Genomic DNA, 57,671 nt, shown 5'->3' with positions numbered 1-57,671 from the left:
CGTAGCCGAGGTTCGCCGCCGCGACGCCGGTGATCTCGGCGTGGTCGTAGGCGGGTGCCACTTCGACGATGTCGGCGGCCACGAGGTTGAGGCCGTCGAATCCTCTTACGATCTCCAGCAATTCGCGACTCGTCATACCCCCCGCCTCAGGTGTCCCGGTGCCCGGCGCGTGTGCGGGATCGAGGACGTCGATGTCGACCGATACGTACAACGGCAGATCGCCGATGCTGCGCCGCAGCTCGTCGACGATGTCGTCGATCGACCGGCGGTGAAGATCGCGACAGTGCACCACGTGGAACCCCATGTCGGCATCTTCGGTCAGATCGTTCCGTGAGTACAGCGACCCGCGGATCCCGACGTGCGCGCTGTGCCCCGAGACGAACAACCCTTCTTCGGCAGCGCGACGGAACGGCGTGCCGTGGGTCAGCGGGGTGTTGAAGTAGGTGTCCCACGTGTCGAGGTGGGCGTCGAAGTGCACGAGTGCCACTTGACCGTGAATCCTGTTGACGGCCTTCAGGAGTGGGTAGGCGATGGTGTGGTCACCGCCGAGTGAGACCAGGGTTGCTCCGTCGCGGATGAGCTCGACGGCACCCTGCTCGATCTGCGCGACGGCGGCCTCGATGTCGAACGGGTTGAACGTGAGGTCACCGGCGTCGACCACCTGGCGATGGGCGAACGGTTCGACGTCCAGTGCCGGGTTGTACGGGCGCAGCAGCCGCGACGATTGACGGATGTGCGCAGGCCCGAAGCGGGCACCGGGCCGGTAGGTCACCCCGGTGTCGAACGGGATACCGACGACCGCGATGTCGTGCCGCTGTACGTCCTCGATGCGCGGGAGCCGGGCGAACGTGGTGTGTCCGGCGTAGCGCGGGACCTGCAGTCCGTCGACTGGGCCGGTCGTCCCGGCGGCGGCGCCGGGCTGTCCGTTGGTCAAACTCTGCATCGAGTGGTCCCTCCGTTGATCTGGATTGTCTGCCCGATGATCGATCCCAGCTGCGGCCGCACCAACAGCGCGACGGCCGAAGCGATCTCCTCGGGATGGCCGATCCGGCCGAGCGGTATGCCGTCGGCATACCGCTGGTGCATCTCGGTGAGGCTGATACCCGCGTCGGCGGCGTCGACCTCGAGTTGCGGGGTGTCGATGACGCCGGGCGCCACGGCGTTGACGACGATGTTCTCGCGGGCCAGTTCGCGACCCAAGGTCTTGGTGAGGGCGATCAGGCCCGCCTTCGATGCGGCGTACGCGGTGGCGTTGGGCCAGCCCGTGACACCCCATTCGGACGTCACGATCACGATGCGCCCGTGGCCGATTCGGCGCATGCCGGGCAGGACGGCCGCAATGGTGTGGAACGTTCCACCGAGGTTGGTGTCGACCACCTTCCACCAGTCGTCCTCATCGTGGTCGGTCAGCGGTGCCATCGACATGTAGGCCGCGTTGCACACCAGGACGTCGATGCCGTCGTGCCGCCGGTCGATCTCGGCGATGGCTTCCGAGACCGCGGCACGGTCGTAGATGTCGGCGGGCACGGCGAACCCGCGGACGGTTTCGACGACCTCCTTCATCTGGGGCGTCTCGCTGCGGCCGTTGACGCCGACGTAGTAGCCATCACCGGCCAGGTGCTCGGCGATGGCCCGCCCGATGCCTTGCGTGGCTCCCGTGACGACCGCGACGGGGATGCGGCGTGAACTCATCAGATCACCGCTCCGCTGTTGGGCGACACGACTTCGCCGGTGCAGAAGGAAGATTCGTCGATCAGAAACTGCACCACCTGTGCCACTTCATCGGGCCGGCACAAGCGTCCCGCCGGAAGCGTCGCGAGGTAGTCGGGAGCCCGCCATGGGGAATCCGCCGCGAGCAGCGGGGTGTCCGTCGGGCCGGGTGCGACCGCGTTGACGCGGATGCCGTCCGCCGCCACTTCGGTTGCCAGGCTCCGGACGAATCCGATGATGGCGCCCTTCGCGGCCGCGTAGTGGGCGTCGCCGTCACCACCGCCGATCGCCAGTTCCGATGTGATCGCGACGATGGCGCCGCTGTGCCGTTCACGCATCTCCGGCAGGACCGCGCAGGTGGTGTTGCGCAGGCCTCCGAGGTGTACTCGCAGCATGCGCGTCCACGCCTGCGCGGTGATATTCGAAATCGGCACCATCTCGTAGTAACCGGCGGCGGTGACCAGCGCGTCGATCGGGCCGAGCTCCTCGTGGACGACACCGATGGCTTCGCGGACCTGATCCGCATCGGAAATGTCCGCCGTCACCGACAGTTCGGGGACGTCGCCGGGCCGCAGGTCCAGCCCTGCGACCAGCCATCCGTGGTCTGCCAGTTCGGTACTGATGGCCGCGCCGATACCCGACGCCGCGCCCGTCACCACCGCGACGCGCGGCCTCACAGCCCCGCCTGCTCTTCGAGCCGCAAGCGGTCGGCAACCGGCTCGGCGATGCGTCCGCGAAGGCTCACGTAGATCACCGCGCCGATCGCGCCGAGCACCACCGTGGTGATGACCATGCTCCAGTTGATGTACCACGGCTGGCCCGGCTGCACCCGGGGCCACACGACGTTGATCGTCTGGGCCACGATCCACACGGCGGCGAAGTAGGTGACCGGGGCGCCCCAGCGGCCCAGGGTGAACACCCCTGGCGTCCAGCGGCCCGTCAGCCGGGCCCATGCGGCACCCAGCACCGGGATACCGAAGGCGATGTAGAAGCCGATGACCGTGAAGTTGACCAGGATGTTGTAGAAGTTGGAGCCGGCCAGCAGCACGAGCGCGATCGCGACGGCAGCGGTGAGACCGATGGCGTTGATCGGCATGCGCTCCGGCCCGGCCAGCTTGCTGAACAGTTTGGACGCCGGCAACCCGCGGTCGCGCGCGGCACCCCAGATGCACCGGGACACCGCAGCCTGTACCGCGAGGAAGCTGGAGATGAAGCCGATGACGAACATGATGAGCAGCGGTTTGGCGATCCCGGATCCCAGATGTGCGGTCAGGGTGCCTGCGACCGGGTCCCCGGTCTGCTCGGTGAGCACCTTGTCGAGATCGGGAATGGCCAAAATCAGTGCGGCACTGGAGAACATGACGATCAGGCCGACACCGAACAGGCTGCCGACGATGGCCTTGGGCACGTTGCGGGCGGGGTCTTCGACCTCTTCGGCGATCGAGCCCGCCGACTCGAACCCGACGAATGCCCAGCCCGCGTAGGCGATGGCCAGCAGCATCGGGCCAGACATCCAGCCGCCTGAGTCGGGCAACCCGTGCAGCAGTGCGGAGAACGGGTTCTCGCGATAGAAGATCAGCAGCACGATGCCCAGCCCGACCGATCCGAGGATTTCGCACGTGATGCTCGCGATCACCATCACCTTGAGCACCCGCCGGCCGATCATGTTGGTCGCGGTGCCGATCGCGATGATCGCGATGGCCACGAGCGTCGTGGTCCACCGGCTGCGTTCCTCGACGCCGAGCACTTCGAGGAGGAATCCGGCGGCGGCGTACGCCAGCGTCGAGAGCGCGATGGTCAGGCCCCACATGTAGGCCCATGCGGCGGTCCATCCCGCGGTCGTGCCACGCACGTGGCGTGCCCACTGATACACGCTGCCGGCGTAGGGCCACCGGGAGGACAGCTCGCCGAACACGGCCGCCACGGCCAACTGGCCGATGAGCACGATCGGGAAGGCCCAGAAGAACCGGGGTCCGGCGGTGAAAAGGCCCAACGTGAAGATCGCGTAGAGCGCGACGATCGGTGATACGTCGGCGAAGGCCAGGGAGAACGCCGAGCGGAGGGTGAATCCGCGGTTGAGTTTCTCGACCTCGTGGTTGGCGGGGCCGGCCGGGGTGTTGTGACTTCGGGTGTCCGGACGCATGGGGGCGCTCCTCACAGAAGGTGTTGAGCGTTGACTATGCAGCGGTCCTGCACCCGGGTGAATACTCAACCAGTACGAATTCGTAGATATCATTCAGCTCTGAGTACGGGAGGAACCATGGGGCCGACGGTGCTTGATCTCATCGAGATGCCCCACCTGCGGCTGCGGCTGCGCGCGGGCGGCAAGGGCGTCGACAGGCATGTGACCTGGGCCCAGGCGTCCGATCTGAACACTCCGTGGGAGTGGATGACCGGTGGAGAGCTGTTGATGAAGAACGGCCGCACCCTGCCGGCCGACGTCGAGTCCCAGGTTGCACTGCTGCGCGCGTTGTCCGACACCGGTACCGCAGGCCTCGTGCTCGGTATGGATCCCGACACCCCGGAACTGCAGCAGGACGCGGTCGATGTCGCCGACGAGTTGGGCCTGCCGATCCTCATCGCGCCGTTCTCGGCGGGGTTCACCACCATCGGGCGAGCTGTCGCCGAGGCCAACATGTCCGACGAAGGCCGGCGGCTCGCCATGACCGAACGTGTCTACACCCTGATCCAGCGGTCGGTGCTCAACCCGGGCAAGGGCGGGATCCTCGACCAGTTTTCCCGGGAATTACGTTGTCGCTTGGCCCTTCTCGACGGTGAGACCGGTACCGCGGTGCTCGACGGCAGCGTTGAGCCGCCCGAGAGGCTGCGACGCGCGGTCGTCGATCTCATCGCGCAACGCGGCGGGATGCTCCCCGGAGTTCTGCACTTGGATGCCGATGGCTTCCGGGGCCAGATCGTGGAGGTCCCCGATCCGGATCCGACGGTGCTGGTGACGTACGACTTCCGCGGCGCGCCGCCCGATCTCGTCGTCCTGCAACACGTGGCCACTGCCGCGGGGGTACTTCTGGTGCAACAGGGCATCCGCCGTGAGCATCGGCGCCGATTGGGCGCCGAGACCTTGGCCAACGTGATGGATCTGCGGTTGGGCGAACGCGAGCTGTCGCGTCAACTCGATGAGGCCGGGTTACCGGCCGAACGCTGTGTGCTCGTGGCGGCACAGGGCGGCAGCAGCACGGGGGAACGCGATCTGCACCTGAGCCTCGATCGCCACCGGATCCCGCATCTGCTGTTGCGTCGGGCCGGATTGCTCTACGCACTGCTCCCGGCGGGCCCCCAGGCGCTGGCGGTGCTGCGCCGTCGGCTGGGACCTGACGCATTGCTCGGGATCAGCGATCCGCTCGTGGCCACCGGGCGGGCGCCTGCGGCGGTCCGGGAGGCCAACTGGGCGGTGCGCGACGCCGCGAACATGGCGGAGCGCCAGTGTCATTACGCCGACGCGACGCTGCTATCGGTCCTGCGGGACGCCGACGAGGCACAACTCGTGGTTGACCGCGTGCTTGGCGACTTGCTGGCCTACGACACCGAACACGGCACCACGCTCGTCGAGACGCTCGACACGTTTCTGCGGCTGGACAAGTCGTGGCAGCTCACGGCCGACGAGGTCGGCGTGCATCGGCAGACGGTCGCCTATCGACTGCGGCGCATCGAAGAGATCACCGGCCGCAACCTCGCCGCCACCGCCCATATCGCGGAGCTGTGGCTGGCCCTGCGAGCCCGGGACCTCGTCGTCGCACCGGATGCGTGATCGGGCGCCGGTTGGCCGACGCGAAGTAACGGCTGTTACATTTCATGACGTGACAGAGCAACGCGATGCGGTGGTGCGCTGGCTCGTGCTGGTGGTGCGGGTACCGGCGGAGCCGTCACGGCACCGCGTCGCGGTGTGGCGCGAGCTTCGCCGCGTAGGCGCGTTGCAGATCGGTCAGGGCGTGTGGGTTGTCCCGGACGTGCCGGTCTTCGCAGAAGGAGTTGCCCGCGTGACCGAACTGGCCCGACGCGGAGATGGCGAGGTGCTGATGCTCGACGCCGCAGGCCGCCACGAGCCCGATGCGGCCCGCCTCGAGGCCATGTTCACCGCCGAGCGTGCCGAGGAGTGGGCGGAATTCCTCTCTGACTGTGTGGGTTTCGACGCAGAGATCGACAAGGAGATCGCCAAGGGCAAGTTCACCATGGCCGAACTCGAGGAAGAGGAACAGAGTCTGGAGCGGTTACGCCGCTGGCACCGCGACATCAAGGCCCGTGACGTGTTCGGCGCATCGGCTGCCACGGAGGCCGACCAGAGACTCAAGCACTGTGCCGATCGCTTGGCCGACTACACCGAACGGGTCTTCGCGGCCCTGCACCAGATGTGAGACCGCACCGTGACCACCGACACCCGAATCTTCTACGTCATCAACCACTTTGCCCGGGACACACCGTGGCTGCACGCGATCGTGTCCGGATACGCCGCCTACGGAGTCGTGTTGTTCGCGGCGCTGCTGCTGGCCGGATGGTGGACGGCCCGTAGCGATGCGGATCCCGCTCGTATGGTCGCGGCGGCGTGGGCCCCGTTGGGGATGCTCGCGGCGTTGGCCGTGAATCAGCCGGTTGCGGCGGTGGTGAACGAAGTACGGCCATGTCAGGCTCTTCACGACATCGTGGTGCTGCACTGCAACACCGATCCCGGATTCCCCAGTGATCACGCGGTCATGGCCGGTGCCGTGACGGCCGGATTATGGCTGGTGCGTTGGCGTCTCGGTGTTCTCGCTGCGATCGCGGCAGCGGTTATGGCCTTCGCCCGGGTGTACATCGGCGCCCACTATCCGCAGGATGTCGTGGCCGGGTTGGTGTTCGGCGCCATGGTCAGCCTCGGTGGCTACTTACTCGTGCGGCCCCTCCTGCGTCGCGTGCTGACGGCGCTGAGCGGCACCCCGCTGAGCATTCTGTTCACGACGCAGGGAACGGATACTGCTGTGACACAGAAGAAGTCGTTGTGACGACGGGTGGGCAGGCGCCTGTTGCGCGGGCCCGATTGCTGCCGCTGTACGCCGCGGCTTTCGTCACTGCATTTGGGGCACACAGCATCGCCGCCAGCCTCGCGGGTTACACACAGGCAGAACACACCAGCCTGCTCACGTTGGGTCTGCTGCTCGCGGTGTACGACGGCGCGGAAGTCCTGCTCAAACCCGTGTTCGGAACGCTCGCAGACCGCGTCGGCGCGCGCCCCGTGCTGCTCGGCGGTCTGGTGGCGTTCGCACTGGCATCCGCCGCGTTCGTGCTCGCAGGCAATCCCGGTCTGATCGGGTTGGCCCGGTTCGGCCAGGGCGCCGCGGCTGCCGCGTTCTCTCCGGCCGCCGGAGCGATGGTTGCCCGGTTGACGCCGGCCACCGCGCACGGCCGGGCCTTCGGCAGCTATGGCGCGTGGAAAGGCATCGGGTACACCCTCGGGCCGGTCCTCGGTGGCGTCCTGATCACGGTGGACGGATACCGGCTGCTGTTCAGCACCCTGGCGGTGCTCGCAGCCGTCGTGGCCGGCTGGGCGCTGGTGGTGGTGCCTTCCGTGGAGGTGCTCCCGAAGAAGCGCCAGACCGTTGTGGACCTCGCGCGTCGCCTGGCCAGCGGCAGTTTCTTGCGGCCCACCGCCGCTCTGGCAGGCGCCACTGCGGCTCTGGCTGTCGGCGTCGGGTTCCTGCCGGCGATCGGCGCCCGCCACGGCCTCGGGCCCCTGGCCACCGGTGCGGCCGTGTCGGTGTTGGCGGCTGCTGCCGCGCTGATCCAGCCGAGGGTGGGCCGCGCGCGGGACGCCGGGCGGCTGCGGGACCGAACCGGCATGACCGTCGGCCTGCTGCTGGCCGCCACCGGAATCGCGCTCGCCACCGTGGTGCCGGCGCTCGCAGGCATCCTGTTGGCGGCGGTAACCATCGGGGCCGGCACCGGACTGATCACCCCGCTCGGCTTCGCGCACCTCGCCCAGAGCAGCCCACCCGAACGGCTCGGTCAGACCATGGGATCCGCTGAGATCGGTCGTGAGCTCGGTGATGCCGGGGGACCGCTGCTCGTCGGTGCCGTCGCCACCGCGTTGACGCTGAACGCCGGAATGCTGGCGATCAGCCTGGTGTTGGCCGCGCTGGCCGCCCTCGTCGGGGCGACACGTTCACGACGGACTGTGGAACCGTAGCGACGCTCAGCCGACCTCGTTGCTGCGGTCGGTGAGGCCGAGTCGCAGGTGCTCGCTGTGGTAGACGGCTTCGTCGAGCAGTTGGGCAACGTGGTTGTCGTACAGGCTGTAGACGATGCTGCGGCCGGAGCGCGTCCCGGTGACCAGCCCCAGATTGCGCAACAGGCGGAGCTGATGCGAGACCAGGGATTGCTCCAATCCGATGGCGTCGGCCAACTCCGAGACCGAGCATGCGCCCTGGCGCAGCTCGGTCAGGATCATCAGTCGGCTCGGTGTGGCGAGCGCTTGCAGTGTCGTGGCCACCTGCGCGGCGGCATCCGCGTCGAGCCGCCCGGCAGGGCGATCACGACCTTCGACACCGTGCCCCATCGTTGCAGTGTACTAACCACAACGAATGAAGACATGTTCATGTGTTCTGATATCGTCTCGACGGTACCTGCTCATCTGTCGTTGGAGGTGGCGTCATGCCGGCGCTCACGGAGGCCGCCCGGCCGGCCAGGGTCGCTTCGTCAGCACTTCCTGGGCGGCGCAGAGCCTTCGATCTACCCGAAACCCGCTGGGCTGCAGCATCATTGGCGCTGTTTCTGGCGGGGCTGGCGGCCCAGCTCATGGGAGGGCCCGCGTGGTCCTGGTGGGCGTTGTACTTGGCCGGCTACCTGACCGGCGGTTGGGAACCGGCACTGGCCGGGCTGCAGGCATTGCGCGAGAAGACCTTGGATGTGGACCTGTTGATGGGCGCCGCAGCGATCGGGGCGGCCGCCATCGGGCAGATCACCGACGGGGCCCTGTTGATCGTGATTTTTGCGACCTCCGGTGCGCTGGAGGCGCTTGCCACCGCTCGTACCGAGGACGCGGTGCGCGGCCTGCTCGACCTCGCGCCGGACAGCGCCACCCGAGTATCCGAGGACGGGCGCGAGGAGACCGTCAGGGTCGCCGACCTTGAGGTCGGTGATGTGGTGCTGGTGCGGCCCGGGGAGCGCGTCGGTGCCGACGCCACCGTGATCGCCGGTGCCAGCGAGATCGACCAGGCCACCATCACCGGCGAACCGCTGCCGGTGGACAAATCCGCGGGAGACGAGGTCTTCGCCGGGACACTCAACGGCACTGGGGCACTGCGCATCCGGGTGGACCGCCGAGCCGAGGACTCGGTGGTCGCCCGGATCGCCGCGCTGGTGCACGAGGCCGGCCAGACCAAGGCCCGCACGCAGCTGTTCATCGAGAAGATCGAGCAGCGCTACTCGATCGGCATGGTCGCGGTCACCGTCGCCGTGTTCGTCATCCCGCTGCTGTTCGGCGACACCTTGCAAGCGTCACTGCTGCGCGCGATGACCTTCATGATCGTGGCGTCGCCGTGCGCCGTGGTGCTGGCGACCATGCCTCCGCTGCTCGCGGCGATCGCCAACGCCGGCAGGCACGGCGTCCTGGTCAAGTCTGCCGTCGTCATGGAGCAACTCGGCACCACCACCGCGGTCGCGTTCGACAAGACCGGAACCCTGACCCGCGGCATCCCCGAATTCGGCGAAATCCACGTTCTCGCACCAGGTATGACCGACGACGACGCGCTGGCGCTGGCAGCCGCGGCCGAGCACCCCAGCGAGCATCCGCTCGGCGCGGCGATTGTGCACGCCGCGAAGGCCCGCGGTCTGCGATGGCCCGACGCCACGGACTTCAGCGCGAAGCCGGGGCTCGGCGTCAGCGCGACCGTCAACGGCGAACGCGTCAGCGTCGCATCGCCGACGGGGTTGCCGGGCGGCCTCGACCGCGCGGAAGCGGAGGTCGTCGCCCTCGCGCAGCAGCGGGGCTGCACAGCGGTGATCGTGAGCGTCGCCGACCGGCCAGTCGCGGTGCTGGGACTGACGGACCAGCTGCGGCCGGACGCCGCCGATGCGGTGGCTGCCGCCGCCCGGCTTACCGGGCGCACGCCGGTGCTGTTGACCGGCGACAACCAGACTGCCGCCACGATCTTGGCCGACCGGGTGGGCATCACCGATGTCCGTGCCGGTCTGCTTCCGCACGACAAGGTCTCCGCTGTCGCGGAATTGCAGGCCGACGGAACGCGATTGGCGATGGTCGGCGACGGGATCAACGACGCACCCGCGTTGGCCGCGGCGCACGTGGGTCTCGCCATGGGCGGGGCCGGGTCGGATCTGACGTTGCAGACCGCCGATGCCGTGGTCATCGGCGACGACCTGAGCGCGGTCGCCACCGTGGTCGCGCTGTCGCGTCGTGCCCGCCGCGTGGTCGTCGCGAACCTGGTGATCGCCGCGACATTCATTGCCGCGCTGGTTGTTTGGGACCTCGCGGCGACCTTGCCGTTGCCGTTGGGAGTGGCCGGACACGAAGGATCCACAGTCATCGTGGGGCTCAACGGGCTTCGGCTGTTGCGTAGTGCGGCGTGGCGGACCGCAGCGGACGCGACCTGACCAGCGTCGGCCACCAGAACCAGGGCCCGAGCAATCGGACGAGGCACGGCACGATGAACGATCGCACGATCAGGGTGTCGAGCAACAGCCCGATGCATACCGTCGAGCCGACCTGGCCGATGGTGCGTAGATCGCTGGAGAGCATCGCCAGCATCGTGAAGGCGAACACCAAACCGGCGGAGGTCACCACACCACCGGTACTGCCCAGCGCGCGGATCAGCCCGGTGTTCAGTCCAGCGTGGACCTCCTCTTTGAGCCGAGCGATCAACAGCAGGTTGTAGTCCGAACCGACCGCCACCAGGATGATGAACGTCAGCGGCAGAATCAGCCAGTGCAGGTGCAGGCCGATCAGATGCTGCCAAATCAGCACGGACAATCCGAACGCACCGGCGTAGGAGAAGGCCACCGTCCCGGGAATCACCAAGGCGGCCACCAGAGAACGCGTGATCACCATCATGATGAGGAAGATCAGCACGAACGCGGCGATGGCGGCGATGAGCAGATCGGACTTGGCGTACTGCTGGATGTCTCTGTTGTTGGAGCCCGAGCCGCCGATGTAGATCTTCGAGCCCGCCAACGAGGTCTCCTTCAAGGCGATCTTGATCGCGTCGGGGAACTGCTCGACGTGCTCGATGCCTTCGGGCCCCATGGCGTTGCCCTCGTGGGTGACGATGAAGCGCGCGGCCTTGCCGTCCGGCGACATCATCAGTGCCATACCGGTTTTGATGTCCTCGTTGTCGAACGCCTCCCGCGGTATGTAGAAGAAGTCATCGCTGCGCGAGGTGTCGAAGTCGTTGCCCACGTTGATCATGTCGTCGAAGGTCTGATCGGTGTTGTCGGCCTGAATGTTCGACGGGCCATAGGTGTTGACGATCAGTGCCTGCAGTCCCTGCATGTCGTCGGCCATGATCTTGAGCTGGGACACCATCTGCGGCAACAGTTTGTCGACCACCTCCAAGGAGCCCACGGCATCCTTGATGTCACCGGCCAGGCTGTCGACGCTGTCGAGCATGTCGAACAGCGACCGGAACGCCCAGCATGCCGGAATGTCGAAACAGTGTGGCTCCCAATAGAAGTAGTTGCGCAGCGGCCTCATGAAGTCGTCGAGGTTGGCCACCTGGTCCCGCATCTGCTCGGTGACCTGCTCCATGTCCTCCATGGTGACCACGGTGTTGTGCAACTCGTCGGCGAGTTTCTGGGTCAGGTCGATCGTCTGGCGCAGCACCGTGATGGTGTGCGCCATGATCTGGGCCTGCTGATCGGTATTGCTGTTCATCTGCCGCGTGAAAGGCAACTGCTGGCCGTTGCCGCTGCCTTGCGTGGTGAACAGGTAAGGGAGGCTTGCGTGCTCGAGCGCCCGCCCCATGGGCCGGGTGATGCTCTGCACCATGGCAACGCCGGGCAGCCGGATGAGTGCCTTGGCCGCGCGGTCCAGCGAGATGAAGTCAGCCGAGTTGCGCATGTCGTGGTCGGACTCGATCATCAGCATCTCGGAAAACAGCTTGCTCTTGGGGAAGTGGCGATCCGCCGCCTGGAATCCCTGGTTGGCGGGCGCGTCGGCCGGCTGGTACGTCCGGTCGTCGAAACTGACCTGGTAGGTCGGCACGAAAACCGCTCCGAGCGCGACGAGCGTGACACTGGCGACCAGGATCGGTTTGGGCCAGCGCACCACGCTCGTGCCGATCCGCCGGTACAGCTTGGCCCCGGCCTGACGCTTCGGATCGAAGAGGCCGAAGAGGCTGCCCACGCTCAGCAGTGCCGGTCCGATGGTCAGCGCTCCGGCGACTGTCAACACCATGCTGATGGCCACGGCAGGCCCCATGGTGTGAAAGTAGTTGAGCCGGGCGAAACTCAGGCAGAATGCGGCACCGGCGATGGTGAGTCCGGAGCCGATGATGACGTGTGACACGCCGCGGTACGCGGTGTAGTAGGCGTCCTCGCGACTTTCTCCTGCCAGCCGGGCCTCGTGGTAGCGGCCCGTCAGGAAGATGCCGTAATCCGTTCCGGCGCCCAAGGTGAGCGATACGACCATGTTGACGGCGAACGAGGACAGCTCGATGTAGCCGAAATGTCCGAGGGTCGCGATGACGCCTTTGGCCGCGAGCATGAGCACCAACACCCCGAACAACGGCACCAGCATGGTGGTGATGGAGCGGTACACCAGCAGGAGCATGAAGATGATCAGGAAGATCGTGACGATCGTGATGTTGTTCAGGCTCGAATTCGCGATGTTCACCGTGTCCGCGGCCAGCGGTGCCGCGCCGCTGACGTAGACCTTGAGCCCCGGTGGCGGTGTGTCGTGGGCGATCATGTTGCGTACCGCCTGCACCGAGTCATTGGCCTGGATCTGACCGATGTCGCCGGCCAGCCGCAGCAGCACGTAGGCAGCTTTGCCGTCGAGGCTCTGTGCCCCCGCAGCGGTTATCGGCTTGCCCCAGGTGTCCATCACATACTGCACATGCGCGGTGTCGGCTTTCAGTCGACGCACCAGGTCGTCGTAGTACTGATGCTCAGGCGCGCCGAGCGGGTGGTCGGCTTCCAGTACCAGCATCGTCATGCTGGTGGAGGTCGACTCCTGAAATTTCTCGCCGATCCGCAGCATGGCCACCTGTGACGGCGCGTAGTGCGGAACCAGCGGCCCGGCGAGTTCCTCGGCAACGCGTTCGACCTGCGGCACAAAGGTATTGGTGGTCACCGCCAGCAGGGCCCAGAACACGATGATCGGAACAGCAAAAGCGCGAACGGTTTTCGCGACCAGAGGCCGGCCCGCGCGATGCTCACTCACGCGGACTTCACCCGGCAGGTGACGTCGGCGTCCTGGTGGTCATCCGACTGTTCGTCACGGACAACGTCGTTCACCAGTATCCGGCAGCCCACCTGGCCGCCATGCACTTGCGCCGAGATGCTGCCGGATACCACGGTGAGCGTGGTGGTCTCGTCGTGCGACCACGGCAGCTCCGTGAGATCGACCTGGTGCGGGTGTCCGTCGATGTCGACGTAGGACACCATGGCACCGCTTCCGGCGGATCCGAACAGTTCATAGGTGAGCTTTTTCGGCGTGAACTCCGGCGGCGCTTGCGGTTCGTTGACCGCCAGGACCGGTCCGGGTTCGGACATTTGGTGGACCTTCCACATGCAGAGCGCGCCCACACTCAACGCGATCACCGCGATCAGGGGCATCCAGGCGCGCGCCAGGATCGTCCTTCCTGCTGAACGAGGGCTCACCCGACCACCTTTCGACACCCGACCTCGGATTCGGACCCGCCATCCCCTATATCAAACAGGTTGATATTAGACGGGCTCGGCACTGGTAGTCCAACGCACGAGCGCCACCTAGTCCCGCGATGGCCGGTGGGTGTGCCGCCAGACCCGCGAATCTGCGCCACGACGACCGAGCCGGACGACCCCCGGCGCGGCGTCAACCCGCTTTCGGCAGGCGTTTCCTCAATTTTGCGACCCGCAATATCTGGGCGGTTATGTTGATGGACGAAATCATCGGAATGACGCCGAGGAATGTTCGTTCGGAGGGTGTCGCCCCGTGCAACTGCTCGAGGCTGCCGAGTACATAGAAACAACCCAGGGAGAATATAGCCGCCGGGATCGAGAATGCCATCGGCGAACTCCGATTGGCAATGGTTCGGGCCGCGAAATCGATTTCTTCTTCCGACATCGGCTCGCGTTTTCGGAGCTTGCGCAAAACCGCTTTCGTGCCGCCCACTTCCTCGGCCAACGGCGACGACGGCTGATTTCGCAAACGTATGGTGTACACGAACATGCAAGTGGCGAATGCCAACAATGCCACCAGGGCGATTATTGCGAGATTGCCGAATAGGGCTGAGCTCATCGGGTCATTCCTTTGCGCTTCCGTCAATTCGCGTCGTGCACTTGCGTGCCTGCAGCACGCTACCGCAGCAGGTCGGTCTCGACCGGTCCGCGAAGCAACTTCACAGGCCCGCACAACAACGCATCCGCGCGGCGCAGACCTGCGGTTTCGGTGCGGCAGCGGGGCGCCGGGCGACTGCGGCGACGCGAAATCCGCAGGCCAGGGTGGTCTCCGTGCTGTGGTCCGGCGTAGGGCATGCTTGTGAGGGCCCGTGCAGGTGCCGGAGTTGGCCCGCAGGGCTGCAATCCGGCGGCCCGCGGATGCGTCGCGGGCGGCTGCGGGTAGCCGTGCCACGGGCGGGATCCGGCAGGACGGTGTGGGTTTCCCGCCAGCTTGCTGACTTCTCGTGATCCGCGCGTGATCCGATCACCCGGTCGGCTGCGGCCGCCGTGGGCGCGGGATCCGAGGTTCGAGCCTGCCGGGCCGGATGTTCGCCAGCGCGGCCGGCATCCGGGATTCTGGCTGGATCTCGCACATATCCGGATTAAATGGTCAATTTGCTATTTATCGCATGTGATGCGCGTTTTGCAACCGGCGAAGAAGTATTCAAGACTATGTGTAGAAAAGCGGGAGTGACGCACGCATGTAGTGTGCGTTCCGATCAGATATCGCGTGGGGAACGGACCTATATGCCCGTATCCGGCATGGTCTAGTCTTCAACGACTACGTTGCGCCCCGGTGGTGTCTCGGGATTGCGATCAAGCTGCACATGCCGCAGCATGGTGCCCGGGTACGGGGATAGGCGAGGAGGGCTACGATTTTTGGGCTTCTGCGGCGGTTATGGATCCCGCTACTCGTGCTCGCGGTGATTAGTGCCGGAGGCTTTACCGTGTCCCGGCTGCACAGCATATTCGGCAACGAAAAGCGGCCATCTTATGCCGATACTCAATTGGCGGACACCAAACCTTTCAACCCCAAGCGACTGACCTATGAAGTCTTCGGATCCCCGGGCACCGTGGCTTCCATCAGCTACTTCGACATCAATACCGATCCGCAGTTCATCAAGAACGTCAGCCTGCCGTGGTCGCTGCAATTCGACATCACCAAGGCCACGGCGATCGGAAGCATCATGGCCCAGGGTGATAGTGACAACATCGGCTGCCGCATCACCGTGGACGACGAGGTCAAGGCCGAGAAGGTGTCGAACGAAGTGAACGCGTTTACTTCCTGCCTTCTGAAGGCAGCATGAGCCACGCACAAGTAGTCGCTCACCCGGAGGCTCGCTCACGGATTGCGACTTTCATCCGGAAGTTCTCGGTGCTCATCATTCTCGGATGGGTGGCCATCACGGTTCTGGTGACAGTCGCCATTCCTCCGCTCGAAGTCGTCGAGGCCAAACACTCGGTGTCGCTGAGCCCGCCGGATGCGCCGTCGGTCATGGCGATGAAGCGCATGGGCGAGGTGTTCCAGGAATCCAATTCGGAGAGTGTCGCGGTCATCGTCCTGGAGGGCGACGAACCGCTCGGAGACGAGGCGCACAAGTACTACGACAGCGTTATTCGGCAGCTGAAGGCCGATCCGACGCACATCCAGCACGTCCAGGATTTCTGGGGAGATCCGCTCACCGCCGGTGCCGCTCAAAGTGCCGACGGTAAGGCCGCATACGTCCAGTTGAACCTCCACGGAAGTTTCGGGCAGGCCGCGGCCAACGAGTCGGTGAAGGCCGTTCAGGACGTCGTGAAGAACACGCCGCAGCCACCGGGGCTCCACACCTATGTGACCGGCCCCGCCGCGATCGTCGCGGACATGGGGCAGAGCGGGAACCGGACGGTCATCCTGATCACGGTCGTCAGCATCGGGGTCATCTTCCTGATGCTGCTCTTGCTCTACCGCTCCTTCGTCACCGTCATCATCCTGCTGCTGACCGTGGCCATCGAGCTGCAGGTGGCCCGCGGATTGGTGGCATTCCTCGGCTTGCACGGCATCGTCGGGCTCACGACCTACGTCGTCAATCTGCTGGTGTCCGTCGGTATCGCCGCCGGAACCGACTACGGGATCTTCTTCACCGGGCGATATCAAGAGGCGCGGCAGGCAGGCGAAGACCGGGAATCCGCCTACTACACCGCCTATCACGGAGTTGCCAAGGTCGTCCTGGCGTCCGGCGTGACGATCGCGGGCGCCATTGCCTGCCTCAGCTTCACCCGGCTGCCCTACTTCAAACCGCTCGGCATCCCCGGCGCCGTGGGCATATTGGTGGCCGTCGCGGTGGCTCTCACGTTGGTTCCGGCAGCGATCGCCGCCGGCAGCAGGTTCGGCTTCTTCGACCCCAAACGACTTGTCACGACGCGCCGCTGGCGACGGATCGGCACCGCGATCGTGCGCTGGCCCGCGCCCATCCTGGCCGCGACGATCGCCGTGGCGGCGATCGGTCTGCTGACCTTGCCCGGATACAACCCGAGTTACAGTGACCAGAAGTTCATTCCGCAGGACATTCCTGCCAATCAGGGATTCACGGCCGCCGAGCGTCATTTCCCTCAATCGAAGATGACGACGCCGGACCTCTTGCTGATCGAGTCGGATCACGATATGCGCACTCCGGCAGATCTTCTGGTGCTCAACAAGCTGGCCAAGGCGGTGTTCGCGGTTCCGGGCATCGCCAACGTGCAGTCGATCACGCGGCCCGAGGGAACTCAGCTCGAACACTCGTCGATCCCGTTCATGCTCAGCATGTCGAACGCCGGTCAACGGCTGAGCCTGCCGTTCCAGAAGGAGCGGATGGAGGACATGCTCACGCAGGCCGACGAGATGTCGAAGACGATCGCGCTCATGCAGCGCATGTACGGCCTGATGCAGGAGATGGTGGCGACGACCCATCGGATGGTCGACACCACCCACGGGCTTCAGGAGGACATGGCGGTATTGCGAGACCATGTCGCGGATTTCGATGACTTCTGGCGGCCGATCCGCAATTACCTGTACTGGGAACCGCATTGCTACGACATCCCGCTGTGCTGGTCGATTCGATCGATCTTCGACGCACTCGACGGTGTCGACCGCGTGACCGACAAGATGCAGATCATGGTCAAGGATCTCGACCACTTGGACACCCTGATGCCGCAGATGCTCGAGCAGTTCCCGCCGATGATCGAGTCGATGCAGAGCACCCGTCAGATGATGCTGACGATGCACAGCACCATGTCCGGCATCTTCTCCCAGATGGATGATTCGACCGAGAACGCGACGGCGATGGGCAAGGCGTTCGATGCGTCGAAGAACGACGACTCCTTCTACCTGCCCCCAGATGTCCTGAACAACAAAGACTTCCAGCGCATCATGAAGATCTTCCTGTCGCCGGACGGGAAGGCCGCGCGCATGCTCATCACGCAGCGCGGCGATCCCGCGACGCCCGAGGGCATCGCGCGAGTCGAACCGATTCAGATCGCGGCCGAGGAAGCGCTCAAGGGGACGCCGCTGGAGAACGCCAGACTGTCCCTCGCTGGCACCGCTGCGGGCGTGAAGGATCTGGTCGACGGCTCCAAATACGATCTGCTGATCGCCGGTGTCGCGGCACTGTGCCTGATCTTCGTCATCATGCTGATCATGACGCGGAGTCTGGTCGCCGCGCTGGTCATCGTCGGTACCGTGGCGATGTCGCTCGGCGCGTCGTTCGGCCTGTCCGTCCTTGTCTGGCAACACATTCTGGGCCTCCAGATCAACTGGGTCGTGCTGGCGATGTCGGTGATCGTGCTGTTGGCGGTCGGCTCCGACTACAACCTGTTGTTGGTGTCGCGGATGAAAGAGGAACTGGCCGCGGGCATCAACACCGGCATCATCCGGGCCATGGGCGGGACCGGCAAGGTGGTGACGGCCGCCGGCCTGGTGTTCGCAGCCACGATGGCGTCGATGATCGTCAGCGATCTGCTGACCATCGGACAGGTGGGTACGACAATCGGTCTCGGGCTGTTGTTCGACACCTTGATCGTGCGTGCCTTCATGACACCGTCCATCGCCGCGCTGTTGGGCCGGTGGTTCTGGTGGCCGCAGATGGTGCGTCCCCGCCCCGCCAGTTCGATGCTCCGACCGGTAGGTCCGCGCCCGCTGGTGCGTTCCCTGCTGATGAGGGATTAGCGAGCGCCGATGAGGACCGAGCACTCGCCGCCCTTCATTGCGCGCGCGATACGTAAGCTCTCGCCACTGGTCATACTGGCGTGGCTGGCGCTGATCCTGTTCAGCACCTTGGCATCCGTCGACTGGAAGTGGAAATCGGCGATCCCGGCTTTGGAGCATGTCGCCGAAGAGCGTTCTGTCGCACTGATGCCCAGGGATGCGCCTTCGGTGAAGGCCATCCTGCGGATGGGCCAGGATTTCAAAGAATCCAAATCCGACAGCGCGGCGATGATCGTCCTGGAAGGGCAGCAGCCGCTCGGTGAGGATTCCCACAAGTATTACGACCAGCTGATTCGCGATCTGCGTGCCGATCCCGATCACGTCGAGCATGTTCAGGATCTGTGGGGAGACCGGCTCACCTCCTCAAGCGTGCAGAGCCCTGACGGCAAGGCGACCTATGTGCAGCTCAATCTCGTCGGCAATCAAGGCACCGCCGAGGGAGACGCATCGGTGGCCGCGGTCCGCGACATCGTCGCTCGAATACCGGCTCCTGACGGGGTCAAGACCTATGTCACGGGTGCAGCGCCGCTGGCCTCCGACATCCAGCACAGCGGTAACAAATCCATCCTGAAGATCACCGCGGTCACCGTCGTGATCATCTTCACCATGCTTCTGCTGGTCTACCGCTCGGCGATCACGGTGATCCTGCTGTTGACCATGGTCGGCCTCGAATTGGCCGCGGCCCGCGGCGTCGTCGCCTTTCTCGGGCACAACGACGTCTTCGTGTTGTCGACCTATGCGGTCAACATGCTGGTCTTCCTCAGCATCGCGGCCGGAACCGATTACGGCATCTTCTATTTCGGCCGATATCAAGAAGCGCGCCAAGCCGGTGAGAGCCCGGTAAAGGCCTACTACACCACGTACCGCAGCGTCACCCCGGTCGTTCTGGCATCCGGGCTGACGATCTCCGGGGCGGTGTTCTGCCTGAACTTCGCCCGGCTGCCCTATTTCCACACCATGGGCGTCCCATGCGCGGTCGGCATGGTCGTCTCAGTCCTCGCCGCCATCACACTGGTGCCCGCTGGCATTTCGTTGGCCACCGGCATCGGGCTGCTGGAGCCGAAGCGAAAGCTGCGGGTGCATCGCTGGCGTGGCATCGGCACCGCTGTGGTCCGCTGGCCCGGCCCCATCCTGGTCGCGTCGATGGCCGTCGCGCTCGTCGGCCTCGTGACGCTGCCGGGGTACAAAACCAGCTACAACGACCGGCAGTACATCCCCAGCAGCATTCCGGCGAAAATGGGATTCGATGCCGCAGAACGGCATTTCTCCCAGTCGCGCGTGACACCCGATGTGCTCATGGTGGAAACCGACCACGATCTGCGGAACCCGGCCGACTTCCTGGTGCTCAACAGACTTGCCAAGGCGATCTTCAAGGTGCGCGGTATCTCGCGGGTGCAGGGCATCACCCGACCCGAGGGCACCCCGATCGAACACACGTCGGTCCCGTTCCTGCTCAGTCTGCAGAACGCCGGTCAGTCGCAAGCCACGGAGTTCCAGAAGGCTCGCATCGACGACATGCTGAAGCAGGCCGACGACATGACCAAGATGATCGACTCCATGCAGCACACCTACGAGGTGATGAAAGAGCTTTCGGCAACGATGCAGAGCATGGTCGCGCACACGCACGACCTACAGGAACTCACTGATGAATTGCGAGCCAATCTGGCTCTTTTCGATGATTTCCTGCGACCGATCCGCAGCTACTTCTACTGGGAGCCGCACTGCTTCGACATCCCGATCTGCTGGTCGTTGCGATCGGTCTTCGATGCGCTGGATTCTGTTGACGCCCTTGATGACAAGCTCGCCGTCCTGGTCGACAACATGGACGAGATGTCTTCGATCCTGCCGCAGCTGCTGATGCAGTACCCGCAGATGATCGCCGTCATGCAGACCATGCGTGACATGACGCTGACCTCGCATGCCACCATGGCCGGACTGCTGTCCCAGATGGACGAATCGAGCAAGGACGCCAATGCGATGGGGCAGGCGTTCGATGCCGCGAAGAATGACGACACGTTCTTCCTGCCGCCAGAGGTGTTCGAGAACCCGGATTTCAAGCGCGCGATGGATTCGTTCCTGTCGCCCGACGGTAAGACCGTTCGATTCATCATCTCCCACAACGGAGACCCGGCAACGCCGGAGGGCATCAAGCGAATCGAGCAAATACGAACTGCGGCAGAGGAAGCGCTCAAGGGTACGCCGCTGGTGGGCGGCAAGATCTACCTCGCCGGCGCTGCGTCGACCGCCAAGGACTGGAAAGACGGATCCGGATACGATCTGCTGATCGCCGGGATCGCGGCGCTGTGCCTGGTATTCGCGATCATGCTCATCATCACGCGCAGCTTCATCGCTGCCCTCGTGATCGTGGGGACGGTCGCACTGTCCCTCGGTGCGTCCTTCGGCATGTCGGTGCTGCTGTGGCAGTACATCCTTGGCATCAACCTGCACTGGATGGTGCTGGCCATGTCGGTGATCATCCTGCTCGCCGTCGGCTCCGACTACAACCTGTTGTTGGTATCCCGCATGAAGGAAGAAATCGGCGCGGGTATCAACACGGGCATCATCCGTGCCATGGGCGGTACCGGAAAGGTGGTCACGTCGGCCGGGCTGGTGTTCGCCGCCACCATGGCCTCCATGGTGGTGAGCGAGCTGCAGGTCATCGGCCAGATCGGTACCACGATCGGCCTGGGACTTCTGTTCGACACCTTGATCGTTCGTTCGTTCATGACGCCATCGATCGCGGCATTGCTCGGCCGGTGGTTCTGGTGGCCGCAGCGCGTGCGGCCGCGTCCCGCCAGCGCGTTGCTGCGTCCCTACGGTCCGCGTCCGGCGGTGCGGTCGCTGCTGGGAAGCCCGCTCAACCCGTATGAGGCGCCTACGGTGCAGTTCGCGAAGATCCGCGACTGACCGAGCTGAATGTCGATGCTTGACAGGCGTTTTGGCGTGCCTGGTGCCCGATCAAGAGCCAAGAAAGCAGATACGGGTGCGGTGCACATGTCGTGCACCGCACCCGTATCTCGCTACTGAGCTCAGTACTTCACACAGCTGGTCAGCATTTGCGTGAAGACCGGAAGGGCCTGCGCCGCTCCCTGGTTGTTCTTGATCTGATTCAGCAGATTGACGCGCTGGTCCCGCGGCGAGCTGAGGAACACCCGCAGGAACTGCTGGTTGGGCGGAGATTGGTCAAGGTACTGCGCGGCCATCGGATTCTCCGCGTGCACCGCCGCCATCGCCTGCTCGTACGTGCACGGCGAATCGACCATGGGCCCGATATCGGGTTGCGCGGACGCTAGCCCTGCACCGGCCGACAACGACAACGCCAGACCACCCACCGTGACGGCGAGCGTATTCAGCGATAATTTCTTCATTGTTCAGTCCCCTCCTCGTAACTGACAACTTCAACTGTAGCCATGCAGCCAAGACCTGAAACCGGGCCAGCCGATCGGCTGAGCCAACACCAACTCATCAGCCGCAAACTCTTGCGCCGGGTGTAACACCCGTATCTGTTTATCTCTCAGAGTTTCCGGCGCGTTACCACGGTATCCGGTTACAGTGAGTGTCGGCTAGTTTCGCTCCAACAATTCGAGCAGGTAACTGCCGTATCCCGATTTGAGCAGCTCGTTGGCGCGCGCCGCGAGCTGATCGTCGTCGATAAAGCCCGCCCGCCAGGCGATCTCTTCGGGAACGCTGACTTTCAAGCCTTGGCGGAGCTCGATGGTCCGCACGAAATCGCTGGCATCCAAGAGCGAATCGAACGTTCCGGTATCGAGCCAGGCGGTGCCGCGCGGCAGCACCTCGACGGACAGCTGACCCCGGTTGAGGTAGGTCTGGTTCACTTCGGTGATCTCGTACTCGCCGCGGGCAGATTTCCGCAGCGACCGGGCGATTTCGATGACATTGTTGTCGTAGAAGTACAGACCCGGAATCGCGTAGTGGGACTTCGGTGTCGCGGGTTTCTCTTCGAGCGACAGGGCCGTGCCGTCGGCGCCGAACTCGACCACGCCGTACGCGGACGGATTGGCCACCCAGTACGCGAAAACCGCGCCACCACGGACATTTTCAAAACGCTTCAGGCTCGTGCCCAAGCCGGGGCCATAGAAGATGTTGTCACCCAGGGCAAGCGCGACCGTGTTGTTGCCGATATGGTCTGCGCCGATCACAAATGCCTGCGCAAGGCCCTCGGGCTCCTCTTGCACGGCGTAGCGCAAATTGACACCGAATGCGGATCCGTCACCGAGGAGTCGCTCGAAAGCGGGGGCGTCAGCCGGCGTGGTGATCACCAGGATGTCGCGAATGCCGGCCATGATCAACGTGGAAAGCGGGTAGTAGATGAGCGGCTTGTCGTACACCGGTAGCAGCTGCTTGCTGACACCCATCGTGATCGGGTGTAGCCGGGTGCCAGAGCCACCGGCGAGAATGATGCCGTGCATGTCTATTCCCTTATCCGATAAAGCATCGTCGAGCCGGGCGAATACAAATTCCACCATATCGTGGCAAGATCCGCGGAATGCGGCGACAGGGTGCCGCATCCCGCGGCCTGGCTCGGCCGACGGCCGTGGGCCACGCGCACTCGGCGCGGCCGCACCGTGAATTGTTAAGGCCGACAGGTCGAACAGCGGTCTTCAGACCCGTTTCAGACCCAGGTCCCCTTACGCCGGTGAGCGATCGCGCGCAGTTCGAGGATCGGTTTGGCGATGGAGGGACGGACGAGCTTGTTGAGCACTCCGTCCTGGTACCCGCGGGAACAGTCGAACGCTTTGCGGAAATCGCGTTCGGTCGCCTGATATGCCTCGAAAACCCTGTCGAGCGTCGCGAGGTCGAGGTCGCCGTCCGCGGCGGCCGCCCGCATCGCTTCGTACACTTCTGACACCCAGTCGGTACCGAAGCGGTCCACCACGTCAGCGCTGTGCCGCTGCCGGTGAAGCCCCTGGGCCAGGAACGCATCGATCGGGGCCTCGTCGGCAGGCGTGAGATCGACGCCGAGCGCACTGGAGATCCGGTTGATCTCGCGTCGCCAGTCGTCGAGCAGGTTGGAGTATTCGATGAACGCGCGTGGGATGTCTCGCGTGTAGCGCTCAGCCAGCAGGTTACCTTTCAGCCACAATGCGCTTGTTAGCTCGGGGGTGGCCTTGACGGCAGCACCGAGTGAGGCGACGACTTCCTCCGGGTGACGTACGGAGATCACCGCGGAAATGTCGTAGCCGGCCTGTCGTGCCGCCTCGAACCACATGCTGTGGAGCACACCGATAGTGAGCTCTTTGATCACCACAAGGGGCGCGGGCGGCAGCTTGTCGAGGAACTCACCGATCTCCGCGATGCATTGAGCCCGCTCCTCGGGGGTGAAAGTGCCCTCTTCGAGCAGTCGAAACGACGGATCCCACCACGCGCTGCCGTGGCGGTCGAGGATCGCTCTGTTGAGGAGCAGCGCTGCGCGGGGCTCCCAATAGCCACGTGGGTTGCCCGTGTCGGCGCCCATCATGCCCGTCGGAAGCGCGGCACCGCACAGTGAGAGAACGCGGGTGAGTGCCGAGGTTCCAGACCTTCCCATCCCCAAGACGAACAGAATCATTGGTCGGGTCGAACTCCGGTTCTGCTGGGAGGGCACTGTCATGAACATATTCCTTTGTTTGAGGCGTGTTTCCATCTCATCGATTTGCCAGCTGTACGAGTGCCGACGGAAAATCGCGGTAATTCATCGATCTCGGAGATGCCCTGACTTCACCAAACATGGCCTCTCCGGGATGGTCGCAGAGATATCGGCACTGAATTTGTCGTGGTGCGGCGGTACTGTGCCGGGTTGCCGGCCCGGCCAGAATAAGTGACGGGCGTGGCCAACGGTGTGGCATCACCGAAAAATCGCGATCGGATATGCGTTGTTTACACACGCGAGCGATCCTCGCTCACAGCGGATTTCGAAATAGAGCTCCGCTGGCCGGGGGCTTCGCTGACCGGAACGAGGCGAATATGCGAATTCGCGCGCCATTGCCCTCGAGTCCGGTAGCCAGCCCTCAAGGCGGGGGATTCGATAAAAGACCAGCGGACTACGGCGACACGGTAGCGTGGCGTCGGTGTGGAGCTCAGTGCTGGGACTGGCGCTCATGGGCGCGCTCAACCCGGTGCGTCTGGGTGTGACCCTGTTGCTCATCTCGCGGCAGCGGCCGGCGCAGAACCTGCTGGTCTTCTGGTCGGGTTGTCTGGTGGCGAGCGTCCTTTCGATTCTCGCGCCGTTGATCGTTATGCACTTCACTCCGGGCCTGGATGAGTTCACGGCTGACTTATCCACGCCCGCAACCAATTCCAGCGTCGGTCACTTTCAGATCGGCTTCGGTGCGTTCGCGCTGACGATTGCCGCGCTGTTGGTGGCGCGGTCCCGCCAGGGTGCGAACGCGCAGATTCCGGGGACGAGCAAGCTGATCCTGGCGCTCAACCCTGGCTCTTCCACCGGAAATGCGGGATCAGGCAGCGACGGTGCGGACGTCCCGTCGCGGCTCGGGTCCGCGGCCCGGCGCCTGGTCACCCGCGCCCGCAACGCCTGGGAGAACGGATCGCTGTGGGTGGCGTTTGTGATCGGGCTGGCGATGGGCCCGGCGCCCGAGATCGTCCTGCTCGTACTCGCCACCATCCTGACGTCGGGTGCCGCGATCGGGGCCCAGCTCACCACCGCCGCTGCCTACATCGTGGGAGTATTGGGTGTCGTGGAAATAGTGCTCGTCAGCCACCTGCTGGCACCGGCGAGAACCGAGGCGGTTCTGCGGCGGCTGCGCGGATGGGCACTGGCTCACCGGCAGCAGATCCTGGCCGTCATCTTCACGGTGATCGGCGTATCGGCGGTGCTGAGAGGCATGGGTCTGCTCTGACGGTCCGCAACGCATGGCGCCGCTCATGCTGAATCACTCGGAGACATAACGGATCTGATCAGTCGACCCGCCGATGCCGGCTGACTTGCGCGGCTTTGCTTTGATTCGTCGTAGGGGAAGGTGACGGAGTCGAAGCCCTCGCTCTGCGCGCGTGCCGCGTTTGCTAGTGCCGGTCCTGGCCGCGTTGAGTACTCGCTGCGGACTTGTGGTGCTGCTGTGCCGATAGGCTATCTCTGTGATTTGCAACGATTCTCGTCATACGAGCCGCAGCCATGCCGGCTGTCCATAGGATCACGTGACTATGGCCATGTTCCGATTGACATTGCTGCCGAAACCGCCGTTCATATTTCGCCGGTATCCGTACAAGGGCCGCAGGCGGATGCTCGAAGCGTTGGGGCCCGATCTCGCGCGGCCCGTGGTGATGGGTGCGGACGACAGCCCTCCTGAGGAGACCGCGATCGGACGGATCTTCAGCGAGACCGAAAACGTGCACAAGCTGCGCCACTATCTGCCGATCTACGAGTCTGTTCTGGCCAGGACCGAGCGCATGCTCGAAATCGGCGTCGACCGAGGCGGGTCCTTGCGCATGTGGCGGGAGTACCTGCCCAAGGCCACGATCGTCGGGCTCGACTTCAACCCGAAGTCTGCGCAGTACGACGCTCCGCAGGACGACATTCATGTGCGCATCGGGGATCAAACCGACACCGGATTCCTGGGCCGGGTGCTCGACGAGTTCGGCCCGTTCGACACGATTCTCGACGACGGCGGGCATCAGCCCAGTCAGATGATCGGTTCGTTCCAGTACCTGTTCCCGCGATTGGCGCCCGGTGGGGTGTACGCGGTCGAGGACGTGTGCGCCAACTATTGGACGGGCTATCGCGATCGCTCGGAATCGTTCATCGATTTCGCCCGATGGTTGATGGATGCGATGCACGCGCCGTACATGAAGATGTCGTCTGTGTTCGAGTTCATGGAGGGCCACCCGAAACGCGTCAGGGAGGTGGAGGTGCCGCTGGCGGCAACCATCATCGACCGGATCGAGGTGTTTGACTCGGTCGTGGTGGTCCATCGAGCTGCCGAACCGAAGCACTTGTCCCGCGCGGCTTTCCGATGAATTTGCAACTCTGACAGTTTCTTGTCTTTGTTTGCCATGCTCGCACCGATCCGTGATAGCCCCATATCGTTGACAAACGCGTCGGGCCAAACGCATTAGCCTGTTTTGCAACTCGACGTGAAGTTCAGGTGCTCGCGCCGAAAGTCTCTCGGCCGCAAGGCCTGCCGTCGATTCAGAAAAGTTTTAGCGCCCTGTTCAGGGCGCTAGTCTTATCACCGGAGTACCGATTGAGGAGATAAGGGGCACTTTTTTGACCGTGACCGACCGTGGCACTCGATCCGCCTATCTGGACCTGCTTCGGCAGGATCTCACCAGGTACGGGGTCGACGAGTTGGTGCCTGTGGGATGGGCTCGCCTGCACCGTCCTATCTTCAAGTTTGGCGACCTCATGCTGGTGCGCAAGCGGCCGTTCGATGCCCGCAAACGCGACCTGGGGCTGGATTGGCCGGCCGATGCGCTGACCATGATCGGTATGCAGCGGCTGACGAGTTTGCAGAACTGCGTCGAGACGGTGCTCGCCGAGGACATTCCCGGCGATCTCGTCGAGTGCGGGGTATGGCGAGGCGGCGCTTCCATCCTGATGCGCGCTGTTCTGGCCGCATACGGAGACCAGACGCGGCAGGTCTGGCTGGCGGATTCGTTCGCCGGAGTGCCGGCGCCGGACGCCGACAACTACAAAGCCGATAAAGGCGACAAGCTGCACCTCGCCGCTCCCATCCTCGCGGTGCCCGAGAAGGAGGTGCGCGCCAATTTCGAGCGCTACGGTCTGCTCGACGAGAGGGTCCGCTTCCTTCCCGGCTGGTTCAAGGACACGTTGACCGACGCCCCGATCGAGCAGATCGCGGTGCTCCGACTCGACGGCGACCTGTACGAATCCACGATCCAGGCGCTCGACGGCCTCTACTCGCGACTGTCGCCGGGTGGCTTTTGCATCATCGACGACTACCACGCGATCGATGGATGTAAGAAGGCCGTCACGGATTACCGCACGAAGCACGGGATCACTGCGGAGATCGTCGAAATCGACGGTACCGGCGTGCTCTGGCGTAAGGAGTGACGGACAGGCCACCAATTACGGCGTTACGCCGCCTACCCGGTCACGGTCTGTCGCCCGCGGACGTGACCGCGGGGTAGCGCGCTCAGCGTCGGGCGACCGGCCGTCACGGGAAACACTGAAAGGCTTCGAACTGCGATGAAATTTGTGTTGGCGAGCTACGGAACGCGGGGCGATATCGAGCCGTCCATCGTCGTTGCCCGCGAACTGGTGCGCAGAGGGCACGAAGTGAGCATCGCGGTCGCGCCGGATTCGGTCGGATTCGTCGAGGCGGCGGGGCTTCCGGCGGTGGCCTTCGGGCTCGACACGCGCACCTGGCTCGACGTCTACCGCAACTTCTGGACGTCGTTCTTCCATGGGTTCTGGAAGATCCGGGAGCTCAGGGAACTCTGGCGTGAGATGTGGACGCTGAGCGACCAGTGCTGGGCCCAGATCAACGCGACGCTGACCTCGCTCGCCGACGGCGCCGACGTGTTGATCGCCGGGCAGGCTTACCAGGAACCGGCGGCCAACGTCGCTGAGTACTACGGGATTCCACTTGTCACGTTGCATCACGTGCCCATCCGGGCCAACGGCAGGCTCGTGACCATCCTGCCCGCGCCGTTGGGGCGGGCCGCGATGACGGCGTTCGACTGGCTGACGTGGTTGCTCAACAAGAAGGTCGAGGACACCCAACGGCGCGAACTCGGATTGCCGAAAGCCACCGGCCCGACGTCGCGGCGCGTCGCCGACCGTGGAGCGCTGGAAGTCCAGGCATACGACGACGTCTGCTTTCCCGGACTCGCCGATGAATGGACGAAATGGAACGGCCAACGGCCGTTTGTCGGAACGCTCACGATGGAGTTGGCAACCAGCGTCGATCAAGAGGTCACGGACTGGATCGCCGCGGGAACCCCGCCGATCTGTTTCGGATTCGGCAGCATGCCGGTGGAATCCCCGGCCGACACGATCAGGATGATCAGTGCGGCCAGCGCGCAGTTGGGTCAACGCGCGTTGGTATGCGCGGGATACAGCGACTTCAGCGACGTGCCCCAGTTCGATCACGTCAAGGTGGTGGGTGCGGTCAACTACGCGGCGATCTTCCCCGCCTGCCGCGCAGTGGTTCACCACGGCGGCTCGGGCACGACGGCGGCCAGCATGCGGGCCGGAGTCCCCACCCTGATCCTTTCGATGGACGCCAATCAGACACTGTGGGGCGCGCAGCTCAAGCGGCTGAAAATCGGTACCACAAGGCGATTTTCGGCCACCACGCAAGAATCGCTGGTCGCCGACCTGCGCCGGATCCTGGCTCCGGACTACGCCGTGCGGGCGCGCGAGATCGCGTCGCGAATGAGCACCCCGTCTGAAAGTAACTACCGCGCAGCCGATCTCGTAGAGGACTTTGCGCGCTTGAGAAGCACCGCCTAGGCAGCGCAGGCACTGTGCCGCGTCGCCGGCGATCGAGACTTTAACCAGGAGGGGAATTTTGAGCGAGGTCACCAAAGCGTGCAGGGTGTGCGGTTCGGCCGGTCCTCACCGGACGATCACGGTACGCGAGATGTACTACGGAACTCGGGAGTTGTTCGACTACTACATCTGCAAGGACTGCGAAACCCTGCAGATCGTGGATGTGCTCGAGGGCGAGGAACTCGCGCGGCACTATCCGCGCAAGTACTACTCGTACACCGTGGCCGAGCAGCCCGGGCTCTTCCAATGGATGACGACGCAGCGTGACCGCTACGAATTGAACGACAGGCGGCAGTTCGTGGGTGCCCTCGTCGCGGCGCTGCCGCCGGGGGTCCGGTCGCTGATCGGCACGCGCGATGCCAGCGGAGACGTCATCAAGATGCTCGGCGATCTGAATCTGCCGCGTGACGCGCGAATCCTTGACGTCGGCTGCGGCGGCGGTACGCTGCTCGACCGGTTGGCGCGGGCAGGCTTCACCGAGCTCACCGGCGCTGACCCGTTCATCGAAGAGGACGGTGTGACGCCGCTGGGCATCCCGCTGCTGAAGCGCTTCATGAACGAAGTGCCCGGCGAATTCGATCTCATCATGTTCAACCACTCGCTGGAGCACGTTCCCGATCCGGTCGAGACCCTGAAGGCGGCCACCGAAAGGCTGGCCCCCGGCGGCGTGTGCCTGGCGCGGCTGCCAACGACGTCGTCGGAGGCGTGGGCCACCTACGGGAAACACTGGTGCCTGATCGACGCTCCGCGGCACACCGTCATCCCGTCCCGGCGGGGCATGGAACTCGCCGCGAAAAACGTCGGCCTGCGGGTGGAGAAGACCATCGACGACTCCAACTCGTCGCAGTTCTTCGGCAGTGAGGCATACCGCCGGGGCATCGCCCTGCCCGAGTTGAACGGGCTGGGCGCCATTTTCCGCAACTTCGGGGTGCGGCAGATGTTGGGTTGGGAACGACGCTCGGTCTCGCTCAATCGGCAGGGCCGCGGCGACCAGGCAGGCTTCGTGATGCGGGCCGCGTCGGCCTGATCCGACCGGCGCCGTCGTGAGCACCAATTCATTTGACACTGAGGACATCTCGACATGATCGAATATGCACACGAACGGAAGGCGTCAGCTCATGTCTAAATCCGTACTGATCAGCGGCGGAGCGGGATTCATCGGTACCGCGCTGTCGCGCCGGCTCGTTGAGGCCGGCTACGACGTAGCCGTCATGGATGTCCTGCTCGCTCAAGTACACGGCGACGGTAAGGCGCTCGACCTGCACCCGTCGGTGCGGTTCTTCACCGGCGATGTGACCCACGCCCCGGACTGGGATGCCGTCCTGCGGCTGTGCCGGCCTTCCCAGGTCATCCATTTGGCTGCGGAAACCGGCACGGCGCAGTCGCTGTCGCAGGCAACCCGCCACGGACTGGTCAACGTCGTGGGGACCACCCAGCTGCTCGATGCGCTGAGTCGTGCGGGTCTCGTACCCGAGCAGATCGTGGTGGCTTCGTCACGGGCCGTGTACGGCGAGGGGGCCTGGCAGTCCGGCGACGAGATCTTCTACCCGCGCCCGCGCAGCCACGCGCAGTTGCAGGCGGGCATCTGGGACCCCCAAGGGCCGACGGGTGAGCCCGCCGTGCCGCTTCCGAGCCGTGCCGGGGTGACGGAGACGCGCCCGACCAACGTCTACGGCGCGACAAAGCTCGCCCAGGAGAATCTGCTGACCGCGTGGACTTCGGCGCACGACACAGGTGTGAGCATTCTGCGCCTGCAGAACGCCTACGGGCCCGGTCAGTCGTTGACTAATCCCTATACCGGAGTGGTGCCGTTCTTCGCGCGGCTGTCCAGGCAGCTGCGCGCGTCAGAAGTCTACGAAGACGGGCGCATCGTCCGTGACCTCGTCTACATCGACGATGTCATCGACGCGCTGTTCACATCCGTGGTCAATCCGGCCGTGCAGTCGCGCTGCTTGGACATCGGATCGGGCCACGGCATCACCATCCATGAGTTGGCGAAGAAGATCGCTGCCGTCTTCGGCGCGCCGGAGCCGGTGGTCGTCGGAAAATTCCGGGACGGCGACGTACGGGCAGCCAGTTGTGACATCGAACCCACGCTGAGCGACCTGCAATGGCGCCCGAAATGGACGCTGGACGATGGGCTGCGCTCGCTGCTCGAGTGGATAGGTACACAAACCGAGGCGGGAGCAGAAGATCACGCCGAGTATCTGGATCGCGTCGGGGTGGAACGCGCGCGCTGACGTCAGCGTCAAGCTGCGCGCCAAACGGGTTTCGACACCGCCGTTTTCGTTGCGTGCCCTGCGCCAGCCTGCTTTTGCCAGGCTGACGCGGGCGCACGCTATTCGCAGTTGAACATCGCGGACGGAATGCGCAGCTGCTTTGCGATATTCGTCGCCAAATGCGATGTGTGAAGCGCGGTTTCACATCCGAACGAGTGATGCCGGAAACCCGGAATCCGCGAAATGCGCTCGGTGAGGCTAGAATTCGGACCCGTTCGGTGCGGCCCAAACGCCAACGGTCCTTGCCGAAGCAACATACGATTGCGACGCAGCGTCAGGTGGGGACGACAGGCGGGGATGATGAAGCTAGCTCAGGTATTCGATCCGCGGAACAATGCGTTGAACGCATTCCGGTTGGCCTTGGCCGCCGAGGTCATCCTGTGGCATTCCTTCCCGGTGACGGGGCGCATGCCACCCGAGGCGATACTGCAAGTCCTCTTCTCGGTGGGGGTCGACGGCTTCTTCGCGATCTCAGGTTTCCTCATCACGCGGAGCTGGCTGACCAACCCGAACATTCGCGAATATCTCGTGGCTCGGGCGCTTCGCATTCTCCCCGGCTTCTATGTCTGCCTGGCGGTGACGGCGTTCGTCATCGCCCCCATCGCGGTGGCGGCCCAGGGCGGGTCGGTCTCCAAGCTGCTCACGTCGTCCGCGCCGATCGAATACATCGTCAAGAACATCGGTCTCATTCCTCTTCAGCGCGTGATCGGCGAGACGCCGCACGGAATCCCCGATGCGGCGGCGGGATGGAACGCATCCTTGTGGTCGCTCATCTGGGAGGTCGCGTGCTACCTCATCGTCGCGCTGCTCGGCGTGCTGGGACTTGCCAGTAAGAAATGGATCTCGCCCGTATTTCTCGTGCTCGCCACGGCAGGTGCGATGCTGTTCCCGCCGCTGACCTATCCCGGGGTGTGGACCATTCCCCAGTTGATCATGCGGACTGGGATCATGTTCGCGGCCGGTGCCCTCATGTATCACTGGCGGGACGTGATCCCTGCCCGCTGGTCGATCGTCGCGGTGTGCGTGGTCATCGTGTTCGCCGCTGGGCTGTTGCCCGATTACCGCGTGGTTGCGGGGCTGCCATTGGCCTATGCCGTCATCGTCTCGGGTGCACTCATCCGCAACAAGCGGATGACATTGCGTACGGACCTGTCCTATGGCGTCTATATCTACGCGTTCCCGGTGCAGCAGTTGCTCGCCACCTTCGGCCTCATCTTCCTGAGTCCGATTCTGTTCTTTGTGGTTTCGACGGTGGTGACGCTACCGTTCGCGGCGATGAGCTGGTTCGTGGTGGAGAAGCGCGCGATGGCGTTGAAGGCCCGTTTCAAGCGGAAGGCCCAGATGCGTGCACCGGAACCGAGTCGCGCCGGCGACGTGAACGTCACTGGCAGTCAATAAATTTGCCAAGATGCGCCGTAGCGGACATCGGCGCATATCGCCGATACGGGTTTGATGCGCCGGCATTAACCTGTTCTGCCGCCTGACGTCGAGTTCGCCGGGCAGTGCCGACCGCTTCGCGGCGACCGGTACCGGGCCGTCGTGTCGCCGAAAGTTGTGCTGCGGCAAGCCCGTCGGATTGAACGGCATCGGGTCGTTCGCCTATGTTATGGTCGCCGCCGTGGCAACCGGATTGTCGACCAAGGCCCGCCTGACGATGCGCTGGGTGCGCGCCGAATATTGGCTCGCGCGAAAGCTCCTGCCCGACGTCTATTCCAATGACGCGCTGATCACCTTCAACACCCATGGGTTCATGGATGACCCGGCCTTCCGGCGGGCCTATGCGCGTGGCGCCCGCGCGCTCGGTGAGGACCAGGACTGGTATCAGTGGCATTGGCGCGTACATGTCGGTCTCTGGGCGGCGGCCAACGCGAGCCGGCTCGAGGGCGACTTCGTCGAATGCGGCGTCAGCTACGGGTTTTTGAGTAGTGCGATCATGGAGTACCTGGACTGGGATCGGCTGGGCAAGACGTTCTACCTGCTCGACACGTTCACCGGACTCGATCCCCGCTTCGTCACCGCAGGCGAACGTGAGTCAGGTGCGCTTGAGACAAGCCAGGCCCATCTGCGCGACGGTCTGTACGTCGACTCGGTGGACAGCGTGCGGGCCAACTTCGCGGAATGGAAGAACCACCGCATCATCGTCGGAGCGGTCCCCGAGACCCTCGATGAGGTCGACACCGACAAGGTCGCTTACCTGCACATCGACATGAACTGTGCACCACCGGAAGTCGCCGCACTGCGGCACTTCTGGCCCAAGCTGTCGCCGGGGGCCTACGTCCTGCTGGACGACTACGCGAACCGGGGCCGCGAGGAGCAGCGGGACGCCATGGACGAGCTGTCCGTGGAACTGGGTGTGCCGATCTGCACCCTGCCCACCGGGCAGGGTCTGCTCATCAAGCCTGCCCGCTGATCAGACGGTGTGAACCTCGGGCACGTAGAGGATCCACCGGCCGCCGTTCTCCTGGAATCGCCGTTCCTTGGCCATGATCTCTTCGGCATGGTTCCACGCGAACAGCAACGCGTAGTCGGGGTAGGGGTCGGTGAAGGAATCAGGCGGGCACACCGGGATCTTCGTCCCCGGTGTGACCCGGCCCTGCTTCTCCGGCGTCGAATCGCAGACGAGCGGCAGCAGGTCAGGCCCGATACCGCAGTAGTTCAGCACTGTGGCGCTTCTGGACGTCGCGCCGTAACCGACAACGCGTCGGCCTTGGGAACGGATGTCGTGCAGCAGCGCGACAAGGTCGGTCTTGATCCGGTCGACGTCGCTGGAGAACCGGACGAAGGCGGCTTCTTCTTTCTCGGCAAGCCCGTCGGCCTTCTCCTGCGCGACGAATTTCTCGACGGCGGGGCTGGGCTCGAGGGCGCCTCGGCGTGCGACGGTATAACGGATCGAACCGCCGTGAAGAGGCAGGTGTTCGGCATCGACCAACTCGAAACCGAAATGGGCCGCCATGGCCTGCACGGAGCTCACCGAGAACAGATAGATGTGCTCGTCGTAGATCTGGTCGAAGTAGTTGTGTCTCAGGATGTCTGCCAGCGAGCGATCCTCGAATACGAACAGGCCGTCAGGAGCGAGCAGAGTGCCGACGCCCTCGAATATCGAGTCGAGGTAGGAGATATGGCTGAAGGTGTTGGCCGAGAAGATCAGGTTGGCATGACCGTGCTCGGCGAAGATGTCGGAGGCCGTCTCGGCGTTGAAGAAGTCGGTGCGCACGTTGACTCCATGGGACCGGGCGACCTCACCCGCGCTGGCAGCCGGGTCTACCCCGAGGTGCCGCATCCCGGCTGCGCTCAGGGTCTTCAGCATGACGCCGTCATTGCTCCCGATCTCGACGACGAAGCCGTCCCGGCCGCCGGGGCACGTTTCGATGATGTGGCGGGCGACGTCTTCGAAGTGCCTGCGGATCAGCAGCGAGCCGGATGCGCGGTACGGATAGTCGGCTCGGTACATCTCGTAAGGCGGCACGGTGTCGAGCTGTTGGACCATGGTGCACGACGTGCAAGCGCCGACTGCCAGGCGGAAAAACGGTACTTTGTCGGCGTCTTCGGGTTTGGCGAAGGCATTCGAGACGGGTTGGCGGCCGAGATCGAAAACCTCGTGCAGCTCGCCACCGCATATCCGGCATTTGTGGTCGGTCAAAGTTGGCCCCCTGTCTCGCACGCTGTGCTCGCCGATTGTGGTCGACATCGTGAGCCTAGACCCTCTCCGGTGTCGTAAACCGGTTTCGTGAATGGCATTTCAATATCGCGGCGGTGTGCAGAGACTCGAATGACGACATCGCGGCATGCTGCCGCTAAGCGATTCGCCATGACAAGCGCCGGTCAAAAGCTGGGAAAACCACGGTGATTCGACGGCAGAGCAACGACTCCTGCAAGCAGGTATCAATGCGCTGTCGCGCGCACCTTGCTCTCGAACAGGTCCGCCGTTTTGGCGATGCTGGCAGCCGGCGGCGTCATTTGTTTGGCGAGTTCGCGAGCTCGGAGACGATACTCCGGTGCCAGGATTCGCCGCAGATCCGACGTCAGTGAATCGCGAGTGGTTTTCGAAATACGGCGGGCCGTACCGACTTTCAACCGCCCGAGTTGATTGCCCCAGTAAGGCTGATCCGCTGAGCTCCAGAGTATGAGCGTCGGGACACCGGCGCGCAGGCTCGCCGCTGTGGTGCCCGAACCGCCGTGATGCACCACTGCGCGGCACGCGGGGAAAACCGTCGCGTAGTTCGCGACGCCGATCACCTTCACGTGATCGGGGATGGCCACGTGGCTGAAGTCGGTGCCTCCGGCACACACCAACGCACGTTCGCCCAACTCCGCGCACGCCGCGCTGATCATTTCCAGGGTCTCCGAGGGTGATTCGACGGGAATGCTGCCGGTGGCAAAACAGATCGGCGGTGTACCGGCATTGATCCACGAGGCCACCTCATCATCGCTGTCGGTCGACAAGCCCATGGTCAACGCTCCGACAAACGGCCGTCGGCCGTTGAATCTCCTCCACTCCGCTGCCAATCCCGGCACGCTGACCGCGTCGTAGGCCTGGATCTCCAAGTAGCCCTGGTCGGCGATCCGGCGCGGTGACGGGCGAGTCGCTTTCGGCAAACCCAATTCTCGTCGCTGTGCGTTCTCGACGTCCTTGGTGGAGCGCCACATCAGCCATTCGGTCAACGTGCCTGCCGAGCGAACGACCGGCGCGGGCAGCATCGGGACCAGCCGTCCATTGGGGCGCATCGGGAAGTGGTGCAACATGACCAGCGGAATGTTGTAGAACTCAGCGACATTGGCGGCAGGTTGCTCGTAGTTGAGGCCGGTCGACAGAAGATCGGCTCCGTCGGCCAGTGACATGAGGGTGTCGCTCGTCTCGCCCCAGTACTGCGCTATCGGTTGCCAGAGCTCTTTCAGCGAACGCGCGGGATGACTCATCAGCTCAGACCAGAAGTTGCGCAGGAACTCTTCGCGTAGAAAGGCCTGCAGCGGAGGGCCGTACGCGGACGTCGAGAGGCCCGCGCCCTCGGCGAAGCCGACGAGGTCAGGGGGTACGGCCAATTGGACGTCGTGACCTCTGCGCTGCAATTCGCATCCGACGCTGACCGAGGGTTCGACGTCGCCGCGAGTTCCATAGCATGCCAGCACGAACTTCATGCGGGTCCCAGCCTTTCGGTTGTGGTGCGCGTCGAGGCGGCAGTGGTACGGCCATTATTGCTGGCTCTCGAACTGCCGCAAGGCTCTTCGGGTTCTGAGACCCTGCCGACATCGTGGTCGTGGGCGATCTGAGAGAGCAGCTTACGCGAAGGCAGAAATGGTACTCAGCGATATTGACGGGGAAATGTCGCCGCGTCCGTTGTGCGATTGTTCATGCCGTCGCGAATTCACGCTGACCAGAATGTCCGAGCGGACAAGCCGGATATTTCCGTGCGGCGCTGTGTGAGATGCCTTGGAGGTCAATAGATGTAGTGCTGCGGCAGCGGTATCGGGTATCGGCTTACCTCCTTTCTGTGCTGTTCGCGCAGGTATAGTCGGGCGCATGAACCTGGTCGAGTCGATCGAACGTGGCCTGGGTTGGCTTGCCGAACCCAAGCGTCTGCCCGGACGGTTCGAGATGGAGACCCAGCGTGGCCGGCGGCTCGAACTGGAGGTTGTGTCGTTCGCGCTGCGGATGCCGATCGCCGGTGGTGTCACGATGCGTATCCCGGTGTTCCTGATGGTGATGCCTGCCGGCTCGTCTCCCATCGAAGGGTCGCACGCTCGCGCCGAAGAGGTCGACGAGTAGCTGTATCCGCGCGCACGGCGTCACGGATCTCACGCGGTGGCGTCCGTTGTTGACCTGCGCGTACGCCGTTCCGTTACGGGCTGCCGCGCAGCCGTAAGCCTGCAACCCATCGCGGGGCGGTGGCGCGGCCGACCGCCCTGTGCTTGCCATGCGTGACATGCGCCACATCGGCGAAAGTGGCGGGGTGCCAAGCGCATCGCGTCCGTGCTGTGGTCGCGCAACCGCGATTTCCTGGGACTTTCTCGGCGACGTGCAGTGGCATGCGCTGTTTTCGCGATCCCATCACCGCACCGCCTGATGTTGCTAGATCCGTTCTGGCGGTGGCGATCTGCGGACGTCCCGAATCTGAGCCGCCGTGCGCACGAAGTTCTGTGCATGAGCAAGCAATACTCGCAATGACAGCGCACACTCAGCGCGGACCAGGAACATGGAAAACTGCACCACGGCTGCCATGCTGGCTACCTTCGCGGCCCACCACGGCGAGATCCCGGTCAGGCATCGTCTTTGTATTCATCTTCTGAAAGCTCACGGGTGTTCATTTGCCAGAATTGCCATTGCATTGCAAATTTGCTGGATGGCGGGGGCTATGGTGGCCCCAAGCTCACAATGCATTCACAATCTTGCAAAACTCGCAATAGCCTGACGCTCTCGTGAATACCGCTGACCTCGCTAAATCGGCTGTTCAGCGGGCTGTGGCTAATCTCCTGACCCGCATAACCGGCGTTAGCGGGCGTCGTGTACGTCGGCACTTCGGGGAAACCTCAGACGCCGCGATGCGGCCCGCCGTATGTTTGCGATATGTTTGCGATGTCCGCCTAAGCAGCCATGGAGAAACGTGAGCATCAATCCATTCGATGACGACAAGGGTAGCTTTTTCGTCTTGATCAACGACGAGGAGCAGCACAGCCTGTGGCCGGCGTTTGCCGACGTGCCGGCTGGGTGGCGGGTGGTATTCGGCGAGGCGGACCGCGCTGCATGCCTTGACTACATCGAGCAAAACTGGACCGATATTCGGCCGAAGAGCCTGCGCGAGAGGTTGGCGCAGGGCGGGGCTCTTGAGCGCTGAACCGCCTGGGTGGGGAAGTCGAATAATGGAACAAGACGACGGCGCATTGCCGCTTTCGCGCGGTCAGTTGGATATCTGGCTCTCACATGAAAGCGGCCTCGCGGGTACGGAGTGGCAACTCGGCCTTTTAGGACGAATCGACGGATCGGTCGACCGTGAGCTTCTTGAGCGAGCGGTCCGGCAAGCCATGGACGAAGCAGAGCCTGCCAGGGCTGCCTTCTTCGAAGTCGACGGACAGGTGGTCCAGAAGGCCCTCGATTATTCGGACCTGGACCTTCCTTTTTATGACGTCCGGGATTCCGACGATCCGGTCCAAAAGGTCCGTGAAATTGCGTCGTCGATTCAGCACACGCCCTTGCCATTGACGGGGCGGCTCGTCAAATTCGCATTGTTCCGCACGCAGCCGGATGAATATTATTTATTCGGACTCGGGCACCATATATCGGTCGACGGTCTGGGCATGGCGGTGGTCAGCCGCCGAATTGCCACCATTTATTCTGCACTGGTCGCGGGAGAGCCCATTCCCGCGGCCTACTTTGGTTCGCTGAAGGACCTGGTCGACTGTGAGACGGCATATACGTCGTCCAGCGAGTACCTGGACGACGAGGCGTACTGGAGCAACAACCTGCCTGCGGAAGGCGGCCTCGACTACGGGCTCCCCACCCCGGCCAGCGCGCACGATGCATACACGCCGTCCGCATCCGTGGAAGTGGATCAGGCCGTCGTCGGCCATATCAAGCAGCTCTCCAAGAATCTGCGGATCCGCCGCTACTCGGTGACGACCGCGGCCGTCGCACTTCTGGTGCGCGCGTGGTCGACCAACAGTTCTGAGGTGGCCCTCGACTTCCCCGTCAGCCGGCGAGTGACCCCCGAGTCCAAGACGCTGCCCGCGATGCTCGCGGGCGTCGCGCCGTTGGTGCTGAACACCCCGCCGGATTGGACCGTCGGCGAATTCTGCCGCCACGTCGACATCCGCATCCGGGAACTGTTGCAGCACCAGCGCTATCCCGTGCACCTGCTCGAAGCCGGAAACGGCGCTCGCGGTCCACGGCATGCGTCCAACCGCGTCGCGGTGAACTTCATCCCCGCCCGTCTCACACTGGATCTCGCCGGCGCCCCGGTGACGGTGTCCTACACCAACCACGGCCCGATGGGCCACTTCGGATTGTTCTTCATCGGCTCCAGCGACCAGCTGTTCCTGAGCACGGCAGGCGCGGGACAGCCGTTCGCGGATTTCGGCGTCGCCGATCTGGCGCAGCGCATCCAGCGGGTCGTGACGGCGATGGCCGCCGATCCGGACCGCCCGTTGTCCTCACTGGATCTGCTCGGCGCCGACGAACACGATCTGCTCGCACAGATCGGCCACCAAGCGGCACTCAACGAGCATCTGCCCCACCTGTCGATTCCAGATCTGTTCGACCGCTACGTGAATCGCGCGCCCGACGCTCCCGCGCTGACCTTCGAAGGCCACACGCTGACCTATCGCGAGCTGGATGAGGCCGCCAATCGGCTGGCGCACGTGCTCAAGACGCGCGGAGCCGCGCCCGGTGAACGTGTCGCAGTGTTGTCGGAGCGGTCGGCCAAGGCCGTGATCGCGATCCTGGCGGTGCTCAAGACCGGGGCGGCCTATGTGCCGATCGATCCTGTTGTCCCAGCGGCTCGTATCGATTTCATCCTCGCCGACGCAGCGCCCATCGCCGTGATCACCAGCGCCGGCGCCAGGTCCCGGTTGCACGCGCACGATGTCACCGTCATCGACATCGACGACCCTGCGGCAGCCGACCAACCCGGTACCGCACCGGCAGGGCCTGCGCCCGACGACATCGCCTACATCATCTACACCTCGGGCACCACAGGAACGCCGAAGGGCGTGGCCGTCACCCATCACAACGTGACGCGGCTGATGGCGGCCCTCGAATCCGGCTTGCCGCACCCGGGTGTCTGGCCGCTGTGCCATTCCCTGGCGTTCGACGCCTCGGTGTGGGAGATCGGAAACGCGCTGCTGCGCGGCGGACGACTGGTGGTCGTGCCCGAGGCTGTCGCGGGTGCACCAGAAGACTTTCACGCCCTGCTGGTCGCGGAGAAGGTCGACGCGTTCACACAGACGCCGTCCGCCGTGGCCATGCTGCCGACCGAGGGTTTGCAGTCCTCGGCGCTCGTGGTCGTCGGTGAGGCCTGCCCCGCATCGGTGGTAGAGCGGTGGTCACCGGCCACCCGCGTGATGGTCAACGGCTACGGCCCGACCGAGACCACGATCTGCGTGACGGTCAGCGATCCGTTGACGCCCGGCGCGGCCGTTCCCATCGGCAAGCCGCTGCCCGGGGCCGCGCTGTTCGTGCTGGACACCTGGATGCGGCCGGTGCCAACCGGTGTCGTCGGCGAGCTGTATGTCGCGGGCGACGGTGTGACGTGTGGATACCTGGGACGCTCAGGCCTCACCGCATCCCGCTTCGTCGCGTGCCCGTTCGGTGAGCCCGGAACGCGCATGTATCGGACCGGAGACCTGGTCCGGTGGGGCGATGACGGCCAGTTGGAGTACCTGGGCCGGGCCGACGAACAGGTCAAGATCCGCGGCTACCGCATCGAACTCGGCGAAGTCCAGGCCGCCTTGGCGGCCGTCGACGGCGTCGAGAACGCAGTGGTCATCGCTCGCGAGGACCGGCCCGGGGACAAGCGTCTCGTCGGCTACATCACCGGGACGGCCGATCCGGTGGACGTCCGGACCCAACTGGCGGATCGACTGCCGCCGTACATGGTGCCCGTCGCTGTCGTGGTGTTGGAGTCGCTGCCGCTGACGGCCAACAACAAGCTGGACACCCGCGCCTTGCCCGCGCCGGAATATCAAGGTGCGGGCCGCGATTACCGCGAACCGACCACAGCGGTCGAAGAGGTCTTGGCCGACATCTACGCACAGGTCCTCGGGCAGGATCGCGTCGGTGTCGACGATCCGTTCTTCGACCTGGGTGGCGACAGCATCCTGTCGATGCAGGTCGTCGCCCGGGCCAGAGCCGCAGGCCTGCAATGCCGGCCGCGGGACATCTTCGTCGAGCAGACCGTGGCCCGTTTGGCATCGGTCGTCAAGGTCACCGGTGGCGAAGCAGCGGTGGTCGACGAGGGCATCGGTTCGGTGGTGGCCACCCCGATCATGCGGTGGCTCAACACCGTTGACGGCTCGGTCGACGAGTTCAACCAGACATTGGTGCTGCAGGCGCCGGCCGGGGTGTCCGAATCGGACGTGGCCGTGGTGCTGCAGGCACTGCTCGACAGGCATCCCACGTTGCGGATGGTTGCGCACGCGAGGAGCGAATCAGGTACCGCGAACGGCGGCAGCGAGCACAACGGCGAGTGGTCACTGACCGTTCCGGAGACGGCAAGCCTGGTCCTGCATTCGGTGGACGCACTGACTGAGGATGCGATCCGCGAAGCCAGGGCGCGGCTGAACCCGGCGGCCGGACAGATGCTCAGCGCCGTGTGGGTGCCTGACACCGGCCAGTTGGCGCTGGTTGTCCACCACCTGGCAGTCGACGGGGTGTCGTGGCGAATCCTGTTGGAAGACCTCAACATCGCGTGGGCCCAGCATCACAGCGGGCAGGCCATCGAGTTGCCGGCAGGCGGCACGTCCTTCGTCCGATGGTCGGCGTTGCTCGAGGAGTACGCCCGCACCGCGGAGGTGGAGAGCAAAGCCGATGTGTGGCAACAGGTCCTGACGACGCCGCAGGCGCTGCCCGCGACCGCGGACACCCACGCCGAGGCGGGCCGGCTCTCCGTTGAGCTGGATCCCGAGACCACACGGCTGCTGCTCGGTGAGGTTCCCGCGGCGTTTCATGCCGGCGTACAAGACATTCTGCTGATCGCATTCGGGCTTGCCTGGGCCGAATTCCTCGGCACGGGCAAGGCCCCCATCGGTATCGACGTCGAGGGCCACGGCCGTGTCGAAGAGCTCGGCGGCACGGTCGACCGCGACATCGACCTGTCGCGGACGGTCGGCTGGTTCACCACCAAATACCCGGTGTCGTTGGCCGTGGGCGGGGTGTCGTGGGCGCAGGTGGCCGCGGGCGAATCAGCGCTCGGCCCGGTGGTCAAGGACGGTAAGGAACAGCTGCGGGCCCTGCCGGACGGGCTGACCTACGGTTTGCTTCGCTATCTCAATCCCGATGTGGAGCTTGCGGGTTCGGATCCGACGATCGGTTTCAACTACCTCGGTCGGTTGGGTGCGGGCGCCGGTGATCTCACCGGCGATCTGTGGCGTATCGATTCGGCGAGCCTGCCGATGACGGACGTGGCCGCCGCGGTACCGATGCCGTTGGCGCACACCGTGGAACTCAATGCCGGAACGCTGGACGGCGAGAGCGGGCCGCGCCTGCAGGCCAATTGGACGTGGGCACCGACGGCGCTCGACGAGGAGCAGATCGGCCGGCTGAGCCGCTTGTGGTTCGAAGCCCTGGCCGGAATCTGCGCGCACGTGCGACACGGCGGCGGTGGTCTCACGCCGTCCGACCTCGCGCCGGCCCGCTTGACTCAGCGGCAGATCGACGAGCTGCAGCAGCAGTACCGAATCGCCGACGTGCTGCCGCTGACCCCGCTGCAGCAGGGGCTGCTGTTCCAGGCCAGCTTCCAGGCCGCAGCGGAGGACGCGGGAGCCCCGGGGGACTCCCGCGACGACGTTTACGCCGTTCAGCTCGGCATCACGATGGCCGGTGCCCTCGACCCGCACCGCCTGCGTGATGCCGTGCACGCGGTGGTCGATCGTCATCCCAACCTCGCGCCGCGGTTCTGCGAGGACTTCGGCGAACCTGTTCAGGTTCTTCCGGTTGACCCGGTGATCGCCTGGCAGTACGTCGAACTCGAGTCCGACGAGCAGATCGATCGGCTGTGCGCGGCGGAGCGGACCGCCGTGTGCGACCTGGCCGGCCAACCGACGTTCCGGGCCGCACTGATCCGGACCGGCGACGACACTTACCGGCTCGTGATGACGCTGCACCACATCGTGATCGACGGATGGTCGCTTCCGGTACTGCTGCAGGAGATCTTCGCGGGCTATTTCGGTCAGCGGCTGTCCGCGCCCACGCCGTACCGAAACTTCGTCAGCTGGCTTGCCACGCAGGACCGCGATGTCGCCCAGGCGACGTGGCGGGAGGTGTTCGACGGTTTCGACACCCCGACCCTCGTCGCGCCGCCGACCCAGGCGGGGCCTCGCGGTGTCCAGTCGCACCGGGTGTCTGCCGAGATCACCCAGGCCCTCGGCGAACTCGCACGGGCACATCGCACCACCGTCAACACCGTGCTGCAGGCCGCGTGGGCGCAGATGCTGGCATCGCTGACCGGTCAGCACGACGTCGCGTTCGGGGCCGCGGTGTCCGGCCGCCCGGCAGACCTCGCAGGCGCGGAATCGATTGTGGGCCTGCTGATCAACACCGTGCCCGTCCGCGCGACCATCACCGCGACCACCACTGTCGCCGAGCTGCTGGATCAACTGCAGCGCACACACAACGACACCGTCGAGCACGAGCACCTCTCGCTGGCCGAAATCCATCGCGCCGCGGGCCACGACCGGTTGTTCGACACCTTGTTCGTGTACGAGAACTACCCGATCGACGCCGGTGAGCTGCTTGGCGTGCAGGACCTCGCGGTCACGGATTTCACCAGCCGCGAATACAACCACTATCCGCTGTCCATGGTGGCGATGCCGGGTCATGAACTCGGCCTGCGCGTCGAGTTCGACACCGAGGTGTTCGACGAGGCGGCCATCGACGTCCTGGTCAAGCGCATGCATCACCTGCTCGAGGCGATGGTCGCCGACCCTGCACGCCGGGTGGCCTCGATCGACATGCTCGATTCCACCGAGCACGATCAACTCGACCGGTGGGGCAACCGCGCGGTGCTCGCCCAGCCGGTGACGGGTTCACCGTCGATCCCGGCGTTGTTCGCCGAGCAGGTGCGCCGTGCGCCGGAGGCCGCAGCAGTCACTGCCGCGGACACGAGCAGCAATGCCGGCCCGGGCGGGCGGTCGTGGACCTACCGCGAGCTGGACGAGGCGTCAAACCGGTTGGCGCACTTGCTGTCCGGCAGGGGAGCCGGCCCGGGTCAGCGGGTGGCGCTGTTGCTGCCCCGCACGGCCGAGGCTGTCGTGGCCATCCTCGCGGTGCTCAAGACCGGTGCGGCGTATCTGCCGATCGACCCCGCCCATCCCGACGCCCGCATCGAGTTCACGCTCAACGATGCCGCACCGATCGCGGCAGTCACCACGGCGGAGCTGCTCGGCCGGTTGACCGGGCCCGGGCTGCCTGAGATGTCCGTGATCGACGTCAACGACCCGGCGGTCGACGGTCAGCCGGCGACCGCGCTGCCTGCCCCGACGTCCGACAACATCGCCTACATCATCTACACGTCGGGGACCACCGGTAAGCCCAAGGGCGTAGCGGTCACCCACCGCAACGTGACCCGGCTGCTGGAGTCGCTCGACGCCGAGCTGGCGCTGGGACAGGTGTGGACGCAATGCCATTCGCTGGCGTTCGACTACTCGGTGTGGGAGCTGTGGGGCGCGCTGCTCTACGGCGGCCGGCTGCTGATCGTGCCGGACGCGATCGTCCGCTCGCCCGAAGACTTCCACGCCCTGCTGGTCAGCGAACAGGTGAGCGTGCTGAGCCAGACGCCTTCGGCGTTCTACGCGCTGCAGACCGCCGACACCCTGCAGCCCGAACTCGGGCAGCAGCTGAAACTGCAGACCGTGGTCTTCGGCGGGGAAGCGCTTGAGCCACAACGACTGTCACCGTGGCTGCGCAGTCACCCAGGGCTGCCGCGACTGATCAACATGTACGGCATCACCGAGACGACGGTGCACGCCTCGTTCCGCGAGATCGGTGACGGCGACCTCACGAACAGCGTCAGCCCCATCGGTGTTCCGTTGGAGCACTTGGCTTTTTTCGTCCTGGACGGATGGCTGCGTCAGGTCCCGGTGGGTGTGGTCGGCGAGCTGTACGTCGCCGGTACCGGTTTGGCGGCCGGTTACATCGGCCGGCCGGACCTGTCGTCGACCCGGTTCGTCGCATGCCCGTTCGGGGCGCCGGGCACCCGGATGTACCGCACCGGTGACCTGGTGCAGTGGGGCGCCGACGGGCAACTGCGGTACGTGGGACGGGCCGACAAGCAGGTCAAGATCCGCGGCTACCGCATCGAACTGGGTGAAGTGCACGCGGCGCTGGCCGGTTTGGCCGGCGTCGGCCAGGCGGCCGTCATCGCGCGCGAGGACCGGCCCGGCGACAAGCGCCTGGTGGGTTACGTCACCGAGACGACGCCGGGAACGATCGATCCGGCCGAGGCGCGCGCGACCCTGTCCGACCGTCTCCCGACCTACATGGTGCCGTCCGCCGTCGTGGTGATGGACTCGCTGCCGCTGACGGTGAACGGCAAGCTCGACACCAAGGCCCTGCCCGCACCGGAGTATCAGGACGCTGAGCAGTACCGCGCACCGGTCAACGCGATCGAAGAGATCCTCAGCGGCATCTACGCCCAGGTGCTGGGGGTCGAGCGGGTCGGCGTCGACGACTCGTTCTTCGACCTTGGCGGGGACAGCATTTCGTCGATGCAGGTGGTCGCGCGGGCCCGTGCGGCAGGCCTCGTCTGCCGGCCACGCGACATCTTCGTCGAGCAGACTGTCAGCAGGCTGGCCCGGGTCGCGACGTTCGCCGACAGTGAGACGACCGTCGTCGACGAGGGCACCGGAGCGGTGGTGGCCACCCCGATCATGCGGTGGCTGCACGAACTCGACGGCCCGACAGACCAGTTCAACCAGACCGTGGTGCTGCAGGCCCCGGCCGGCGTCACCGACACCGACGTCGCCGTGGTGCTGCAGGCCCTGCTGGACCGGCACGGCATGCTGCGGCTGACGAGCGATACGACCGAAACCGGGGAATGGTCGCTGACCGTTCCCGAAGTCGGCTCGGTGGATGCCCGTGCCTGCGTGCACGTCGTGGACGCACTGTCCGACGATGCGCTGCAGGCGGCGCGGTCGCGGCTGAACCCTGCGACCGGGGCGATGCTCACGGCACTGTGGGTGCCGGAGACCAGGCGGTTGGCACTGATGGTCCACCATCTGGCCGTCGACGCGGTGTCATGGCGAATCCTGTTGGAAGACTTGAACATCGCGTGGGCGCAGCACCACAGCGGCCAGGAGGTGGCGCTGCCGGGTGGGGGAACCTCGTTCGCCCGGTGGGCGCGAGTCCTCGATGCCCATGCCCGCGCGGACGCGGTCGTGAACACCGCCGACACCTGGCGACAGGTCACGGCCGTCCCTGCCGCGTTGCCTGCCGTGCAGCCCGCGTTGGACACCTACGCGAACGCCGGGCAGTTGTCGCTGGAGCTGGATCCCGCGACCACCCAGCAGCTGCTGACCGAGGTGCCCGCGGCGTTTCATGCCGGCGTGCAAGACATCCTGCTGATCGCGTTCGGGTTGGCGGTCACCGAGTTCCTCGGTACCGGCGACGGGCCCGTCGGGGTCGACGTCGAGGGGCACGGCCGGGTCGAGGAGATCGGGTCGGGCACCGACGCACACATCGACCTGTCGCGCACGGTCGGGTGGTTCACCAGCAAGTACCCGGTGTCGTTGTCCGTTGGCGGAATGACATGGGAGCAGGTCAGTTCCGGCGACACCGCGCTCGGGCCGGTCGTCAAGGCGGCCAAGGAGCAACTGCGTGCGCTTCCGGACGGCCTGACCTACGGTCTGTTGCGCTACCTGAATCCGGACGTGGAGCTCGGCGGATCCGATCCGGCCCTCGGGTTCAACTACCTCGGGCGCCTCGGCGCAGGCGCCGCGGACCTGTCCGACGAGCTGTGGCAGATCGACCAGGATGCGGTGGCAGTGACGGCCGCAGCCACGGCGGTACCGACGCCGCTGGGCCACACGATCGAGCTCAATGCCGGAATTCTCGACGGCGGCAACGACATCGACGAGGGTCCGCGCCTGCACGCGACCTGGACGTGGGCGCTGTCGGCGCTGGACCACGCACAGGTCACCCGGTTGAGCCAGCTGTGGTTCGACGCATTGGCCGGGATCTGCGCGCATGTGCGTCTCGGCGGCGGCGGGTTGACACCATCCGACGTCGCCCCCGCGCGATTGGACCAGCAGCAGATCGACGAACTGCAGCAGCGCTACGACATCGCCGACGTCCTGCCGCTGACCCCGCTGCAGCAGGGACTGCTGTTCCACACCGGTGCCGCGCAGGGCCACGAGGATCTGTACTCGGTTCAGCTGGACATCAGCATGACGGGCTCAGTCGATCCCGATCGCATGCGCGAGGCCGTGCATGACGTGCTGAGGCGCCGCCCGAACGTGGTGGCCCGGTTCTTCGAGGATTTCGGGGAGCCGGTGCAGCTGCTGTCGGCCGAACCCGAACTGGCTTGGCAATACGTGGAACTGGCCGAGGGTGCCGATGTCGACGGGCAGATCGCCCGGTTGTCCGCGGCGGAGCGTGCGGCGGTGTGCGATCTGGCGAACAAGCCGCCGTTCCGGGCCGCCCTGATCCGCACCGCGGTCGACCGCTACCGTTTCGTGCTCACCAACCACCACATCGTGCTCGACGGTTGGTCGAAACCGATTCTGCTGCAAGAGATCTTCGCCGGATACTTCGGTGCCCGGCTGCCCGCCCCCGTGCCCTACCGGAGGTTCGTCAGCTGGCTGTCCGACCAGGACAACACGGCCGCCAGGGAGGCTTGGCGCCGCGTGTTCGCCGGGTTCGACACGCCGACGCTGATCGGTCCGCCCGGCCGCCTGTCACTCGGTCGGCGCGGCGTCGAGTCCTTCCAGGTGGACGCCGAGACCACCAAGGCACTCGGCGATCTGGCGCGGTCCTGCCACACCACGGTCAGCACTGTGCTGCAGGCGGCGTGGGCCCAGTTGCTGATGTGGCTGACCGGCCAGCACGACGTCGCTTTCGGCACAGCGGTTTCGGGTCGGCCCGCCGACCTGGCAGGTGCCGACTCGATGGTGGGCCTGCTGATCAACACGGTTCCGGTGCGGGCGACGATCACACCGGCGACCACCATCGCCAGCCTGCTCGACCAGCTGCAGGGGGCATACACCGATACCCTGGAACATCAGCACCTCGCCTTGGCCGAGGTGCACCGCGCGACTGGCCATGACCAGCTGTTCGACACGGTTTTCGTCTACGAGAACTACCCCATCGACACGGCTGAATTGCTGGGCGTGCACGAATTGGCCATCACCGACTTCGCCAATCGCGAATACAACCACTACCCGCTTTCGGTGCAAGCCGTTCCGGGCCATGAATTGGGTCTCCGCGTCGAATTTGACACTGACGTCTTCGACGCGGCCCGCATCGGCAGGTTGGTGAACCGGTTACGACGGGTACTGGTGGCCATGACCGCAGAGACGAGGGAGCAGTCATGAGCATCGACTCCAGCCGCACGTTGTTGTCGTTCGATCTACTCGACGACGGGGAACACGATCAGCTCGACGAATGGGGCAACCGGGCGGTGCTCACCGGGCCCGCCCGCACACCGGTGTCGATTCCGACCCTGTTCTCCCGGCAGGCGGTACGCGCGCCGCAGGCGGTCGCGCTGGTCTGCGGTGACCGGTCGTGGACCTATCGCGAGCTGAACGAGGCCACCAATCGGTTGGCGCACATGCTTGCCGACCACGGCGCCCGGCCAGGCGAATCCGTCGCGCTGTTGCTCCCGCGTTCGGGTGAGGCGATCGTGGCAATCCTCGCGGTGCTCAAGACGGGCGCCGCGTATCTGCCGATCGACCCCGCGCATCCGGATGCCCGCATCGAGTTCATGATGTCGGATGCGATGCCGGTGGTGGCATTGACCACCGCAGATCTGCGGACCCGGCTGGACGGCACCGATGTGCCGGTCCTCGACATCGCGGATCCCGCCGTCGACAGCCGGCCGAGCACTGCCCTGCCCGGCCCGAAACCGGACGACCTGGCGTACATGACGTACACGTCGGGCACCACCGGTGTCCCGAAAGCGGTTGCGGTCACCCACAACAACGTGACGCAGCTGGTCGACGGGCTGCACGCGGACCTGCCTGCGGGCCCCGGTCAGGTGTGGTCCCAATGGCATTCGCTGGTCTTCGACGTATCGGTCTGGGAGATCTGGGGTGCGCTGCTCCGCGGTGGCCGCCTGGTGGTGGTACCCGAATCGATCGCCAGCTCACCCGACGACCTACACAAGCTCCTGATCTCCGAAAAGGTGACGGTGCTCTGCCAAACACCCTCGGCGGCGGGGATGTTGTCGTCGGAGCACCTGGACTCGACGACCCTGGTGGTGGCCGGTGAGGCCTGCCCGACCGAGCTGGTCGACCGGTGGGCGACACCCGGACGGGTGATGATCAACGCGTACGGCCCGACCGAGGCGACGATCTACGCGGCGATGAGCAAACCGCTCAAGGCGGGATCCGGGGTGGCCCCGATCGGATCGCCGGTGCCCGGCGCGGCGCTGTTCGTGCTCGACCAGTGGCTGCGGCCCGCGCCCGAGGGCGTGGTCGGCGAGCTGTACGTGGCGGGAACAGGTGTGGCGACCGGTTATTCGCGTCGTCCCGGGCTGACCGCGTCCCGATTCATGGCCTGCCCGTTCGGCAAGCCGGGCGACCGGATGTACCGCACCGGTGACCTCGTCCGCTGGGGCGAAGACGGGCAACTGCAGTACCTGGGCCGCTCAGACGAACAGGTCAAGATCCGCGGGTACCGCATCGAACTCGGCGAGGTACAGGCTGCCCTGGCCCGGCTCGACGGTGTGGAGCAGGCCGTCGTGATCGCCCGGGAAGACCGTCCCGGCGACAAGCGGCTGGTCGGGTACATCACCGGCTCCGCCGACCCGACTGCGCTGCGGGCCGAACTGGCCCAACGCCTGCCGACCTACATGGTGCCCGCCGCCATCGTCACCATCGAGTCGATTCCGTTGACCGTCAACGGAAAACTCGACAAGCGCGCGCTGCCCGCCCCTGAGTACCGCAGCAACGGCAGCGACTACCGGGCCCCGTCGACCCCGGTCGAGGAGATTCTCGCCGAGATCTACGCCCAGGTGCTCGGACAGCAGCGCGTCGGCGTCGACGATTCGTTCTTCGACCTTGGCGGCGACAGCATCCTGTCGATGCAGGTGGTGGCACGCGCTCGCGCAGCCGGCGTGTCGTGCCGGCCGCGCGACATCTTCGTCGAGCAGACCGTGAGCAGGCTGGCCCAAGTATCGGCGTTCACCGATGCCGAATCGGCCGTCGTCGACGACGGTATCGGCCCGGTGGTCGCCACCCCGATCATGCGGTGGCTTCAGACCGTGCAGGGGCCGGTCGACGAGTTCAACCAGACCTTGGTGCTCCAGGCCCCGGATGGGGTCACCGAAGCCGACGTGCTTGTCGTGCTGCAGGCCCTGCTCGACCGGCACGCCACGTTGCGCCTGCAGGCACCGATCGTGGACGGCGACTGGTCACTGCTGGTTCCGGACCAGGGTGCGGTCGACGCGCGTTCGTGCCTGAACACCGTCGACACGCTGTCCGACGACGCGTTGATCGAGGCGCGGTCCCGGTTGAACCCGGCGACCGGGGCGATGGTCAGTGCGGTCTGGGCCGCACAGGCCCGACAGCTGGCGCTGATGATCCATCACCTCGCCGTCGATGGCGTGTCGTGGCGAATCCTGTTGGAAGACCTGAACATCGCGTGGGCGCAGCACCACAGCGGCCAGCCGGTCGAATTGCCCACGGGCGGTACGTCCTTCGCCCGCTGGACCGCGCTGCTGGCCGAGCATGCGCGGGACGGCGCCGTGGCGGAACTCGCCGACACGTGGCGGCGAGTCGCGCAGACACCCGCGGCGCTGCCCGCTGTCCAGCCCGACATCGACACCTACGCGAACGCCGGACAACTGACGGTGTCACTCGACGCCGACACCACGAAGCAGCTGCTCGCCGAGGTGCCCGCGGCGTTCCACGCAGGCGTGCAAGACATTCTGCTGATCGCGTTCGGCCTGGCCTGGGCGCAATACCTGGGGACCGGCGCCGCGCCGATCGGTATCGACGTCGAGGGCCACGGCCGAGTCGAGGATCTCGCCTCCGATGTCGACCTGTCCCGCACCGTGGGTTGGTTTACCACCAAGTACCCCGTTGCCCTTGCGGTCGGCGAACTGTCCTGGGACCAGGTGACCGCCGGTGAGGCTGCGCTGGGCCCGATCATCAAGTCGGCCAAGGAACAACTGCGTGCGCTGCCCGACGGCGTCACCTACGGCCTGCTGCGGTACCTGAACCCCGATGTGGACCTCGACGGGCTGGACCCGACCATCGGCTTCAACTACCTCGGACGCCTCGGCGCAGGCGCAGGTGACCTGTCCGACGAGCTGTGGCGCATCGACCAGGACGCGCTGACACTCACGGGTGCGGCCTCCGCGGTGGCGATGCCGTTGATGCACACCGTCGAACTCAACGCCGGCACTGTGGATTCCGACTCCGGACCACAGCTGCAGGCAGGCTGGACCTGGGCGCCCTCGGCCATGGACCGGGCCCAGGCCGACCAGCTGAGCCGACTGTGGTTCGAAGCGCTGGCGGGCATCTGCGCGCATGTGCGCAACGGCGGCGGTGGTTTCACGCCGTCGGATCTCGCCCCGGCTCGGTTGAGCCAGGAGCAGATCGACGATCTGGCGCAGCGCCACACCATCGCCGATGTGTTGCCGTTGACCCCGGTGCAGGAAGGCCTGCTCTTCCACTCGACCCTCGCGCGGGGCACCGAAAACGATGTCTATGCAGTGCAGTTGGACATCACCGTCACCGGCGTGCTCGATCAGCATCGGCTACGCGACGCCGTGCACGCGGTGGTCGCGCGCCACCCGAACCTCGCGGCCCGGTTCTGCGAACTGGCCGACGAGGCCGTGCAGATCATCCCGGCCGACCCGGTGATCGCCTGGCGGTACCTGGATCTGCGCGGCGACGACCTCACCCCGGACGACGAGATCGAGCGCCTGTGCACGGCCGAACGCGCCGCGGTGTGCGATCTGGTGGAACGGCCGACGTTCCGCGCCACGCTGATCCGCACGTCGGGCAATCAGCACCGCTTCGTGCTGACCTTCCACCACATCGTGATCGACGGGTGGTCACTGCCGATCCTGCTGCAGGAAATCTTCGCCGGCTACTTCGGCCATCGGCTGCCCGCCGCGCCGTCGTACCGCAGTTTCGTCAGCTGGCTGGGCCGCCAGGATCGGGACGCCGCCCGCGCGGCGTGGCGCGAGGTGTTGGACGGGTTCACCACGCCCACCCTGGTCGCACCGCCGGGCCACGGCGGGCCGCGCGGTGTCGAGTCCTACCGGTTGTCCGTCGAGACCACGAAAGCCCTTGGCGAACTGGCTCGTTCATGCCACACGACGGTGAACACGGTGCTGCAGGCGGCGTGGGCTCAGCTGCTCATGGCCCTGACGGGCCAGCGCGATGTGGCCTTCGGCACCGCGGTATCCGGCCGGCCGGCGGAGTTGGCAGGCTCGGAGTCCATCGTGGGTCTGCTGATCAACACCGTGCCGGTGCGGGCACGCACCACCGCGACCACCACCGTCGCCGATCTGCTCGACCAGCTGCAGCGGCACCACAACGACACCATCGAGCACGAGCACTTGGCGCTCAACGAGATTCATCACGTTGCCGGCCACGAGCAACTGTTCGACACGCTGTTCCTGTATGAGAGCTATCCGATCGACACCAGCGCCTTCGCGGGTGTCCACGAGCTGGCGGTCACCGAGTTCAACAACCGCGAGTACAACCACTACCCGCTGTCGGTGATGGCCCTGCCGGGTCACGAACTCGGCCTGCGCGTCGAGTTCGACGCCGCTGCGTTCGACGTGGCCGCCATCGAAGCGCTCGTCGAGCGGTTCCAGCGGGTGCTCGAGGCCATGACGGCCGATCCGACCAGGCGGCTGTCGTCGATGGACGTGGTCGAACCGGCTGAACGCGAGGTCATCGACACCTGGGGCAACCGCGCGCTGCTGTCCCAGCCGGTGACGGCGGCGAAGTCGATTCCGGAGCGGTTCTCCGAGCAGGTGGCCCGTGACCCGGATGCCATCGCGGTGACGTTCGACGGGCGCACCCTCACCTACGGTGAACTCGACGAGGATGCCAACCGGTTGGCGAACCTGCTGGCGGTCTACGGCGCAGGCCCGGGCGAGTCGGTGGCCTTGCTGGTGCCGCGATCCGATGAAGCGATCGTTGCGATCCTGGCGGTGCTCAAGACCGGCGCGGCGTATCTGCCGATCGACCCGTCCGTGCCGACGTCGCGGTTGGAGTTCATGCTCGCCGACGCCAAGCCGATCGCCGCGGTCACGACCTCCGATCTGCGTCCGCGGCTGGAGAATTCCGATGTGCTGGTCGTCGAGGTCGACGATCCCGACGATCCCGCGACCGCGATCTACCCGAGCACCACGCTGCTGCCGCCTGCGCCCGACGACATCGCCTACATGATCTACACGTCGGGCACCACGGGTGTGCCCAAAGGCGTTGCCATCACCCACAGCAACGTCACCCAGGTCTTGGAGAAGTTGCACCCCGACATGCCCGCAGGCCCGGGACAGGTGTGGTCGCAATGGCATTCACTGGTCTTCGACGTCTCGGTGTGGGAGATCTGGGGTGCGCTGCTGCACGGCTCGCGGCTGGTGATCGTGCCCGAGCACGTGGCGGGCGCGCCGGACGACCTGCACAAGCTGTTGATCGCAGAGCAGGTCACCGTGCTCTACCAGACTCCGTCCGCGGTCGGCATGTTGTCACCGGAAGGGCTGGAGAACACCGCGTTGGTCGTGGCCGGTGAAGCCTGCCCGACAGAGGTCGTGGACCGGTGGGCGACCGGACGGGTGATGCTCAACGCGTACGGCCCGACCGAGGCGACCATCTACGCGGCGATCAGCGCCCCGCTCAAGAAGGCGTCGGGGCCGGTCGTGCCGATCGGTTCACCGGTGCCGACCGGCGCCACGTTCGTGCTCGACGAGTGGCTGCGGCCCGTACCGGCCGGCGTGGTCGGCGAGCTGTATCTGGCAGGCCGAGGCCTGGGCCTCGGGTATGTGAACCGGGCCGGGTTGTCCGCATCGCGGTTCGTGGCATGCCCGTTCGGCGAGCCAGGGGACCGGATGTACCGCACCGGTGACCTCGTGCAGTGGGGCCCCGACGGGCAGTTGCAGTACCTCGGCCGCGCCGATGAGCAGGTCAAGATTCGCGGGTACCGCATCGAACTCGGCGAGATCCAGGCCGCGCTCGCCGACTTGGACGGTGTCGAACAGGCGGCAGTGATCGCACGCGAAGACCGTCCGGGCGACAAGCGCCTGGTCGGTTATGTCACCGGATCCGCGGACCCGGTCGAGCTGCGCGGTGCGTTGGCTCAGCGCCTACCCGGGTACATGATCCCGGCGGCCATCGTGGTGGTGCCTGCGCTGCCCCTGACGGTCAACGGCAAGCTCGATCGCCGTGCGCTGCCTGCTCCTGAGTACCGCAGCGCCGCGGGCACCTACCGGGCGCCTGCGAACCCGGTCGAGGAGACCATCGCAGGCATCTACGCCCACGTGCTGGGTATGGACCGGGTCGGCGTCGAAGACTCGTTCTTCGACCTCGGGGGCGACTCGATCTCCGCGATGCGGGTGATCGCGGCGATCAACACGGCCCTCGACGCGCAACTTGCGGTGCGGACCCTGTTCGAGGCGCCGACGGTTCGGGCGCTGAGCCATCAGCTCGACAACGCCGTCGAATCGGATGCGTCGCCGGGCCTGGGCGGGGTCAGCTTCGCGTCCGTGCACGGCGGCACCGATGTCGGTGAGGTCCACGCGCGGGATCTGACGTTAAACAAGTTCATCGACAGCTACACGTTGCGGACAGCTCCGACCCTGCCGCGCCCGGACGGGCACGTGCAGACCGTGCTGCTGACCGGGGCCACCGGATTCCTGGGGCGGTATCTGCTGCTGGACTGGCTCAAGCGGCTGCGACGTGTCGATGACACCGTGATCTGCCTGGTCCGGGGCAAGTCAGACGAAGATGCGCGTCGTCGCCTCGAAGCGACGTTCGACACCGACCCGGTGCTGCGCAAGCACTTCCAGGAACTGGCGGCCGAGCGTCTGCAGGTCATCGCCGGAGACAAGGGCGAACCGAACCTGGGCTTGGACGAGCAGCGGTGGCACGAGCTGGCCGAACGTGTCGACCTCATCGTCGACTCGGCGGCGTTCGTCAACAGCGTGCTGCCGTACTGGGAGTTGTTCGGGCCCAACGTCATCGGCACCGCCGAACTGATCAAGTTCGCGCTCACCACCAAGCTCAAGCCGTACACCTTCGTGTCCACGTCGGACGTCGGACGTCAGATCGAACCCTCGATGTTCACCGAAGACGCCGACATTCGGCAGATCAGCGCCACTCGTACCGTCGACGCCAGCTACGCCAACGGTTACGGCAACAGCAAGTGGGCAGGCGAGGTGCTGCTGCGCGAAGCCCACGACCTGTGTGGGCTTCCCGTCGCGGTGTTCCGGTCCGGCATGATCATGGCCGAGCCCGCCTACGCGGGCCAGCTCAACGTGTCGGACACGGTGACCCGCATGGTGCTGAGCATCGTGGCGACCGGGCTGGCGCCCGAGTCGTTCTACCAACTCGGCGACGGCGGCACCCGGCAGCGAGCCCACTTCGACGGTCTGCCCGTCGATTTCGTCGCGGAAGCGATCATCACGCTGGGCTGGCAGGTAGCCCGGTCGGCGTCTGCACAATTCGAGACGTATCACGTGATGAATCCGCACGACGACGGCATCGGCATCGACACCTACGTCGACTGGCTCGTGGAGGCCGGCTATCCGATCGAACGGGTCGCCGACTTCGGGGAGTGGTTGCAGCGGTTCGAAGACGGTCTGCGTGCGTTGCCGGAACAGCAGCGGCAGAACTCGGTGCTGCAGATGCTGACGGTGCTGCGGCAGCACACCGACGACCTGCAACCTCCCGCACCGACCTGCGGCTCGTACGCGCCCGCGGATCGCTTCCACGAAGCGGTGCGCGCGGCGAATATCGGTAAGGCAAATGACATTCCGCACGTCTCGGCGCCGGTGATCGTCAAGTACGTCACCGATCTGCAGCGACTCGGATTGCTCTGACCGATGTGGGGACAAATTCTCGGGTGGGCACTGTTGGTGGCACTGAACCCGATGCTGCTGGGCGGCATCGTGCTGGTGATCTCACGGCCCCGGCCCGAACAGAATCTGTTCGCATTCTGGGTAGCCTGTGTGGTTGTGAACGTGGTGGCACTGATGGGTGCGGTGATAGCGCTGCACAGCATCCCGTCATTCGCCGCGTTCGCACAGGGACTGTCCACGCGGGACCCTGAATCGGGGATCCAACCCCTGCAGTTGTGCACGGGAGTTCTCGCGCTGGGTATCGCTGCGTTCCTGGCGGTGCGGAGCCGGATGCGGCCGCGCGTGGCCGCGACGACGGCCGGGCGCGGTGAATCCGCGGTCCTTGTCTTGGAAGCGGATGAGCCGCATACAGATTCGCGCCGATCGGGGCCCGTCAGGAGCATGCTGCACGCGGTCGCGTCTCCGATGGTGCGGTTGATGAAGCGGGCGCGCGACGAGTGGGACAGCGGAGCGCTGTGGGTGTCGATGGCGCTGTCCCTGATCTATGTGCTGCCACCCCCGTTCATCCTGGTGATGAGCACGGTCATCGTCGCGTCGGGAACGCCGATCGTCACGCAGCTGAGCGCGGTCCTGGTGTTCGTCGCTGTGATGCTCGTGGTTTTCGAAGTGGCCCTGCTCAGTTATGCGATCGTCCCGGCCAAGACCCATGCCGTGCTGGAGTTGGTGCACGGGTGGGCGTTGGCGCGCCGCACGCAGATACTGATCGTGTTGTTCGGTCTGGTGGGCATATGGCAGGTGCTGACGGGCGTCGGCGTTGCGTAAGCCGGGGACGACCGCGTGGATCTCCTGCGCGGCGGTCCTCGTCGGGGTCGGCGCAGCACCGGGCGCACCCGCGGCACACGCTGACCCGCAAAGTCCGCTGCTGCCACTGATCGACGCGGCGGCGCAGCGTCTTCAGACCGCAGACGCTGTCGCCGCGTACAAGTACCGTACCGGTGGTGCCGTCGACGATCCGAAGCGTGAGCAGCAGGTGATCGATGCGGTGACGGCGGCCGCCGCGGCTGCTCACATCGATCCGGGCTACGTGGGCAACGTCTTTCGCAACCAGATCGACGCGACGAGCTCGGTCGAGTACACGCGGTTCGCGCAATGGAAGATCGATCCCGGTGCGGCGCCCGCCGAGGCGCCGGACCTGTCCGAGACACGGACGACGATCGACCGGCTCAACCAGACCATGGTGCGGGAGATGGCCGCGCAGTGGGATGACCTTCACTCACCGTCCTGCATCGCCGACCGCGACACCGCGCTGAGCGCCGTGATCGCCGCCCGAGCTCTCGACCCGGTCTATCAGTCCGCGCTGACCTACGCCACGCACGCCTATTGCCCGTGAGCGCGGCGCAGCGTCAATCGTCCTCCCACAACAGCAATTGCCGCACGGCCGGCCTGGATCCATAGGGCTGCAGCATCCGACTGGCCGGACGCGGGCGCACCCGTTGCGGCCACCAGAACCAGCGTCCCAGCAGAGCAGCGATGGACGGTGTCATGAACGAGCGCACGATCAGCGTGTCGAACAGCAATCCCAGCGCGATCGTGGTGCCGATCTGACCCAGGACCGTCAGATCGCTGAACGCGAACGACGCCATGGTGAAGGCGAACACGAGGCCGGCAGCGGTGACGACACCGCCGGTGCCTGCCATCGCGCGGATGATGCCGGTGTTGAG

General features: G+C 65.3%; 36 protein-coding genes (2 of these 36 cut by a window edge). 22 read left to right on the top strand and 14 right to left on the bottom strand.

The annotated features are described in order from the left end of the window. The 4 genes in view from speB to RMCB_RS11155 are tightly spaced (each overlapping or abutting the next) and all read right to left on the bottom strand, a layout consistent with a single transcriptional unit that may run on beyond the window. Positions 1 to 943 carry the 5' portion of an agmatinase gene (gene speB / locus RMCB_RS11170; protein ID WP_062828818.1) on the bottom strand. The gene continues 32 nt to the left of window position 1, outside the view, so 943 of the gene's 975 nt are visible here — the first part of the coding sequence; it begins with the start codon at positions 941 to 943; the stop codon falls past the left edge of the window. Next, the gene (locus RMCB_RS11165; protein WP_029370277.1) at positions 931 to 1,692 is read right to left on the bottom strand and encodes an SDR family NAD(P)-dependent oxidoreductase; all 762 of its coding nucleotides are present in this window, start codon (positions 1,690 to 1,692) and stop codon (positions 931 to 933) included. The genes speB and RMCB_RS11165 overlap by 13 nt, the downstream gene beginning before the upstream one ends. Beyond that, a complete protein-coding gene (locus RMCB_RS11160; RefSeq protein ID WP_062828817.1) occupies positions 1,692 to 2,387 on the bottom strand; it encodes an SDR family NAD(P)-dependent oxidoreductase in 696 nt (231 codons plus the stop codon). Before RMCB_RS11160 ends, RMCB_RS11165 begins: the two co-directional genes overlap by 1 nt. Continuing rightward, positions 2,384 to 3,853 (bottom strand): APC family permease, encoded by a 1,470-nt coding sequence (locus tag RMCB_RS11155; RefSeq protein ID WP_062828816.1) that lies wholly within the window; start codon positions 3,851 to 3,853, stop codon positions 2,384 to 2,386. Before RMCB_RS11155 ends, RMCB_RS11160 begins: the two co-directional genes overlap by 4 nt. A 117-nt stretch (positions 3,854 to 3,970) precedes the next feature. On the opposite strand from RMCB_RS11155, the gene RMCB_RS11150 reads away from it, so the two are divergent. From RMCB_RS11150 to RMCB_RS11135, 4 genes are read left to right on the top strand one after another with little or no spacing between them, the layout of a single operon-like run. Further along, complete coding sequence (locus RMCB_RS11150) at positions 3,971 to 5,476, top strand: PucR family transcriptional regulator (RefSeq protein ID WP_062828815.1); 1,506 nt, start codon at positions 3,971 to 3,973, stop codon at positions 5,474 to 5,476. A 49-nt stretch (positions 5,477 to 5,525) separates the two neighbouring features. Next, the gene (locus tag RMCB_RS11145; RefSeq protein WP_062828814.1) at positions 5,526 to 6,080 is read left to right on the top strand and encodes a Chromate resistance protein ChrB; all 555 of its coding nucleotides are present in this window, start codon (positions 5,526 to 5,528) and stop codon (positions 6,078 to 6,080) included. Between the two features lie 9 nt (positions 6,081 to 6,089). Then, positions 6,090 to 6,704 (top strand): phosphatase PAP2 family protein, encoded by a 615-nt coding sequence (locus tag RMCB_RS11140; protein WP_062828813.1) that lies wholly within the window; start codon positions 6,090 to 6,092, stop codon positions 6,702 to 6,704. Continuing rightward, complete coding sequence (locus tag RMCB_RS11135) at positions 6,701 to 7,885, top strand: MFS transporter (RefSeq protein ID WP_062828812.1); 1,185 nt, start codon at positions 6,701 to 6,703, stop codon at positions 7,883 to 7,885. Before RMCB_RS11140 ends, RMCB_RS11135 begins: the two co-directional genes overlap by 4 nt. Positions 7,886 to 7,891: 6 nt before the next feature. On the opposite strand, the gene RMCB_RS11130 is transcribed toward RMCB_RS11135, so the two are convergent. After that, on the bottom strand, positions 7,892 to 8,254 hold the full coding sequence (locus tag RMCB_RS11130; RefSeq protein WP_029370286.1) for an ArsR/SmtB family transcription factor: 363 nt from the start codon (positions 8,252 to 8,254) through the stop codon (positions 7,892 to 7,894). A 95-nt stretch (positions 8,255 to 8,349) separates the two neighbouring features. Here RMCB_RS11130 and RMCB_RS11125 point away from each other — a divergent pair, with 95 nt between their 5' ends. After that, positions 8,350 to 10,308 carry a heavy metal translocating P-type ATPase gene (locus tag RMCB_RS11125; protein ID WP_062828811.1) on the top strand — a complete coding sequence of 653 codons (1,959 nt, stop codon included), beginning with the start codon at positions 8,350 to 8,352 and terminating at the stop codon, positions 10,306 to 10,308. On the opposite strand, the gene RMCB_RS11120 is transcribed toward RMCB_RS11125, so the two are convergent. The 3 genes from RMCB_RS11120 to RMCB_RS11110 all read right to left on the bottom strand — a co-directional run bounded on the left by RMCB_RS11120 (position 10,250) and on the right by RMCB_RS11110 (position 14,152). After that, entirely contained in the window at positions 10,250 to 13,093 is a 2,844-nt protein-coding gene (locus RMCB_RS11120; protein ID WP_062828810.1) for an MMPL/RND family transporter, read from the bottom strand. The genes RMCB_RS11125 and RMCB_RS11120 overlap by 59 nt on opposite strands. Then, positions 13,090 to 13,533 (bottom strand): MmpS family transport accessory protein, encoded by a 444-nt coding sequence (locus RMCB_RS11115; protein WP_072278456.1) that lies wholly within the window; start codon positions 13,531 to 13,533, stop codon positions 13,090 to 13,092. Before RMCB_RS11115 ends, RMCB_RS11120 begins: the two co-directional genes overlap by 4 nt. Before the next feature lie 193 nt (positions 13,534 to 13,726). Continuing rightward, on the bottom strand, positions 13,727 to 14,152 hold the full coding sequence (locus tag RMCB_RS11110; RefSeq protein WP_062828809.1) for a hypothetical protein: 426 nt from the start codon (positions 14,150 to 14,152) through the stop codon (positions 13,727 to 13,729). 808 nt (positions 14,153 to 14,960) lie between these two features. Between RMCB_RS11110 and RMCB_RS11105 the strand changes: the two genes are divergently transcribed. The 3 genes from RMCB_RS11105 to RMCB_RS11095 are packed head-to-tail and all read left to right on the top strand — an operon-like array spanning position 14,961 to position 21,205. Next, positions 14,961 to 15,380, top strand: a complete 420-nt coding sequence (locus RMCB_RS11105) for an MmpS family transport accessory protein (RefSeq protein WP_029370291.1) — start codon at positions 14,961 to 14,963, stop codon at positions 15,378 to 15,380. After that, positions 15,377 to 18,259, top strand: a complete 2,883-nt coding sequence (locus tag RMCB_RS11100; RefSeq protein WP_062828808.1) for an MMPL/RND family transporter — start codon at positions 15,377 to 15,379, stop codon at positions 18,257 to 18,259. Before RMCB_RS11105 ends, RMCB_RS11100 begins: the two co-directional genes overlap by 4 nt. A 9-nt stretch (positions 18,260 to 18,268) precedes the next feature. Continuing rightward, a complete protein-coding gene (locus tag RMCB_RS11095; RefSeq protein ID WP_062828807.1) occupies positions 18,269 to 21,205 on the top strand; it encodes an MMPL/RND family transporter in 2,937 nt (978 codons plus the stop codon). A gap of 122 nt (positions 21,206 to 21,327) precedes the next feature. On the opposite strand, the gene RMCB_RS11090 is transcribed toward RMCB_RS11095, so the two are convergent. The 3 genes from RMCB_RS11090 to RMCB_RS11080 form a co-directional block, all read right to left on the bottom strand. Further along, positions 21,328 to 21,666 carry a hemophore-related protein gene (locus tag RMCB_RS11090; RefSeq protein WP_029370294.1) on the bottom strand — a complete coding sequence of 113 codons (339 nt, stop codon included), beginning with the start codon at positions 21,664 to 21,666 and terminating at the stop codon, positions 21,328 to 21,330. A gap of 195 nt (positions 21,667 to 21,861) precedes the next feature. Next, on the bottom strand, positions 21,862 to 22,728 hold the full coding sequence (gene rfbA / locus RMCB_RS11085) for a glucose-1-phosphate thymidylyltransferase RfbA (RefSeq protein ID WP_029370295.1): 867 nt from the start codon (positions 22,726 to 22,728) through the stop codon (positions 21,862 to 21,864). A 203-nt stretch (positions 22,729 to 22,931) separates the two neighbouring features. Continuing rightward, positions 22,932 to 23,909: a sulfotransferase family protein gene (locus RMCB_RS11080; RefSeq protein WP_072278455.1), complete on the bottom strand. Its 978-nt coding sequence runs from the start codon at positions 23,907 to 23,909 to the stop codon at positions 22,932 to 22,934. 457 nt (positions 23,910 to 24,366) lie between these two features. On the opposite strand from RMCB_RS11080, the gene RMCB_RS11075 reads away from it, so the two are divergent. From RMCB_RS11075 to RMCB_RS11040, 8 genes are all read left to right on the top strand, one after another. Continuing rightward, positions 24,367 to 25,155: a GAP family protein gene (locus tag RMCB_RS11075; RefSeq protein WP_063979604.1), complete on the top strand. Its 789-nt coding sequence runs from the start codon at positions 24,367 to 24,369 to the stop codon at positions 25,153 to 25,155. A gap of 379 nt (positions 25,156 to 25,534) precedes the next feature. Next, positions 25,535 to 26,269: a class I SAM-dependent methyltransferase gene (locus RMCB_RS11070; RefSeq protein WP_062828929.1), complete on the top strand. Its 735-nt coding sequence runs from the start codon at positions 25,535 to 25,537 to the stop codon at positions 26,267 to 26,269. A gap of 256 nt (positions 26,270 to 26,525) precedes the next feature. Beyond that, positions 26,526 to 27,326, top strand: a complete 801-nt coding sequence (locus RMCB_RS11065) for a TylF/MycF family methyltransferase (protein WP_029370299.1) — start codon at positions 26,526 to 26,528, stop codon at positions 27,324 to 27,326. A 135-nt stretch (positions 27,327 to 27,461) separates the two neighbouring features. Next, on the top strand, positions 27,462 to 28,730 hold the full coding sequence (locus RMCB_RS11060; RefSeq protein WP_062828805.1) for a glycosyltransferase: 1,269 nt from the start codon (positions 27,462 to 27,464) through the stop codon (positions 28,728 to 28,730). Between the two features lie 130 nt (positions 28,731 to 28,860). Then, the gene (locus tag RMCB_RS11055; protein ID WP_036424332.1) at positions 28,861 to 29,796 is read left to right on the top strand and encodes a class I SAM-dependent methyltransferase; all 936 of its coding nucleotides are present in this window, start codon (positions 28,861 to 28,863) and stop codon (positions 29,794 to 29,796) included. A gap of 91 nt (positions 29,797 to 29,887) precedes the next feature. Beyond that, positions 29,888 to 31,009, top strand: coding sequence for an NAD-dependent epimerase/dehydratase family protein (locus tag RMCB_RS11050; RefSeq protein ID WP_062828804.1), 1,122 nt, complete (start codon positions 29,888 to 29,890; stop codon positions 31,007 to 31,009). A 339-nt stretch (positions 31,010 to 31,348) separates the two neighbouring features. Then, entirely contained in the window at positions 31,349 to 32,446 is a 1,098-nt protein-coding gene (locus tag RMCB_RS11045) for an acyltransferase family protein (protein ID WP_072278454.1), read from the top strand. A gap of 208 nt (positions 32,447 to 32,654) precedes the next feature. Further along, positions 32,655 to 33,458 carry a TylF/MycF/NovP-related O-methyltransferase gene (locus RMCB_RS11040; protein ID WP_201028272.1) on the top strand — a complete coding sequence of 268 codons (804 nt, stop codon included), beginning with the start codon at positions 32,655 to 32,657 and terminating at the stop codon, positions 33,456 to 33,458. Here RMCB_RS11040 and RMCB_RS11035 read toward each other — a convergent pair whose 3' ends face one another. Further along, positions 33,459 to 34,688: a class I SAM-dependent methyltransferase gene (locus RMCB_RS11035; protein ID WP_201028271.1), complete on the bottom strand. Its 1,230-nt coding sequence runs from the start codon at positions 34,686 to 34,688 to the stop codon at positions 33,459 to 33,461. Positions 34,689 to 34,930: 242 nt separating this feature from the next. Next, positions 34,931 to 36,184 carry a glycosyltransferase gene (locus RMCB_RS11030; RefSeq protein ID WP_062828802.1) on the bottom strand — a complete coding sequence of 418 codons (1,254 nt, stop codon included), beginning with the start codon at positions 36,182 to 36,184 and terminating at the stop codon, positions 34,931 to 34,933. A 382-nt stretch (positions 36,185 to 36,566) separates the two neighbouring features. Between RMCB_RS11030 and RMCB_RS11025 the strand changes: the two genes are divergently transcribed. From RMCB_RS11025 to RMCB_RS11000, 6 genes are all read left to right on the top strand, one after another. Next, positions 36,567 to 36,812, top strand: coding sequence for a hypothetical protein (locus RMCB_RS11025; protein ID WP_062828801.1), 246 nt, complete (start codon positions 36,567 to 36,569; stop codon positions 36,810 to 36,812). Between the two features lie 835 nt (positions 36,813 to 37,647). Further along, positions 37,648 to 37,878, top strand: a complete 231-nt coding sequence (locus tag RMCB_RS11020) for an MbtH family protein (RefSeq protein WP_029370308.1) — start codon at positions 37,648 to 37,650, stop codon at positions 37,876 to 37,878. A 25-nt stretch (positions 37,879 to 37,903) separates the two neighbouring features. Further along, the gene (locus RMCB_RS11015) at positions 37,904 to 48,283 is read left to right on the top strand and encodes a non-ribosomal peptide synthetase (RefSeq protein ID WP_084388421.1); all 10,380 of its coding nucleotides are present in this window, start codon (positions 37,904 to 37,906) and stop codon (positions 48,281 to 48,283) included. Continuing rightward, a complete protein-coding gene (locus tag RMCB_RS11010) occupies positions 48,280 to 55,971 on the top strand; it encodes a non-ribosomal peptide synthetase (RefSeq protein ID WP_062828800.1) in 7,692 nt (2,563 codons plus the stop codon). The genes RMCB_RS11015 and RMCB_RS11010 overlap by 4 nt, the downstream gene beginning before the upstream one ends. Before the next feature lie 3 nt (positions 55,972 to 55,974). Beyond that, positions 55,975 to 56,772, top strand: coding sequence for a GAP family protein (locus RMCB_RS11005; protein WP_029370311.1), 798 nt, complete (start codon positions 55,975 to 55,977; stop codon positions 56,770 to 56,772). Then, positions 56,765 to 57,340: a chorismate mutase gene (locus RMCB_RS11000; protein WP_084388420.1), complete on the top strand. Its 576-nt coding sequence runs from the start codon at positions 56,765 to 56,767 to the stop codon at positions 57,338 to 57,340. The genes RMCB_RS11005 and RMCB_RS11000 overlap by 8 nt, the downstream gene beginning before the upstream one ends. Before the next feature lie 13 nt (positions 57,341 to 57,353). Here the strand turns inward: RMCB_RS11000 and RMCB_RS10995 are convergent, their stop codons facing one another. Beyond that, positions 57,354 to 57,671, bottom strand: the end of a protein-coding gene (locus RMCB_RS10995; RefSeq protein ID WP_062828799.1) for an MMPL/RND family transporter. It continues 2,538 nt past the right edge of the window; the window shows 318 of its 2,856 coding nt (coding positions 2,539-2,856); its start codon lies beyond the right edge, outside the window; it ends in the stop codon at positions 57,354 to 57,356.

The sequence above is a fragment of the Mycolicibacterium brisbanense genome (assembly GCF_001570425.1).
Classification (GTDB): domain Bacteria; phylum Actinomycetota; class Actinomycetes; order Mycobacteriales; family Mycobacteriaceae; genus Mycobacterium; species Mycobacterium brisbanense.
Note: the sequence above shows the minus strand (reverse complement) of the source record. Positions and strands in the feature narration are given on the sequence as shown.

What these genes read in the sequence shown, in the direction of transcription:
- RMCB_RS11110 (WP_062828809.1), bottom strand. Translation starts at nt 14,152, where the DNA reads ATGAGCTCAGCCCTATTCGGCAATCTCGCAATAATCGCCCTGGTGGCA.
- RMCB_RS11070 (WP_062828929.1), top strand. Translation starts at nt 25,535, where the DNA reads ATGCTCGAAGCGTTGGGGCCCGATCTCGCGCGGCCCGTGGTGATGGGT.
- RMCB_RS11090 (WP_029370294.1), bottom strand. Translation starts at nt 21,666, where the DNA reads ATGAAGAAATTATCGCTGAATACGCTCGCCGTCACGGTGGGTGGTCTG.
- RMCB_RS11045 (WP_072278454.1), top strand. Translation starts at nt 31,349, where the DNA reads ATGAAGCTAGCTCAGGTATTCGATCCGCGGAACAATGCGTTGAACGCA.
- RMCB_RS11040 (WP_201028272.1), top strand. Translation starts at nt 32,655, where the DNA reads ATGGTCGCCGCCGTGGCAACCGGATTGTCGACCAAGGCCCGCCTGACG.
- RMCB_RS11030 (WP_062828802.1), bottom strand. Translation starts at nt 36,184, where the DNA reads ATGAAGTTCGTGCTGGCATGCTATGGAACTCGCGGCGACGTCGAACCC.
- RMCB_RS11015 (WP_084388421.1), top strand. Translation starts at nt 37,904, where the DNA reads ATGGAACAAGACGACGGCGCATTGCCGCTTTCGCGCGGTCAGTTGGAT.
- RMCB_RS11125 (WP_062828811.1), top strand. Translation starts at nt 8,350, where the DNA reads ATGCCGGCGCTCACGGAGGCCGCCCGGCCGGCCAGGGTCGCTTCGTCA.
- RMCB_RS11100 (WP_062828808.1), top strand. Translation starts at nt 15,377, where the DNA reads ATGAGCCACGCACAAGTAGTCGCTCACCCGGAGGCTCGCTCACGGATT.
- rfbA (WP_029370295.1), bottom strand. Translation starts at nt 22,728, where the DNA reads ATGCACGGCATCATTCTCGCCGGTGGCTCTGGCACCCGGCTACACCCG.
- RMCB_RS11050 (WP_062828804.1), top strand. Translation starts at nt 29,888, where the DNA reads ATGTCTAAATCCGTACTGATCAGCGGCGGAGCGGGATTCATCGGTACC.
- RMCB_RS11025 (WP_062828801.1), top strand. Translation starts at nt 36,567, where the DNA reads ATGAACCTGGTCGAGTCGATCGAACGTGGCCTGGGTTGGCTTGCCGAA.
- RMCB_RS11095 (WP_062828807.1), top strand. Translation starts at nt 18,269, where the DNA reads ATGAGGACCGAGCACTCGCCGCCCTTCATTGCGCGCGCGATACGTAAG.
- RMCB_RS11150 (WP_062828815.1), top strand. Translation starts at nt 3,971, where the DNA reads ATGGGGCCGACGGTGCTTGATCTCATCGAGATGCCCCACCTGCGGCTG.
- RMCB_RS11165 (WP_029370277.1), bottom strand. Translation starts at nt 1,692, where the DNA reads ATGAGTTCACGCCGCATCCCCGTCGCGGTCGTCACGGGAGCCACGCAA.
- RMCB_RS11080 (WP_072278455.1), bottom strand. Translation starts at nt 23,909, where the DNA reads ATGACAGTGCCCTCCCAGCAGAACCGGAGTTCGACCCGACCAATGATT.
- RMCB_RS11055 (WP_036424332.1), top strand. Translation starts at nt 28,861, where the DNA reads ATGTACTACGGAACTCGGGAGTTGTTCGACTACTACATCTGCAAGGAC.
- RMCB_RS11155 (WP_062828816.1), bottom strand. Translation starts at nt 3,853, where the DNA reads ATGCGTCCGGACACCCGAAGTCACAACACCCCGGCCGGCCCCGCCAAC.
- RMCB_RS11005 (WP_029370311.1), top strand. Translation starts at nt 55,975, where the DNA reads ATGTGGGGACAAATTCTCGGGTGGGCACTGTTGGTGGCACTGAACCCG.
- RMCB_RS11130 (WP_029370286.1), bottom strand. Translation starts at nt 8,254, where the DNA reads ATGGGGCACGGTGTCGAAGGTCGTGATCGCCCTGCCGGGCGGCTCGAC.
- RMCB_RS11010 (WP_062828800.1), top strand. Translation starts at nt 48,280, where the DNA reads ATGAGCATCGACTCCAGCCGCACGTTGTTGTCGTTCGATCTACTCGAC.
- RMCB_RS11060 (WP_062828805.1), top strand. Translation starts at nt 27,462, where the DNA reads ATGAAATTTGTGTTGGCGAGCTACGGAACGCGGGGCGATATCGAGCCG.